General features: G+C 70.5%; 47 protein-coding genes, 3 tRNA genes and 2 pseudogenes (1 of these 52 cut by a window edge). 29 read left to right on the top strand and 23 right to left on the bottom strand.

Annotated elements, in window-relative coordinates:
- Positions 1-191 precede the first annotated feature (191 nt).
- Entirely contained in the window at positions 192-833 is a 642-nt protein-coding gene (locus OO62_RS29170) for a DUF6313 family protein (protein WP_228332489.1), read from the top strand.
- A 79-nt stretch (positions 834-912) separates the two neighbouring features.
- Positions 913-1,284: a hypothetical protein gene (locus OO62_RS40060; protein ID WP_051733704.1), complete on the top strand. Its 372-nt coding sequence runs from the start codon at positions 913-915 to the stop codon at positions 1,282-1,284.
- A 90-nt stretch (positions 1,285-1,374) separates the two neighbouring features.
- On the opposite strand, the gene OO62_RS39150 is transcribed toward OO62_RS40060, so the two are convergent.
- The 3 genes from OO62_RS39150 to OO62_RS40905 are packed head-to-tail and all read right to left on the bottom strand — an operon-like array spanning position 1,375 to position 6,217.
- Positions 1,375-2,151 (bottom strand): response regulator, encoded by a 777-nt coding sequence (locus tag OO62_RS39150; protein ID WP_033270633.1) that lies wholly within the window; start codon positions 2,149-2,151, stop codon positions 1,375-1,377.
- The gene (locus OO62_RS36635) at positions 2,148-5,147 is read right to left on the bottom strand and encodes an ATP-binding protein (RefSeq protein ID WP_346009369.1); all 3,000 of its coding nucleotides are present in this window, start codon (positions 5,145-5,147) and stop codon (positions 2,148-2,150) included. Before OO62_RS36635 ends, OO62_RS39150 begins: the two co-directional genes overlap by 4 nt.
- Positions 5,148-5,164: 17 nt before the next feature.
- Positions 5,165-6,217 (bottom strand): HAMP domain-containing protein, encoded by a 1,053-nt coding sequence (locus OO62_RS40905; protein ID WP_248782304.1) that lies wholly within the window; start codon positions 6,215-6,217, stop codon positions 5,165-5,167.
- Between the two features lie 232 nt (positions 6,218-6,449).
- On the opposite strand from OO62_RS40905, the gene OO62_RS29190 reads away from it, so the two are divergent.
- Complete coding sequence (locus OO62_RS29190) at positions 6,450-8,291, top strand: SpoIIE family protein phosphatase (protein ID WP_033270634.1); 1,842 nt, start codon at positions 6,450-6,452, stop codon at positions 8,289-8,291.
- 18 nt (positions 8,292-8,309) lie between these two features.
- Here OO62_RS29190 and OO62_RS29195 read toward each other — a convergent pair whose 3' ends face one another.
- Positions 8,310-8,543: a hypothetical protein gene (locus tag OO62_RS29195; RefSeq protein WP_033270635.1), complete on the bottom strand. Its 234-nt coding sequence runs from the start codon at positions 8,541-8,543 to the stop codon at positions 8,310-8,312.
- Positions 8,544-8,766: 223 nt separating this feature from the next.
- Between OO62_RS29195 and OO62_RS29200 the strand changes: the two genes are divergently transcribed.
- Positions 8,767-10,416 carry a long-chain fatty acid--CoA ligase gene (locus tag OO62_RS29200; protein ID WP_033270636.1) on the top strand — a complete coding sequence of 550 codons (1,650 nt, stop codon included), beginning with the start codon at positions 8,767-8,769 and terminating at the stop codon, positions 10,414-10,416.
- A gap of 48 nt (positions 10,417-10,464) precedes the next feature.
- Here OO62_RS29200 and OO62_RS29205 read toward each other — a convergent pair whose 3' ends face one another.
- Together OO62_RS29205 and OO62_RS29210 are read right to left on the bottom strand one after the other, a co-directional pair.
- Complete coding sequence (locus tag OO62_RS29205) at positions 10,465-14,532, bottom strand: PAS domain-containing protein (protein WP_033270637.1); 4,068 nt, start codon at positions 14,530-14,532, stop codon at positions 10,465-10,467.
- A gap of 191 nt (positions 14,533-14,723) precedes the next feature.
- The gene (locus OO62_RS29210; RefSeq protein ID WP_033270638.1) at positions 14,724-15,293 is read right to left on the bottom strand and encodes an SSI family serine proteinase inhibitor; all 570 of its coding nucleotides are present in this window, start codon (positions 15,291-15,293) and stop codon (positions 14,724-14,726) included.
- 242 nt (positions 15,294-15,535) lie between these two features.
- Here OO62_RS29210 and OO62_RS29215 point away from each other — a divergent pair.
- Both OO62_RS29215 and OO62_RS29225 read left to right on the top strand, forming a co-directional pair.
- Positions 15,536-15,626: transfer RNA gene (locus OO62_RS29215), tRNA-Ser, on the top strand.
- Between the two features lie 528 nt (positions 15,627-16,154).
- A tRNA-Arg gene (locus OO62_RS29225) sits at positions 16,155-16,227 on the top strand.
- Between the two features lie 100 nt (positions 16,228-16,327).
- Here OO62_RS29225 and OO62_RS29230 read toward each other — a convergent pair.
- Positions 16,328-16,933, bottom strand: a complete 606-nt coding sequence (locus OO62_RS29230) for a site-specific integrase (RefSeq protein WP_078617413.1) — start codon at positions 16,931-16,933, stop codon at positions 16,328-16,330.
- Between the two features lie 371 nt (positions 16,934-17,304).
- On the opposite strand from OO62_RS29230, the gene OO62_RS29235 reads away from it, so the two are divergent.
- Together OO62_RS29235 and OO62_RS39730 are read left to right on the top strand one after the other, a co-directional pair.
- On the top strand, positions 17,305-17,871 hold the full coding sequence (locus tag OO62_RS29235; protein WP_033270641.1) for a hypothetical protein: 567 nt from the start codon (positions 17,305-17,307) through the stop codon (positions 17,869-17,871).
- Positions 17,868-19,322, top strand: coding sequence for a hypothetical protein (locus tag OO62_RS39730; protein WP_129322990.1), 1,455 nt, complete (start codon positions 17,868-17,870; stop codon positions 19,320-19,322). The genes OO62_RS29235 and OO62_RS39730 overlap by 4 nt, the downstream gene beginning before the upstream one ends.
- 1,467 nt (positions 19,323-20,789) lie before the next feature.
- Here the strand turns inward: OO62_RS39730 and OO62_RS29240 are convergent.
- Both OO62_RS29240 and OO62_RS29245 read right to left on the bottom strand, forming a co-directional pair.
- The gene (locus OO62_RS29240) at positions 20,790-21,398 is read right to left on the bottom strand and encodes a hypothetical protein (protein WP_129322991.1); all 609 of its coding nucleotides are present in this window, start codon (positions 21,396-21,398) and stop codon (positions 20,790-20,792) included.
- A 505-nt stretch (positions 21,399-21,903) separates the two neighbouring features.
- The gene (locus OO62_RS29245) at positions 21,904-22,389 is read right to left on the bottom strand and encodes a hypothetical protein (RefSeq protein WP_228332490.1); all 486 of its coding nucleotides are present in this window, start codon (positions 22,387-22,389) and stop codon (positions 21,904-21,906) included.
- 86 nt (positions 22,390-22,475) lie between these two features.
- Here OO62_RS29245 and OO62_RS29250 point away from each other — a divergent pair, with 86 nt between their 5' ends.
- A complete protein-coding gene (locus OO62_RS29250; protein WP_033270642.1) occupies positions 22,476-23,798 on the top strand; it encodes an NsdA family TPR-like regulatory protein in 1,323 nt (440 codons plus the stop codon).
- A 10-nt stretch (positions 23,799-23,808) separates the two neighbouring features.
- On the opposite strand, the gene OO62_RS29255 is transcribed toward OO62_RS29250, so the two are convergent.
- On the bottom strand, positions 23,809-24,342 hold the full coding sequence (locus OO62_RS29255) for an NUDIX hydrolase (protein ID WP_033270643.1): 534 nt from the start codon (positions 24,340-24,342) through the stop codon (positions 23,809-23,811).
- Between the two features lie 1,575 nt (positions 24,343-25,917).
- Positions 25,918-26,088, bottom strand: a pseudogene (locus tag OO62_RS41905) (site-specific integrase); the annotation flags it as partial.
- 336 nt (positions 26,089-26,424) lie between these two features.
- Here OO62_RS41905 and OO62_RS29260 point away from each other — a divergent pair.
- The 5 genes from OO62_RS29260 (at position 26,425) to OO62_RS29280 (ending at position 29,735) form a co-directional block, all read left to right on the top strand.
- On the top strand, positions 26,425-26,973 hold the full coding sequence (locus OO62_RS29260) for a 2'-5' RNA ligase family protein (protein WP_228332653.1): 549 nt from the start codon (positions 26,425-26,427) through the stop codon (positions 26,971-26,973).
- Between the two features lie 777 nt (positions 26,974-27,750).
- On the top strand, positions 27,751-28,107 hold the full coding sequence (locus OO62_RS29265; RefSeq protein ID WP_033270645.1) for a PadR family transcriptional regulator: 357 nt from the start codon (positions 27,751-27,753) through the stop codon (positions 28,105-28,107).
- Positions 28,104-29,045 (top strand): hypothetical protein, encoded by a 942-nt coding sequence (locus OO62_RS29270; RefSeq protein ID WP_033270646.1) that lies wholly within the window; start codon positions 28,104-28,106, stop codon positions 29,043-29,045. The genes OO62_RS29265 and OO62_RS29270 overlap by 4 nt, the downstream gene beginning before the upstream one ends.
- A gap of 155 nt (positions 29,046-29,200) precedes the next feature.
- On the top strand, positions 29,201-29,608 hold the full coding sequence (locus tag OO62_RS29275) for a DUF4186 domain-containing protein (RefSeq protein ID WP_033270647.1): 408 nt from the start codon (positions 29,201-29,203) through the stop codon (positions 29,606-29,608).
- Positions 29,609-29,661: 53 nt separating this feature from the next.
- A tRNA-Met gene (locus tag OO62_RS29280) sits at positions 29,662-29,735 on the top strand.
- A 66-nt stretch (positions 29,736-29,801) separates the two neighbouring features.
- Here OO62_RS29280 and OO62_RS29285 read toward each other — a convergent pair.
- Entirely contained in the window at positions 29,802-30,593 is a 792-nt protein-coding gene (locus tag OO62_RS29285) for an NAD(P)H-dependent oxidoreductase (protein WP_033270648.1), read from the bottom strand.
- A gap of 71 nt (positions 30,594-30,664) precedes the next feature.
- Here OO62_RS29285 and OO62_RS29290 point away from each other — a divergent pair, with 71 nt between their 5' ends.
- The 3 genes from OO62_RS29290 to OO62_RS29300 all read left to right on the top strand — a co-directional run bounded on the left by OO62_RS29290 (position 30,665) and on the right by OO62_RS29300 (position 33,954).
- Entirely contained in the window at positions 30,665-31,723 is a 1,059-nt protein-coding gene (locus OO62_RS29290) for a GlxA family transcriptional regulator (RefSeq protein WP_228332491.1), read from the top strand.
- Between the two features lie 240 nt (positions 31,724-31,963).
- A complete protein-coding gene (locus OO62_RS29295; RefSeq protein WP_051733706.1) occupies positions 31,964-32,797 on the top strand; it encodes a DUF2797 domain-containing protein in 834 nt (277 codons plus the stop codon).
- A 281-nt stretch (positions 32,798-33,078) separates the two neighbouring features.
- Entirely contained in the window at positions 33,079-33,954 is an 876-nt protein-coding gene (locus OO62_RS29300) for an amidohydrolase family protein (protein ID WP_033270650.1), read from the top strand.
- 63 nt (positions 33,955-34,017) lie between these two features.
- Here the strand turns inward: OO62_RS29300 and OO62_RS29305 are convergent, their stop codons facing one another.
- Positions 34,018-34,560 (bottom strand): NADPH-dependent FMN reductase, encoded by a 543-nt coding sequence (locus tag OO62_RS29305; RefSeq protein WP_033270651.1) that lies wholly within the window; start codon positions 34,558-34,560, stop codon positions 34,018-34,020.
- Between the two features lie 307 nt (positions 34,561-34,867).
- On the opposite strand from OO62_RS29305, the gene OO62_RS29310 reads away from it, so the two are divergent.
- The gene (locus tag OO62_RS29310; RefSeq protein WP_381565047.1) at positions 34,868-35,662 is read left to right on the top strand and encodes a response regulator transcription factor; all 795 of its coding nucleotides are present in this window, start codon (positions 34,868-34,870) and stop codon (positions 35,660-35,662) included.
- Here the strand turns inward: OO62_RS29310 and OO62_RS40065 are convergent.
- Positions 35,638-35,985: a hypothetical protein gene (locus OO62_RS40065; RefSeq protein WP_033270652.1), complete on the bottom strand. Its 348-nt coding sequence runs from the start codon at positions 35,983-35,985 to the stop codon at positions 35,638-35,640. The genes OO62_RS29310 and OO62_RS40065 overlap by 25 nt on opposite strands.
- On the opposite strand from OO62_RS40065, the gene OO62_RS29320 reads away from it, so the two are divergent.
- The 5 genes from OO62_RS29320 (at position 35,897) to OO62_RS29340 (ending at position 43,930) form a co-directional block, all read left to right on the top strand.
- Positions 35,897-37,414, top strand: coding sequence for a sensor histidine kinase (locus OO62_RS29320; RefSeq protein WP_051733707.1), 1,518 nt, complete (start codon positions 35,897-35,899; stop codon positions 37,412-37,414). The two genes, OO62_RS40065 and OO62_RS29320, sit on opposite strands and share 89 nt — an antisense overlap.
- A 160-nt stretch (positions 37,415-37,574) precedes the next feature.
- On the top strand, positions 37,575-38,960 hold the full coding sequence (locus tag OO62_RS29325) for a bifunctional glycosyltransferase family 2/GtrA family protein (RefSeq protein ID WP_228332492.1): 1,386 nt from the start codon (positions 37,575-37,577) through the stop codon (positions 38,958-38,960).
- A complete protein-coding gene (locus tag OO62_RS29330; RefSeq protein WP_051733708.1) occupies positions 38,957-41,239 on the top strand; it encodes an ArnT family glycosyltransferase in 2,283 nt (760 codons plus the stop codon). Before OO62_RS29325 ends, OO62_RS29330 begins: the two co-directional genes overlap by 4 nt.
- Before the next feature lie 128 nt (positions 41,240-41,367).
- Positions 41,368-42,957, top strand: a complete 1,590-nt coding sequence (locus OO62_RS29335) for an MFS transporter (RefSeq protein WP_033270654.1) — start codon at positions 41,368-41,370, stop codon at positions 42,955-42,957.
- Positions 42,958-43,141: 184 nt separating this feature from the next.
- Complete coding sequence (locus OO62_RS29340) at positions 43,142-43,930, top strand: TetR/AcrR family transcriptional regulator (protein WP_033270655.1); 789 nt, start codon at positions 43,142-43,144, stop codon at positions 43,928-43,930.
- 47 nt (positions 43,931-43,977) lie between these two features.
- Here OO62_RS29340 and OO62_RS29345 read toward each other — a convergent pair whose 3' ends face one another.
- The 3 genes from OO62_RS29345 to OO62_RS29355 all read right to left on the bottom strand — a co-directional run bounded on the left by OO62_RS29345 (position 43,978) and on the right by OO62_RS29355 (position 48,144).
- Positions 43,978-44,820, bottom strand: coding sequence for a YceI family protein (locus OO62_RS29345; RefSeq protein ID WP_033270656.1), 843 nt, complete (start codon positions 44,818-44,820; stop codon positions 43,978-43,980).
- Positions 44,821-45,028: 208 nt separating this feature from the next.
- Positions 45,029-47,545 carry an MFS transporter gene (locus OO62_RS29350; protein WP_033270657.1) on the bottom strand — a complete coding sequence of 839 codons (2,517 nt, stop codon included), beginning with the start codon at positions 47,543-47,545 and terminating at the stop codon, positions 45,029-45,031.
- Positions 47,546-47,640: 95 nt separating this feature from the next.
- Positions 47,641-48,144 (bottom strand): MarR family winged helix-turn-helix transcriptional regulator, encoded by a 504-nt coding sequence (locus OO62_RS29355; protein WP_033270695.1) that lies wholly within the window; start codon positions 48,142-48,144, stop codon positions 47,641-47,643.
- A gap of 333 nt (positions 48,145-48,477) precedes the next feature.
- On the opposite strand from OO62_RS29355, the gene OO62_RS29360 reads away from it, so the two are divergent.
- Complete coding sequence (locus OO62_RS29360) at positions 48,478-48,696, top strand: hypothetical protein (RefSeq protein WP_033270658.1); 219 nt, start codon at positions 48,478-48,480, stop codon at positions 48,694-48,696.
- Between the two features lie 68 nt (positions 48,697-48,764).
- Here OO62_RS29360 and OO62_RS29365 read toward each other — a convergent pair whose 3' ends face one another.
- The 4 genes from OO62_RS29365 to OO62_RS29380 form a co-directional block, all read right to left on the bottom strand.
- Positions 48,765-49,067, bottom strand: a complete 303-nt coding sequence (locus OO62_RS29365) for a hypothetical protein (RefSeq protein WP_051733710.1) — start codon at positions 49,065-49,067, stop codon at positions 48,765-48,767.
- Positions 49,068-49,155: 88 nt separating this feature from the next.
- Positions 49,156-49,548 (bottom strand): hypothetical protein, encoded by a 393-nt coding sequence (locus tag OO62_RS29370; protein ID WP_033270659.1) that lies wholly within the window; start codon positions 49,546-49,548, stop codon positions 49,156-49,158.
- Positions 49,545-49,922, bottom strand: coding sequence for a DUF6415 family natural product biosynthesis protein (locus OO62_RS29375; RefSeq protein WP_129322992.1), 378 nt, complete (start codon positions 49,920-49,922; stop codon positions 49,545-49,547). The genes OO62_RS29370 and OO62_RS29375 overlap by 4 nt, the downstream gene beginning before the upstream one ends.
- A gap of 56 nt (positions 49,923-49,978) precedes the next feature.
- Complete coding sequence (locus OO62_RS29380) at positions 49,979-51,229, bottom strand: helix-turn-helix domain-containing protein (protein ID WP_051733712.1); 1,251 nt, start codon at positions 51,227-51,229, stop codon at positions 49,979-49,981.
- A 344-nt stretch (positions 51,230-51,573) separates the two neighbouring features.
- Here OO62_RS29380 and OO62_RS29385 point away from each other — a divergent pair, with 344 nt between their 5' ends.
- Positions 51,574-51,846 (top strand): GntR family transcriptional regulator, encoded by a 273-nt coding sequence (locus OO62_RS29385; protein ID WP_228332493.1) that lies wholly within the window; start codon positions 51,574-51,576, stop codon positions 51,844-51,846.
- 312 nt (positions 51,847-52,158) lie between these two features.
- Positions 52,159-53,020 (top strand): annotated as a pseudogene (locus OO62_RS41590) (GntR family transcriptional regulator).
- Between the two features lie 75 nt (positions 53,021-53,095).
- Here the strand turns inward: OO62_RS41590 and OO62_RS29400 are convergent.
- Complete coding sequence (locus OO62_RS29400; RefSeq protein WP_228332494.1) at positions 53,096-53,902, bottom strand: class I SAM-dependent methyltransferase; 807 nt, start codon at positions 53,900-53,902, stop codon at positions 53,096-53,098.
- 208 nt (positions 53,903-54,110) lie between these two features.
- On the opposite strand from OO62_RS29400, the gene OO62_RS29405 reads away from it, so the two are divergent.
- Positions 54,111-54,566: a VOC family protein gene (locus tag OO62_RS29405; RefSeq protein ID WP_033270664.1), complete on the top strand. Its 456-nt coding sequence runs from the start codon at positions 54,111-54,113 to the stop codon at positions 54,564-54,566.
- Between the two features lie 142 nt (positions 54,567-54,708).
- Here the strand turns inward: OO62_RS29405 and OO62_RS29410 are convergent, their stop codons facing one another.
- A complete protein-coding gene (locus OO62_RS29410) occupies positions 54,709-55,353 on the bottom strand; it encodes a TetR/AcrR family transcriptional regulator (RefSeq protein WP_033270665.1) in 645 nt (214 codons plus the stop codon).
- 156 nt (positions 55,354-55,509) lie between these two features.
- Between OO62_RS29410 and OO62_RS29415 the strand changes: the two genes are divergently transcribed.
- Positions 55,510-56,070: a dihydrofolate reductase family protein gene (locus OO62_RS29415; RefSeq protein ID WP_033270666.1), complete on the top strand. Its 561-nt coding sequence runs from the start codon at positions 55,510-55,512 to the stop codon at positions 56,068-56,070.
- Between the two features lie 164 nt (positions 56,071-56,234).
- Positions 56,235-56,548 carry the 5' portion of a dihydrofolate reductase family protein gene (locus OO62_RS29420; protein WP_033270667.1) on the top strand. It continues 259 nt past the right edge of the window, so only the first 314 of its 573 coding nucleotides appear in the window; the start codon lies at positions 56,235-56,237; its stop codon lies beyond the right edge, outside the window.

The following is a 56,548-nucleotide window of genomic DNA, read 5'->3' on the forward strand; positions in this document are numbered from 1 at the left end:
CCGCCAACCCACCCCCCACCAGGCACCCCCAAAGCCATCAACTCCCCTCCCCGAACCGTCCGTTACCGGCACCCGCCGCAGTCCAGGTGTCTAGAATCGTGGGTGGTGAGCGCGTGCCTGACCGGCCGGGCCCGTCATGTGCGTGAGCAGGACGAACGGGGGCGTCGTTGAACAACCCGATCCCTATACCCATGGATCTGGCGCTGCCGCCGGTACGCCGTACGCGGAGGATCCGCCGGCTGTGGCGCTCCCGGAAGGCGCTGGCCGGGCTGACGCAGTGGACCATCGACTGGGGTCTGCCGTTCGCCACGGGTGTCACCCTGCTGTACGTCTTCGCCGCGCGGGCGGCGAGCCCCAGCGAGGTGTACCGGACCTTCACCCTGATCGACCCGCCCCAGCACACGTTGCTGTGGCTGGCGTCCGTCATCGGCTGGCTGGCCGTGCCGGCCGTCATCGGTGGCGTGGCCGGTCATGTGATCGCCACCCGCATCCAGAGCGTGAAGTCGATCTCGACCAGCACGCTCTTCCAGCGGCGCGGCTGGGCGGCCAGGCTGCGGCCGCCGTCCCGGATCGACTACCTCGGCGCGTATTTCCACGGGACGCTGGCCGAGCAGGTCTTCGTGGACGCCTTCGTGCGCATCGCCCACCGCAACGACTGGGTGAAAGCGCAGGACCACTGGGAAGTCATCATCAAGGACACCATGAGCACCCAGCAGCTCTCCAAGCTCGACCGGCACGAGTGTCTGCGCCAGGCGCAGGACGCGACGCTCATCCACATGCGGCCGGCCGCGCTGGTCGGACTGTGTGTGGTGTGCGTGGCCCGGAAGCCGTGAGGGCGCAGGTGGCGCGGGGCGCGTGGTGGGGCGGCACGGGGCGGCGAACGGCTGACTCCCCGGGAGAGGACGGCGACTGATGCAGGCCGAAAGTGCGGTGGAGATCGTCCGGGCTTCCCTGGCGCTGGCGTTCCCGACCGCCACCGACGAGGGGCTGACCAGGGCCGCCGAGCTCGTACTGCGGTGGGGCTCCGAAGGGGTGGGGGTCCAGCTGGAGCCGGATCTGGCGGAGCGGATGCTGCTCGACCTGATAGCGGTCACCGGTCAGGACCCGGGCGAGTTCGAGGAGAGCCGGGCGCCACGCACCGAACTCACCTACGTCCGGCCGGCGCTGAGCCGTGCGTGGAGCCGTACGAGCGAGACGCGGGACCGGCTGCCGTACATCCCCCGTCCGCCCGAACGCCCCGGGCGCAGACGCTTCCGGCGAGGGCGCGGCGGCATGCCCGAATAGCCACCGGCGGCGCGCCCCTGCCCCTGCGTCGCGCCCACCGCCGCTGATGACCGAGGCGACCGGCCAATGCAACCGGCCAAGGCGACCGGCCTACGCCTCCCGGCTCGTCAGCAGCCGGCCCACGGCCCGTTCCAGCTCGGCGATCCGGTCGGCGAGGTTGGTGTGGTCGGTGCCCTTGGCGTCGCGCAGCAGGAGTTCCAGTTCGGCGAGCTGGCCCGCGACGTCCGCCAGCCGGCCCGCTTCGGAGGTCTCGGGGAGGGGCGGCGGCCGGTCGGACTCCGACGGGCCGGGGGGCGGCCCGGTCGGCCCGGCGGGCGGCTCGTCGATCCCGCGGGAGGCCGGGCGCCCCGGGGAGACCGCTTCCTGGCCGTCCGCAGATTCCTGTGCGGCGGCGGCCCCCGCCTCGCCTCCCGGGCGGTTGTCGGCGGTGAGCAGGCGCTTCAACTGGTCGGCCTGCGCGGCGAGTTGCTGGTTCTTGCGGTGCAGTTCGAGGAAGACATTGACCTTGGTGCGCAGCAGCCAGGGGTCGAACGGCTTGATCAGGAAGTCGGCGGCACCGACCGTGTAGCCCCGGTAGGCGTAGTTGGGGTCGACCGAGGCGCCGGTCAGCAGGATGATCGGGACGTCCTTCGTCTGGTCCAAGCCCTTGATGTTGGCGGCCGTCTCGAAGCCGTTCATGCCCGGCATGAGGACGTCGATGAGGACCACCGCGAACTCCTCGCGGAGCATGGCCTTGAGGGCCTCCTCGCCGGACCGGGCGCGGACCACCCGCCGGGAGAGCGAGCCGAGGACGGCTTCGAGGGCGACCAGGTTCTCCTCCATGTCGTCGACGATGAGGATGCCTGCGGTGTCCGACGCGGTGGTCATCGCTGCTGCCCCGCCGTTCCCCGGTCGTCCGGGCCGGCGCCGGTGCCCGCGCCCGAACCGGCCTCTTCGGAGCCGTCGGGCTGCGGCGCGCAGGCGGAGTCCTCGGGATCCAGCAGCCCGCAGATCACGGACAGCAGGCGGTCCACGTCCACCGGCTTGGGGATGTAGTCGTTGGCCCCACTCTCGATCGCCTTCTCGCGGTCGCCCGGCATGGCCTTCGCGGTGAGCGCGATCACCGGCAGGTCCGCGAAACGAGGGGTTTGTCGGATCGCCTTGATCATCTCGTATCCATCCATTTCGGGCATCATGATGTCCATCAGCACCAGCGAGACGTCCGGGGTCCGGTCGAGGACCTCCAGGCCCTCGCGGCCGTTCTCGGCGTATTTCACGCGGATGCCGACCCGGCCCAGTACGTGGGTGAGCGCGAAGACGTTGCGGATGTCGTCGTCGACGATGAGGAGCCGACGGTTGGCCAGCACCTGGCCGGGGCGTCCGCTGAGCCAGTCCTTGAGGCGGGTGGTCTCGGGCCAGGTGACGTCGCCGCCGTCCGCGGCGTGGGGCAGGGTGCCGGACACCAGGTCCTCCCGCCCCTCCTTGTCGCGGAAGCCGTCGTCGCCCGGCGGTTCCTGGTCCGGAGCCGGGGCGGTCCTCGGGGTGGGCCTGGTGCTGAGATGTTCGGCGAGGACGGGCCGGGTCGCCGCGGCGGGCCCGGGGGTGGCCTGCGCGGCGCTGTCCGCGGGGCGGGTCGCGGCGGTGGGGCTGGGCGCCGGCAGCGGGGCGGCGTAGCGGGCGGGCACGTACAGCGTGAAGGTCGAACCGACATCGGGCTTGCTCTCGGCGGTGATCCGGCCGCCGAGCAGTGCCGCCATGTCGCGGCTGATGGAGAGGCCGAGGCCGGTGCCGCCGTATTTGCGGTTGGTGGTGCCGTCGGACTGCTGGAACGCCTCGAAGATGCCGTCGAGCTTCTCGGGCGGGATGCCGATGCCGGTGTCCTTCACGGCAAGTGCGATGACCTCGCCGGCCGTGTGCAGGGGCTCCTCGTCGAAGTCTGTGCCCGGTACGCGCCGGACGAGGAGTTCCACCCCTCCGGAAGAGGTGAACTTCACGGCGTTGGACAGCAGGTTGCGCAGGATCTGCTGGAGGCGCTGTTCGTCGGAGAAGAGCTCCTCGGGTACGTCGTCGCCGACCTTGATGTCGAAGGTGAGGCCGCGGTCGACAGTGAGGGGCTTGAACGTCGCCCGGACGTAGTCCAGGAGTTTGATGAGCGGCAGCGGTTTGGGGTGCACGTCCATCCGGCCGGCCTCGATCTTCGACAGGTCGAGGATGTCGTTGATCAGCTGGAGCAGGTCGGAGCCGGCGCGGTGGATGGTGACGGCGAACTCCACCTCCTGCGGCGAGAGCCGGGCGTCGGGGTTGTCGGCGAGCAGCCGGGAGAGCACCAGCAGCGAGTTCAGGGGGGTGCGCAGTTCGTGCGACATGTTCGCCAGGAACTCGGACTTGTACTGGGAGGAGGTGGCCAGCAGGGCGGCCTTCTCCTCAAGCTCGGCGTTGGTCAGCTGGAGCTCGTCGGAGCGCTGGCGGAGCTCGGCGGTCAGCCGCTGGGACTCCGAAAGCAGGGACTCCGTACGGGAGTTGGCGATGATGGTGTTGATGGAGACGCCGATGGTGTTGACGAACTGGTCGATGAAGGCGAGGTGGACGTCACTGAAGCGGCTGAAGGAGGCCAGCTCGATGACGCCCAGCACCTGGTCCTCGAAGAGGACCGGGAGGATGACGATGCTGGCGGGGGCGGCGGCGCCGAGGCCGGAGCTGATGGTGATGTAGTCGGGCGGTACGGCGTCGACGACGATCTTCTTCTTCTCCATTGCGGCCTGGGTGATCAGGCCCCAGCCGGGGGTGCCCAGCCGCAGCCGCGGCAGCGAACGGCGGCCTTCGGGCTGCCCGGTGCCGTAACCGGCGATGAGCTCCAGTCCCTCGCCGGGCTCGGCACCCGCCTCGGCCAGGAAGAACGCGCCGAACTGCGCGTTCACCAGTGGGGTCAGCTCGCGCAGGATCAGGTCGGCGACCTCGACCAGGTCGCGGTGACCCTGCATCAGGCTGGCGATACGGGCGAGGTTGGACTCCAGCCAGTCCTTGGCGCGGGTGGTCTCGCGGAGGTTGGCGACCATCAGATTGATGTTGTTCTTCAGCGCCGCGACCTCGCCCTGGGCGTCGACGGTGATCGAGCCGGACATGTCGCCCTGGGTGACCGCGCTGGCCACCTCGGCGATCGCGCGGACCTGCGTGGTGAGGTTCAGCGCCAGCTCGTTGACGCTGGTGGTCAGCCGCTTCCAGGTGCCGTAGACGCCCTCGACCCGTGCCTGGCCGCCGAGTTGGCCCTCGCTGCCGACCTCGCGGGCCACTCGGGTCACCTCGGAGGAGAAGGACGACAGGGTGTCGACCATGGTGTTGATGGTCGTCTTGAGTTCGAGGATCTCGCCGCGGGCGTCGACGTCGATCTTCTTCGACAGGTCGCCCTTCGCGACGGCGGTGGCGACCTGGGCGATGTTGCGGACCTGGGACGTCAGGTTGTCGGCCATGAAGTTGACGTTGTCGGTGAGGTTCTTCCAGACGCCGGACACGCCGTGCACCTGGGCGCGGCCGCCGAGCCGGCCCTCGGTGCCGACCTCACGGGCCACTCGGGTCACCTCGTCCGCGAACGCGCGCAGCTGCTGGACCATGGTGTTGACGGTGTCCTTCAGCTCCAGGATCTCGCCGCGGGCGTCGACGTCGATCTTCTTCGACAGGTCGCCGTTGGCCACCGAGGTGGTCACCTGGGCGATGTTGCGGACCTGCGAGGTGAGGTTCAGCGCCATGAAGTTGACGTTGTCCGTGAGGTCCTTCCAGACCCCGGACGCGCCCCTGACCTGCGCCTGACCGCCCAGGTTGCCTTCGGTGCCGACCTCGCGGGCGACGCGGGTGACCTCGTCGGCGAACGCGGAGAGCTGGTCGACCATGGTGTTGATCGTCGACTTCAGCTCCAGGATCTCGGACGCTCTCCGTGAGGTCCTTCCAGACTCCGGAGACGCCCCTGACCTGGGCGCGGCCGCCGAGCTGGCCCTCGGTGCCGACCTCGCGGGCGACGCGGGTGACCTCGTCGGCGAACGCGGAGAGCTGGTCGACCATGGTGTTGATCGTCGACTTCAGCTCCAGGATCTCGGTTGTCGGTGAGGTCCTTCCAGACCCCGGAGACGCCCCTGACCTGGGCGCGGCCGCCGAGCTGGCCTTCGGTGCCGACCTCGCGGGCGACCCGGGTGACCTCGTCGGCGAAGGCCCGCAGCTGGTCGACCATCTTGTTGACGGTCAGCTTCAGCTCCAGCAGCTCCCCGGTCGCCTCGACGGTCACCTGCTGGGTCAGGTCGCCGCGCGCCACCGCCGTGGTGACCACGGCGATGTCCCGGACCTGCGCGGTCAGCCGCGACGCCATGGTGTTGACCGCCTCGGTCACGTGCAGCCAGTCGCCGGAGAGCCCCTGGACCTTGGCCCGGCCGCCGAGCCGGCCCTCGGTGCCGACCTCGCGGGCGACCCGGGTGACCTCGCCGGTGAACATCGAGAGCTGGTCGACCATGCGGTTCACGCCGCTGCCCAGGCGGCGCAGATCGCCGCGCAGCTGGCGGTTGCCGTCATGCAGGTCGACGTGCTGGGTCAGATCGCCGTCGGCCACCGCGTCCAGCACCCGGGTGGCCTTGGCGAGCGGGACGACCAGGGCCTCGAGGACGGTGTTGGCCGCCTCGATGTTCGTCGTCCACGTCCCCTGGCCGGGGCTCGCGGAGATCCGCTCGTCCAGCCGGCCCTGCCGGATGATCTCGCTGCGTACGCGTTGCAGCTCGGACGCCAGATGGGCGTTGCGGGCGACGATCTGGTGGAAGACGCCGACCATGTCGGCCAGCACGCCGTCCGCTCCGCCGCCGTCGGGGGAGCGCTCCACGCCGGCGTTGAAGTCCCCGTCGCGCAACGCGTTCATCGCGGCCAGCAGCGGCCGCAGCTCGCTCGTCCGTACCCACTGTCCGTCCCCGCCGGGCGGCACGGGCGTTTCCGTTGCCTGCGGGGAGTCCGGTGGTCCGGCCGGCTCCGGCGACCCCGGGGGTGGTGGGGGCGTGGAAGCAGGCTCGGGCCTGGCCGGGTCTAGAGCCATGGCGCACCATCCCCCCAGTAAGCGTTGTGGAGAGATCTATGTGAGTAGACTGATCCATTTGGGCGGATATGACATAGTATAAAGCGCTCGTAATCAGTTTTTCCCGGCATCTTCAGGGGGCACAGTGGCAGCGCTGTCCTCCCCGTACGCGACGGAGTCCGTGTCCCGGAAAGGTCTGCCTGCCAATCAGCTCGCGGCCTCGGGAGCGCGCAAATTCGTGCGGGCCCTGCTCGCCGAACGGGCGGCCGCACCACCGGCCACCGCGGGCACCGGGGCGGCGGCGATCAGCTCCGAACTCATCAACACCGCGGTCCTGCTCACCAGCGAGCTGGTCACCAACGCGGTGATGTACGCCGGCACCGACATCGACGTGACCTGCCGCATCGAACACGGCCCGCCCGCCGACTCCGAGGAGGGCCGCGGCCGGGCCACCGTGGGTGTGGTGCTGGAGGTCTCCGACCGGCACCCCGCCCGGCGGGTACGCGGCGGAGTCGACGCCCGCACCGGCGAGCCGGGCTACGGTCTCCAGCTGGTCAGCGCGCTGGCGGAGTCCTGGGGCGTGACCTACCGCCAGTCGGTCAAGACGGTCTGGTTCCGCCTGGAGGCCACCGAGGGCGAGCCCGGGCCCGTCGCCCCCGAGCCCCGGCGCGAGTCGCCCGTCCGCCTGACCCGGCACCGGAGGGGGTCGGCGCTCCCGCGCGGGTACGCCGCCGAATGGGCCGACCGGGGCGGCCCCTCCTTCCTCGCCGAGACCAGCGAGCTGCTGGCCGGGCAGCTCGACCAGGACATGGTCAGCGCGCTGGCCGCCCAGCTGCTGGTGCCCCGGCTCGCCGACTGGTGCGCGATCTGGCTGAGCGGCGAGGGGGGCGGGATGCAGCTCTCCCGCGTCTGGCACGTCGACGAGCGGCGGATCGCCCCGCTCCGCTCCGCGCTGGAGCGGGACCCGCCCGGTCTGGTCCGTACGGCCGGCACCCCCTGGCCCTGGCCGGAGGGCGCCGGTGCGACCGCCGAGGGCGGCTCCGCGCTCGCCTTCCCGCTGGTCGCCAGGGACACCGACCACGGCGTCCTGCTGCTCGGCCGGGCCGGCCACCTGCAGATGACCGACACCGTCGTGCGGATGGTCGAGGACGTCGCCCGCCGGGTCGCGCAGGCCGTCTTCACCGCCCGCCAGTACACCCGCCAGACCACCATCAGCCTGGCGCTCCAGCGCCGCCAGCTGCCCGCGTCGCTGGCCAGCATCGTCGGCGTGGACACCGCGATCGTCTACGAGCCGCACGGCGAGGGCCAGACCGTCGGCGGCGACTTCTACGACGTCTTCCCGATGGGCGACCGCCGCTGGTGCTTCCTGCTCGGCGACGTACAGGGCAAGGATCCCGAGGCGATGTCGGTCACCGGTCTGGCGCGGCACCTCGTCCGCCTGCTGGCCCGTGAGGGCCACGGCGTCGAATCGGTCCTCGGCCGGCTGAATCTCGCCATGGCCGAGGAGAGCGCGGAGGCCCTGGAGCTCGGTGGTGAGCAGGCCGGCTCCCGCTTTCTGAGCCTGCTCTACGGCGAACTGGAGGTCGACCCGGGGGTGCCCGGCGCCCGCTGCACGGTCGCCAGCGCCGGCCACCCTCCGCCGCTGCACCTGTTCGTCAACGGCACCGTCGAGCCGGCCTCCGAACCCCAGATGCTGCTGGGCATCGACGAGGGCACCGAGTACCACGCCAGCAGCTTCGCCCTCGCGCCCGGCGAGACGCTGCTGTGCGTGACCGACGGCGTCACCGAACGCCGTTGCGGCAACTGGCAGTTGGACGACAACGACGGTCTGATCGAGGTCCTCAAGGACGGCATCGGCCTGGGCGCCAAGGCCCTGGCCGAACACGTACGGCGCGCGGCGCACGACTTCGGCACCGGCCCGGTCGAGGACGATCTGTCGGTGCTGGTCCTCCAGGCGGTGCCGCCGACGGTTGACCCGCGGCCGTGACCGGCGACCGGTGCGGGCTCAGCGCCCGCCGGCCCGGCTGACCAGCAGATCCCCGCCGCCCGCGATCACCCCGCCGCCGTGCCCGACGACCGGGTCGAACTGCCCGCCGAGGAGTGACCGGCCGGGCCCGGCGCCGTCGGACGGCCGGTGGACCGGCGTGGTCCTGGGGGCCGCTTCGGCGGTGCCGCACGCGAGCACGCTGACACCGCCCAGGGCGGCGAGGACGAGGCAGCGGCGGAGAGGGGGGCGCATATGTCGCTCCTGAGGGAAAAGTAACCGGTTGCCCGTCAGCGTGGGCTCCCGGCCGGAGGCCGCACAAGCAACGTGCCCGCAAGGACATCCCTGTGGGTGAACGGCCGCCCCGCCGCTCCGTGACGAGCTGGCAAGAACACGCCCCGGAGGGCGTGACATACCAGCCGGTATGCGCTGACAATCGCAACACCACTACCCGCCCGTAACAAAGCGGAGGCACCCGGTGCTGAGCACGATGCAGGACGTACCGCTCACCGTCTCGCGAATCCTGGCCCACGGCTCCACGGTCCACGGAGACTCGCAGGTCATCACCTGGACCGACGGTGAGCCGCACCGGCGCACCTTTGACGCGATCGGCCGCCGCGCCGCCCAGCTGGCCCGCGCCCTGCGCGACGAGCTGTCGGTGGCCGACGAGGAACGCGTTGGCACGCTGATGTGGAACAACTCCGAACATATGGAGGCATATCTGGCCATCCCCTCCATGGGGGCGGTACTGCACACCCTCAACCTGCGGCTGCCCGCCGAGCAGCTGGTGTGGATCGTCAACCACGCCGAGGACCGGGTCGTCCTCGTCAACGGAAGCCTGCTGCCGCTGCTGGCCCCGCTGCTGCCGCAGCTGCCCCACGTCGAGCACATCGTCGTCGCCGGCCCCGGCGACACCTCCGTCCTCGATGGCGCACGGGCCCGGGTACACGACTACGAGGAGCTGATCGCCGGGCGCCCGGAGACCTACGACTGGCCGTTGATCGACGAGCGCGAGGCCGCGGCGCTCTGCTACACCTCCGGCACCACCGGCGACCCCAAGGGCGTGCTCTACAGCCACCGTTCGCTGTATCTGCACTCCTTGCAGGTCAACACCGCCGAGGCGTTCGCGCTCACCCCCCGCGACATCACCCTGCCGGTCGTGCCGATGTTCCACGTCAACGCCTGGGGCCTGCCGCACGCCGCCTTCATGGCCGGCGCCTCGCTGCTGATGCCGGACCGCTTCCTCCAGCCCGCCCCGCTCGCCAAGATGATCGAGACGGTACGGCCCACCATCGGCGCCGCCGTCCCCACCATCTGGCAGGGCCTGCTCGCCGAACTCGACGCCAACCAGTACGAGGTGGCCTGTCTGCGCACGGTCGTCATCGGCGGTTCGGCCTGCCCGCCGGCCCTGATGCGCGGCTTCGAGGAGCGGCACGGCATCCGCGTCGTGCACGCCTGGGGCATGACCGAGACCTCGCCGCTCGGCTCCGTCTCGCACCCGCCGGCCGGCGTGAGCGGCGAGGAGGAGTGGGCCTACCGCGCCACCCAGGGCCGCTTCCCCGCCTCCGTCGAGGCACGACTGATCGGCCCGGACGGCGAGCGGCTGCCGCACGACGGCGAGGCGGCCGGCGAGCTGGAGGTCCGCGGCCCGTGGATCGCGGGCGCGTACTACGGCGGCGCCCAGGGCGAACCGCTGCGCCCCGACGACAAGTTCAGCCCCGACGGCTGGCTGCGCACCGGCGACGTCGGCACCCTCACCCCCAACGGCTACCTCACCCTGACCGACCGCGCCAAGGACGTCATCAAGTCCGGCGGGGAGTGGATCTCCTCGGTCGAGCTGGAGAACCACCTGATGGCGCACCCGCACGTCCTGGAGGCCGCGGTGGTGGCCGTACCGGACGACAAGTGGGGCGAGCGGCCGCTGGCGACCGTCGTGCTGAACGAGGGCGTGACCATCGGCTACGAGGAGCTGAAGGCGTTCCTCGGCGAGCGGATCGCGCGCTGGCAGCTGCCGGAGCGGTGGGCGCTGATCCCCGCCGTCCCCAAGACGAGCGTGGGCAAGTTCGACAAGAAGGTGCTGCGCAGGCAGTACGCCGACGGAGAGCTGGACGTCACCCTGCTGGCGTGAGCTTGCGCGGCGGGAAACGGTGGTGGGGCCCGGCCGCGGGCCCCACCGTCAGTTCGTACCGATCTTGGCGAGCAGGTCGACGATCCGGGCCTGCACGTCGGCGCTCGTCGAGCGCTCCGCGAGGAACAGCACCGTCTCGCCGGCCGCCAGCCGCGGCAGCTGCGCCGGGTCCAGGTCGGCGGAGGTGTAGACGACCAGCGGAGTGTGGTCCAGCAGCCCGTTGGCCCGCAGCCAGTCGACGATGCCGGCCCGCCGGCGGCGCACCTGCATGAGATCCATCACGACGAGATTCGGCCGCATCTGCGTCGCCAGGGTCACCGCGTCGGTGTCCGCGCCGGCCCGCGCGACCTGCATCCCGCGCCGCTCCAGCGACGTGGTCAGCGCCCCCGCGATGGCGTCGTTCTGCTCGATCAGCAGCACCCGCGGCGGGTGCTGCTCGCTGTCGCGCGGCGCCAGCGCCTTCAGGAGGACCGCCGGGTCGGCCCCGTACGCGGCCTCCCGGGTGGCCTGCCCCAGACCGGCGGTCACCAGCACCGGGACCTGCGCCGCGCCCGCCGCCTGACGCAGCGACTGCAGCGCGGTACGGGTGATCGGCCCGGTCAGCGGGTCGACGAACAGCGCCGCGGGGTACGCGGCGATCTGCGCGTCGACCTCCTCACGGGAGTTGACGATCACCGGCCGGTATCCGCGGTCGCTGAGCGCCTGCTGGGTGGCGACGTCCGGCGCCGGCCAGACCAGCAGCCGGCGCGGGTTGTCCAGCGGCTCGGGCGGCAACTCGTCGTCCATCGGCATGGGCTGACGGTTCATCACCTCTACGGCGCCGTTCGGCCCGTCGAGCGGTTCGGGGCCCTCGCTGCCCTCGTCCGGAGCGGAGATCGCGAAGGCGCGGCCCTCACCGGTGTCCATCAGATGCGGCTGCGGGCCAGGCCCCTTGGGCTGCGCCGGGGCCTGCGGACGGCCCGGCTGCTGCGGCCCGGCCGGCTGCGGGCGCGCACCCTCGGCCGCGGCGTCGGCGGCGGCCGCGCGCTCGCCGTCCTGCGGGGGCGCGGCGAGCTTGCGGCGGCGGCCCGAACCGGCGGACGTACCACCGGGCGGAGTGCTCCCGGGCGGCGCCGGCGGACGCTGCTGGTCGACGATCTGCTGGGCGAACGGCACGCCCTGCCCGAGCGTGCGCACGCTGAACGCCCGCCCCGAGGTCTGCCCGTCGTCCTCGGCCGCGGGCGGCAGCGCCTGGCGGTGCGGCCCGGCCGGCCGGCTCTGCGGTGCCCGGTCCGCGGCCTCTTCGGCGGGGCTGGGGCGCCCGCGCCGCCGGCCGGTGGGCGCCGGTGCCTCGGGTGCCTGCGCCCGGTCGGGCACCTCGGCACCACCGGGGGCCGGGGCGATGCCGGGCGCCATGCCGGTCCCGGCCCCCGTCGCCTCCGACGGGTCACCGGACTCGGCCGGCTGCGCCACCAGCCCCTCGGGACCGGCGACGAACGTGCCGGACGACTCGGAATCGGCCATCGCGGCGGCCGCCCGCTCCTCGGCAGCGGCCCGCCTGGCCCGTCGCCGGCCGGTCGGCTCGGCGTCCCAACCGCCCTGCGCTTCGGGGGAGTCGGCGACCGCCGCCAGCTCGTTACCGGGCCGGCCGGCGGGCGTCGCCTCGGGCCCGGCGGCCACCGGCCGGCGTGCGCGACGCCGTCCGGTCCCGGCACCCTCCGGAGCGGCGCCCTGCGCGGGCACCTGGTCGGCGGCGGGCAGCGCGGGCAGCGACGACGGGCCGGGCTGCGGAGCCCGGTCCGCCGCGGCCGGGGGCAGCGCGAAAGCGGTACGTGCGCCGGCAGCCTGCTGCGCGCCGGCAGCCGCGGGGGCCTGGGCCCGCTCGCCCTGCTCAGGACGCTCGGGAGCCTCGGCCAGCGCCCGGCGCGCCCGCCGCCCGGCCGGCTGCACGGGCCCCAGGCCCTGCGGCTGCCCCGCGGCGGGGGCCTGCCCCGGAATCTGCGGACGGGCCGGAACAGCGGCCGGGGAGCCCGCCGCGGGCCCCTGCGGGCCGGCCGCCGGCTGTCCGGACGTCTGGTGCGCCCCACCCGAGGGGAGCGCGGGCAGCCCGCCGCCCTCCGGGGCACCCTGCCGCGCCCGCCGCCGGCCGGACGCCGGCACCGCCTCGGCGCCCGCCGGGCCCGACGGCAGCCCCGTACCGCCCTCGCCGGCCCCGCCGTTCACACCCTCATGTGCACCCTGCGGCACACCGGCACCCTGCGTACCGCCGGCCACCGGCTGACCGCCCGCACCCGTGCCCGGGCCGCCCGCCGGCGCGCCCTGCTCGGCGCCCGGCTGGCGCGCCCGCCGCCGCCCGGTCGGCTGCGCCGTACCGCCCTCCGTACCGTCGGCGAGCGGCTCACCGGTCCCACCGGTACCGCCGTCACCACTCGCAGCGGCCCCCGCGCCCTCGGGGCCGTCACCGGCCTCCTCCGCGGATGCCTGGGCGCCGCCGTCCGCCGCGCCGTGCGTGCCGCGCACCCGGGCGGCCGGAACCGGCATCACCGTCGTCTCGTTGCCGCCCGCCCGGTCCGCGCCGTCGGCCGCGTCGTCCGCCGCCGCCGGGCCGTCCACGCCCACCGGAAGTTCCAGCACATACGCGCTGCCGCCCGCACCCGGGCCGCCGCCCGGCGCCCCCGGCACGTCGTGCGTCTGCACCAGCCCGCCGTGCTGCCGCACGATCCCGCGGACGATCGGCAGGTGCACCGGGTCCCCGCCGCCGAACGGGCCGCGCACCTCGATCCGTACGACGTCGCCACGCTTGGCCGCCGCCACCACGATCGTGGAGTCCCCGGCGATCGCGCCGGTACGCCCCCCCGCGGCGAGTGCGGCCTCGCCCACCGGCATCCGGCCCGTGGAGTCCACCCCCGCGACATCCGCGATCAGGTGCGACAGCGCCTGCGCGAGCCGCTCAGCGTCCACCACCGCCTCTATCGGCGGGGCGTGCACCGCGAACTGCGCCCGGCCGGGCCCGATCAGCTCGACCGCGCCCTCCACGCCCGCCGCGACCACGCCGTCCAGCGACACCTGAACGCGGTTGAGCTTCTCCGCGCCGGAGTCCAGCCGCTGGTAGCTCAGGACGTTGTCCACCAGGGTGGTCATCCGGGCGTGGCCGGCCGCCAGGTGGTGCAGGATCTGGTTCGCCTCGGGCCACAGCTGGCCGGCCGGGTCGGAGGCGAGCGTGCCCAGCTCGCCCTTCAGCTCCTCCAGCGGCCCGCGCAGCGCCTGCTCCAGCACGGCCAGCAGTTGCGCGTGCCGCGCCGCCAGCGCGTCGTAGGGACGCCGGTCGGTGAACGTCATCACCGCGCCGACCAGCTGATCACCGTCCCGCACCGGCGCGGTCGTCAGATCGACGGAGACCGCCCGCCCGTCCTTCGCCCACAGCGCCTGGCCGCGCACCCGGTGCTTGCGTCCGGACTTCAGCGTGTCGGCCAGCGGCGTGTCCTCCCACGGCAGCGCCGACCCGTCCGCCCGCGAGTGGTGGATGAGCGGGTGCAGTTCCTTGCCGCCCAGCTCGCTCGCCCGGAACCCGAGGATCTGCGCCGCGGACGGATTGACCAGGACGACCTTGCCCTCGGCGTCGACCCCGACCACACCCTCGGCCGCGGCCCGCAGGATCATCTCGGTCTGCCGCTGCTGGCGGGCCAGCTCGGTCTCGGTGTCCAGCGTCCCGGTCAGATCGCGCACGACGAGCATCAGCAGCTCGTTGCCCGTATAGCCGTTGCGATGATCGGCGTACGCGGCCTCGAAGGCGGACTCGTACGGCGTGCGGCCGTCCTCGAGGTTGGCGCTGGTCACCTCGACCAGCAACTCGGTCCCGTCGGTACGCCGCGCCACCATCCGCGTCGGCTTCGTCCGCTGGCCGATCTCCTCGTCCCGGCGCCGCATCGAGCCCGGGATCCGCTTGGAGTCGAAGGTCGGCAGCAGGTCCAGCAGACCGCGCCCCACCAGGGCCGTGCCGGGCGCCTCGAAGGTCTCCAGCGCGATGGTGTTGGCGTTGACGACCGTGCCGTTGCAGTTGACGAGCAGGAGCGCGTCGGGAAGGGCGTCGAGTATGGCTGCGAGGCGAGCAGCGCCTCGGGATGGCCTGCTGCTCACGAGACGCTTCCCTCCTGTTACCGCACCGTGCCGACCCGCCGGGGCGGATCGCTGAGATGGAGTCTACGGGCACTTGCCCGCGGTGCGGAGGCGGATGACGAGGAGGCAATGCCGCGCCCGGGGGCGACTCACCGCACGCCCGACATGTGCCCCTCGTCCTGACCTGGTCCGCTACTGCGGCACGAAAGGGGTCATGAAGTGGTCGCCGGGAGCAGGGGTTCGAAGCGGCTCCAGCGGCTGATCTCACACCCGTTGGTGCGCCGGAAATCCGCGTTGACGGGACGCCCCGCCCAGGTGCCGGTCACATGAGCGGTCGCCGGGCCGCCGTACATCATCGTGCACTGCGCGTTCTGCGGCACGGGAGCGAACGGGTCCCTGCCCCACTGCGTCATCCCGTCCAGCTTGGCGCAGGCGCTCCTGGCCTTGCGGTGGGTGCTGCCGCGGTCGGGATGGCAGTACAGCTCGAAGGTCCCGTCGGTACGCGCCGACCCGGAGTCGCGGACGGTGACGGTGAGGTGGTCGACGGGCGCCTGCGGGAGCGGCGCGTACCGCCCCACGAGCCCCGCGCCCTCCGTCCCGGCCCCGGCGGGCGCGGTCCGGCCGTCGGAGCCGTGGTGCCCCGCCCCGGTGATGCCGACCGCTGACCGGTGGTGCGGCAGCGGGATCGGCGCGGCGGAGGCGGTGGGCGCCGCCAGTGCCAGCGCGGCGGTGGCGGCGGTGGCGGCCGCGAAGAAGAGGGACGAACTCCGGCGGTGCGACATCACAGGCTCCAGAGAGGCGAGTGCGGGGCGGGTACGCGGTACGTACACGCCGGGGGCGCACGACACCTCTGCCGCGCCGGCCCCGACTCTCCTAACGCGCCGCCGCCCCCGACGTTGCGCCGCAGGAACGTCTTTGCCGGGTGGGCCACGCGCCTAGTACCGTAGGGGGCGATTGGTGACAGCCCTTGGAGCTGTGCCATCATCTGGACACACCACGGCGTGCATGCGCGCGTGGGGTGTGTGGAGGCGTCGCCTAGTCCGGTCTATGGCGCCGCACTGCTAATGCGGTTTGGGGCTTACCCCCCATCGAGGGTTCAAATCCCTCCGCCTCCGCTCCTCTTCGTTCAGGCCCCGGTCCCCGCGACCGGGGCCTGAACGCTTTCCCGGCGCGCATACACGGCCTCTACAACACCCCCCAAAACCGGACACACCCCCACAAACCCAAACACCCCCGCGCCTAGCATCCTGGCCCCCGCCCGCGAGGCGCTCACCATCCGCTCCGGATCCAGCCCCCGCCCCTCACGTCGCCGGGTGCGCCGAGCGTCGCTCCGAAGGCTCTCAAAGTGGTCCGCGTCACATCCCGGCCCGCCGCCCCCACCCTCGAACTCGACGCCCGCCCCCACATCCCCTCGGCAACATCAGGGCCGAAGCCCCGTGGTCGCCCCGAAGAGCACTGCACCCGCCCGAACTTCACCCGGACCGCCGAGCCCCACCCCCGGACTCCCGAGGCTCCCGACTCCCACCAAAACCACGTTTCCGCAGGTCAGAGCCGCTACGGGCAATGGATTTCGCCTGACGGCGCAGGTCATGTAATGTTGTTCCCGCAACGCCGACCGGCAAGAAAAACCGCCGGAAAGCCAAGCGCTCGTAGCTTAACGGATAGAGCATCTGACTACGGATCAGAAGGTTGCAGGTTCGAATCCTGCCGAGCGCACAGCAGGCCAGAGGCCCCGTTCGAATCGAACGGGGCCTCTGGTGCTTCTGTTGACGGCAGTGATTGACGGCAACCGCCCCTGAGGACTGGTGCGGGTGGATCAGATGGGCACCCGGATGCCGGCCGGGCCGTCGTCATCGTCCGACGGGTTGCCGTCACCCCTCAGCGCTTCCCCCATACGGTCGAAGGCGGAGCGCTGGGAGTCGAGCCGCACGAAGGTGTAGATGTCCATGGTCACGCGGATCGAGCTGTGGCCCAGGACTTCCATGATCATGCGGGCATCGGCGCCCTGCTCATGGAGCAGTGACGCGCACGTGTGACGCAGGTCATGAAAGCGGACCCTGCGGACCTCCGCGCGGGCGCACAGAGCCTCGAAGGAACGGTTCAGGTTGCGCGGCTCGATGGGGGTCCCGTTCTTCGTGGTGAAGACCAGGTCGTGCCCCGCTCCCTTCCAGGCGTCTCCCGCCGCCTTCCTGTCGGCGATCTGCTGGGCGCGGAGAGCCGTCACACACTCGGACGGCAGCGCGACGCGACGGGCCGAGCGTTGCGTCTTCGGCGCAACGCTCAGCAGCTCCCCACCGACCCGCTGAAGAGCCTGCCGGACGGTCACGACACCCTCGTACAGGTCCACGTCTGACCAGCGCAGGCCCAGCACCTCACCGCGTCGCAGCCCGATGCGGACCCCGAGTTCGTACGCGGCCCACAGCGGCGTCGCCGAGGCGGCGAGGGTGAAAGGCGGACCGCCGCAGAAGGTGGAGGCGGATCCGGGAGGATGGTCAAGCCACCCGGCCCGTCACTGAAGCCCTACATGCCCTGCAAGACCAACTCCGCACCCTCAACGCGGAATTCCAGGACTTGCGCAAGGAAGTAGACGCGCTGAAGGCGGAGCGCAACCAGTCCTAGGGCTGTCCGGCAGTTCAGGTATCGCGCCGACGCTCGGCCGCCCATTCGCCGGCAGGCGGTGTCCATGCCCCGCGAGGCTAGACGGTGCGAACACCCCAGGCCAGTGCGTCACGTTGAGTGAGTAGGTCTGACGTTCTGGTGACAACACGCCAGATCCGCCAATACCTTGATCCCATGGCGGCAGGAGAGCAGCAGCAGGAGAAGGGGCGTGATGGCGCCTATTTCGCTCGCGAGTGGCTGGAGAGCACCACGCGTGTCCACGCACCGTGGGTGGTCTATGAGGCACCGCAGATGACGACACTCACCCTACTCAATGGTGCCCATGAGTCCTGGGATCTAGCTGGCTACTTTACCAATGAGAAGAAGAACCAGTTTTATGCCGAAGTCAAGGCTTACAACAGCGATAACCAAGGCCCTAAGTATCGTGAGTACCTGACTGACTGCTACTCCGCCACAGCCAAGATGATCAAAGATGGCATAGATAGAGAATGCGAATTCATGTGGATCACATGGCATCCGTTCTCTATGGGGGCGTGGACCAAGCTTTGCGACACCGAAACGATAGAGGAAGCGGTCAAGCAGTACCCGAACAAGCTTGGCGGCGAGCATTACGATCCTGAAATCGGCAAGAAAGTAGCCGACAGGCTTTGGCTCATCGTCCTGTCCGAGAGGCAGGAAGAACTGATGATGAATCGCGAGTACCTGGGTCATATTCGTGCTTACATCACCCGGGGGGTGTGAAGGTCGTGCAGAATGTTAACTCGCAGATCCAAAACGCATTGCACCAACCTTCCCCCGAAATCGCAATCCGGGACGTCAAGCACGTCATGGCTCGCGAATTGCAAGCGCTGGATCCCAAAACGGAGATCAAGTCCACGGACTACTTCAACCACACCTTCGTGCCGGATTTCGTCCTCACATGGGGGTCTGGAAGTGAGAGGCCTACGCGAGATGTGTACCTGCGGTTTAATGTCGATGAACCCCTGATCCAACGAGATCTTCTAAGTCTGCGCGAAGAGTCACCTGCTTTCATCTCAATTTCCGGGTCCGGTGCGCACAGTGGGCAAGCCGAGATGATCGCAGCCGAGTATGAAGATTGCCTGCTTTCCAGCGCCAGCACCCTCGAAAAGATTTCCAGCGAGGCTTCCCGCACACCAGTAACGCAGATGCTCAAGTCGTCCCTCCTTCAGGGCGGCAAGGGGTACCTGGTCGGAGAATCGGCAAACGAGGTTCAGCGAGCTGTTTCGCGTGCGGATTCGGCTCTTGCGAATCTCAACGCAGCCGAGGTGGGCAAAACCGTACGTGTGATGAACAACCACTTCGCGCGCGGGTTCTCTGCCCGCATCGAGCGGGTGATGCAAGTTCTTTGGGTCAGTCAGGGTGGGGAGGTTGGCGAATTTCCCGGTACGCTGGAGTCAAGGACCGCCCTATCCCCTGACGAACTTATCGCGATCCTTCCATTCCTGCTCTCTCTAGAGGAGATCTCCAGTATCGAATTCTGGAGGAATCTGGGTGAAAGTCTCAGCCTTGGTATTCTTCAGGACCTTGAGTCCTGGCCGGCGAACTCGAACCTCAATCTACTAGTGAACGCAAATTTGGATCGCATCAAGACGAAGGGGGTAGCGCTCGATCGAATTGAATTCGATCTATTCGACGATCCAGAGGCGCCGCCGTATTGGCATATCCAAGAATCCCAGCTCCGTATGCGTTGCTCTGAAATCGATCTACGATTCGTTGACGATAGGCGTAAGACGGCACATCGCAGCGACGTTGGGCGTGCGCCACAATGGTTGGAGATCGAGCAGCGACTAGATCGGTATGGAATCGAGGGCATCGAGTTCACTTCCCCGGGAAGTAAGACGCACATCAAGAGCAGCACTACTGATGGGTTGCGCGACTCAACAGATATGAGTGCGCTTTCAAGGGCGCTCGGCAAATTGGCCCGGGTGATCTCGGTGGAACTCAAGCTGCCCAATTCACGCGATAATGTGGAGATCGACTTTGATCGTTCAGTGGTGGATGCGGTAGGAGTGCCTCTCAGTCCACATCTGCTTGCTTATCTGGGGCTGGATCTCCTGTATCAATCCTCGCAAAAGACACTCGAAGATCTCAGCGCTTTCGTGACTGTGGGAGGGAGTCTCCCCTGGTGGAAGGATGGGAAAGTGGAACGCATCACTGGCGAATCGAACTGAACCTTGCCTGTGCAGGCGTCTAGGCTGGCCCCTGGTCCTCACGCAGCTGTGCCACGTCTTCCCGTGTCGCCCGTACTTCTCCACCAAGACGGTCCGCCATCGCACTCAATTCCCGGATCAGGGTGAGTGCGTCCGGTTCATGTGGAGCCGCCGAGGTCTTCAGTTCAGTCCCGTTCATCGTGCCCATCCTCGTCGTGTGCGTCATTTCGCTTCCACCCAGTCAGCCCCAGTGCCCTTACCGACCCGCTTACCAAATCCGCGTGCCGCGGTAACGGAAGCGGCACGACCGCCCTGGTAAGCCCCTGGTAGGCGTGGAAAGCACGGCCACGTTCACCATGGGCCTGCGCCTGGGCAGAGGAACCGTGCAGGCAACTGGCACCACCTTGCAGACGAGGCGGCAGAGACGCTGGAGCGATTCCCGCCCTGCGGTCCAGCCCGTTCCGCCATCCCGTCCTGCGGGAAACGAACCACACCGGCGTCCCATCCGGCGGACCCGCTCACCGCTCACCGGCACCTGCCTCCACTTCTTCAGCCCACCCCGCCAAGCGTCCTGACCAGCCATCACGACACCAGCCGATCCCGGATTTCCCCAGTCCGGCGTTCCGTGCCAAAATCCCGGCCCTTCTCGACAAGTCCAACACCCCTGTCGGACACCATCTCGGACACGCGAACTCTCTGCCAGAAGGCCTGTGGACGGAGTCCGGCGATCAGCGAGACGAAGCCCCATAGATCTGCGCGGTCCAAGGCAAGCAGGGGTGCGAGCGGCATGAGTGAGGGAGCAGCCGCGGGACGCTTCGCAGCAGCAGCAGCAGCAGCAGCGGCGAGGCGGAGCGCAGCCGTGCTGTTCAAAGTTTCTTTACTGGATCAAGGCGGCCCGCTCCGCGGGCCGCGCGCGCTGGCGGCCAGGGGCCGCCGTCGCTCCTTGTCTCCGCCACCGCTCCCGGCGGCCCCCCACCGCTCAGCGCGCAGGCCCGAAGCCAGGCCGACCAGACCGGGCAGCAATCCGCCCAGCCAGAAGCAGCACCACCTGGCCGACGCTCCGACTGCGACCTGTCATCCTCCTCGACCAGGCGCAAGCGACCAGCGGTCCCGAACAGCCGATTCCGCAGTGACAGCACGTCTGCGCCCCACGGCAGAACAGAGCAGCGTGGTACAGGCCGGATAGGGCGCAGGTGCACACATGGCGGATGCTCGTCACAGCGCGGGCGCATCGTGGCTGACTGTCTGTGGCTGAGGCCCAGGAACGCACCTTGACCTGCTGTCCGCCCGCGCCGCCCGTTCCACAAGGTCCACAACTCCCTCTCGTCATCTGCTCGTGAGGGCCGGCCGCAGTGAGCACGACAACAGCCCCGGTACCATCGGCACCGGGGTTCTGATCATGAACTCCCCGACCGGACCGCCCGCGTGCTGCCAGGCTCAGGGGGCGGTCCGGTCTCAGTTGTTGTGCCGATATCTCCGGCGAGGCGATCAGCCAGCAAGCCCTTCGCTGACGACGGTGACATCGCGCAGTTCGCGGTAGAGGCACGTAGCGAGCACCGAGCGCAACAGCGGGTCGCCACAGGGCAGAAGGGCATTGTGCTCGTGCACGGTCCAGCCCTCGCCGGTGAGCTTGTACGGAGTGCCGGAGTACCCCCACAGGCGAGGCGTTCGGACCCTCAGGACGACGAACTCCGCCTTCCGCAAGTGGGGACACTCGGCTGCGGCCAAACGCGCGTGCTGTTCGCACAGCGGCGGCATCCCCGTCAAAGAACGCTCCGGCCAGGTAGCCCGGTCGTGGGGCATGCGCCAGTCCAGGAACAGCCAACCGTCCGCGTTCCTTGACGCTTGAGCGCCGCAGACCTGGCACTTCATCGCGTACATGGCCTGGTACTGGCGCCCAGGGTGCATGTAGTCGTACTGGGGCCGGCCTACCTCAGGCCGGTGTGCCATCCGCCCCCACAGCACCTGGTCCCGACCGACGCGATCGGCCGGGCGCTCGTTGCGGTAGCCAAGCTTCGGTCCCTTCGCATCCCAACGGATCAGCAACTGGTCTTCATGGTCGGCGAGCTCCGCGGACCATGAGGCAACGTAGGGCACCAAGGACGGCCTACGCCCTGGGTACTCAGCCACTACCGAACCCCTCACCATCGAGCTCAACCTGCACCTGACCGGGACCCTCAGCCGGTCGCCCATGTTCACGCGGGCCGCAGCATTCCAACGCCGAGCGCAGCAAGCCCAAGGCGTCCTGTAAGTCGAGGCAGTCCTCACGGCCGCGCGCCTTCCGGCAGACGAGGGACCGTGCTCTCTCCAGGACAGCAGCGGTGAGACCCCGCGCCATGGGCAGGAAGTCAGCCGGCACGCCCGGCTTTGATCTAGACCCCACGGAGGCACCCCCGAGCAGCGACAGGTGTGCACGAGGCGTCACTGTGTGCAGCAGCGACAGCAGCAGGGGCGACGTCCGGGCGGGTGACCGGAGGCGGAGTGCTACGAGACTCCAGCGCACCGCCAACGATCACCACGGGCGGTGTCATCCCCAGTAGACCCAACACGACGAGCGCCAGGCCCTCCCGCGACCGGACCTCACGCGTCTGACGGCGGCTCATCACGCGCACCCGCCGCCGGCCATCGCGTTCAACGGCGCCCAGCTGAAGAACAACTGCGCACCGTGGCGCCCGAGGTGATCCAACTCCGGGTGCCGGAATTCGGAGGCCGGGGACAAAGCATTGGGCCACCGCGTGATGACTACCTCGACCTCGCCGCGCTCGGCCATCTCCCGCACCTTGAGCCAGCCGGCACGCCTCTGCGGCACTGGCTCGCCATACCGATCCACAATCTCGGCAACGATCCGCAGGCCGTTTTTGACAGCGAAGTCGCGGCCCTCCTGCACCGCGCGCTCGTGCGCCACACCAGGAACATCCTGGCTACGCGACGCACAGATGTAGAGAACGGCTGGAGTGCTGGTCCTGGTCATCGCGAGCCTCCTGAGCAGGGGCCGGTGAGACCGCATGGCGTAGCGGTCAGAGGTGATTGCAATTGGTCGCCCGGTGGACATGCGCAGCAGCTTCGCGGCGACGGTGGTGTCGCCCAAAGGCCCAGCTGATTACCCAACTTGGGTAACATCACCAGCCTTAGAGTGCTGACATCTCGTAGCCTTCAACCGCGGGAGCCTGCCTGATGCCGAAGCCGCCCCAGCCGCGAGAGCTTCCCGGTCGGCTGCTCACTGATCCTGAGATGGTCGATGCCTGCCGAGTCCGGGACTTCAGCAGGGTTTTCCGGCTGGTGAAGAAGCACGCCGGCATTTACCCGTCGATGATTGCCCGCCTGTGCGACCTCACCCCGAGCCGCGTGGGGGAGGTGATGGCCGGCGAACGCCGTTTGCAGCACATGGAAGTGATCGAACGCATCGCGGATGGGTTGCACATCCCCGGTCACATGCTCGGGTTGGCCCGGCGGACCTGGGAGACACCCGCGGCCCTCACCGTGATCGAGCGAGAGCCGGCTCAGCCACCCGCGGCGACAGAACAGCTCAAGCCCGTGGATCTCCCCGGATCCGACGTGGACAACATCCTCGCCCTCACTTCGCCGACCGATCCGAGCCTTTCCACCCTGCAAGCGTTGCGGGCATCGATCGAGGACTACTGGCGCCGCGACGATCAGCACGGGGGAGAGGTCCTCAGACCAGCAGTGGTTGGGCAACTTCGGTACGTCGTGGACCTGTTGGGCACGAGCAGGTCCCGGTCCATCAAGGACGACTTGTACGGGGTCGCGCCGGAACTTGCCCGCCTCACCGGCTGGACGCACTTCGACGCCCGCCAGTACAACCAGGCCCGCGCCTATTTCACGCAAGCCCTGAAGCTTGCCAAGGAAATCGACGACCGGCAGTTCATGGCCAACGTCCTTGCCTGCATGAGCTTGCAGGCGACGTACCAGGAGAAGCCCACGGACGCTCTGGCCTTCGTGCAGGCCGCGCAAGATGCAGTCCGCGGCGGCGCCGGATCGACTCCGCGCGTCCAGTCGATGTTGGCCATGCGAGAGGCGTTTGCGCACGCCTCACTGGGCAGCCGGGCCGCCACCCACACGGCGATCTCCGAAGCGCACCGCCAGTTCGAACTGATCCGCACGGACGACCCGGACCCCACCTGGGTGTCCTACTTCGACGAGCCCAAGCTCATCGTGGACACCGGCATCGCACACGGCCAGCTCGGCGAAGCAGCAGCGGCTGAACCCCTGATTGCTGACGCCGTGCGCAGAGAGCACGGCACCAACCAGCGGGGACGCGCCTTCCACGCAATCTGGCTGGCCCGCACCCAACTGCAGCAGGGCAAGCTCGACCAGGCATGCCACACCGCTACAGAAGCTCTGGAGCCCGCCTCAGCGGTCGCTTCCGAACGGCTGGCCGGCCACCTCAGAGAGTTCTACGGACAGCTGACTCCGTACCGGGGAGAGCCCGTCACCACGGCCTTCGAGGCACGCCTCAGAGAAGTGCTCCCCACCTGAGTTAGCTGAGTCAGCGAGCCGCATCATCCATCAGCACGTAGAGCAGACCCACGAGCGAACCGCTGCTCACGACCTCCCGGCGGTCGATCATGGCGCGTGCTTCGGCGAGCGGAACCCACTCGATGCGGTCGGATTCGTTCTTCTCGGTCGGAGGCCCGACGTAGGTCGCGCTGTCGGCCCGGAAGACGTGGTGCTGCGAGTCCGTGATCCCGTTCGCCGGCTCCGCATAGATCAGCGGCTTCAACGGACCTGGACGCCAGCCGGTCTCTTCGAGAACCTCACGCGATGCTGCCTGCTCGGGCGTCTCCCCCGGCTCTATGAGGCCCATGGGCAGCTCCCACGCCCAGGAGTCGGTGATGAAGCGGTGGCGCCACATCATCAGGATTTCGCGACGATCATTGAGTACGGCAGCCACGGCCAAGTGACGGAGTCGGACGACATGGTGCTCCCAACGGCGTCCGTCCGGCTGCTGGACATCCACGAGGCACAGATTCACCCACTGGTTCGTGTAGATCTGCCGTTCGCCATGGGTCTTCCACTGCATTAATGCCGCCCCTCTCGCCAGATGGCCCCAGCATCTCAGACGAGGCGCGATGGCTGTGCGGAGCCAGGCGGTAGAGGGGAGGGCTGGCGATGAAGTGCCCGTCCCACCCGAAGGGGAAGGCGTTGGTGTGCCGCCAGCGGCGGGCGAGGTGTTGTTGGCTTGGTGCCGCTCCTCCGGACTTCGTCCTGCGGCGCGGCCCCCCGTAGGGGATGGGAAAACGTAGGTGGGGCCGGGCGTGATCCTTCACACCCGCCCCCACGGCCACACTCGAAGGCGTACAAGAACCGCCGCAAGGGCACCCGCAGTCCCCGTGGTGTCCGGACCGGGTTACTTACGAGAGCGACCAGCCTGTGCTAAGCCAAGAGGTGCCCGGTCCGCGGCTTGGCTAGATGGATAGGCAGGCGGTCGAGGCTACCATCGGGTTGACGCCAATCTGCGTCAGTTGGAGGACGCACATAGTAAAGCCAGCGTTTGGCGTGTCCGCCACACGACAGGCCTCCTGCACCTTCGGCCCGGCCTTGTAACCAGCCTTTTGAACAACACGCTCGCAATCTATAGGTGCGGCGTGCGCAGGAGCGCTTGTAACGAGCGGAAGAGCAGCAGCCGCTACCAGTACCCCGGTGGCGCTAGCCAGGCGACGCAATGATGTCTTGCGCATGAGGTCCCCCTTCTTTGGTCGAACACCGACCCCCGGCCGGTGCGTCGGTAATGTTAACACTCCAGCGCATCGGCAATTGGCGGATACAGACCGGGAGTTCGACCGGGCGCGCTAGCGGACGGACGCGATACCGCCCGGGATGGGCTGCGATGGAATCGAGGCAACGTTCTCGCCTACTTGGGAAGTTGGCCACGTGTCGGCGCAGACCGTCCCTGAGTCTGGGGCTTCTCTGGACTGTATTTGGCGGTCGTGTACTCGGTGTCTTTCGTCTTCACCTCAGCGGTCTCAGCGGTCCTACTGCTGGTGCCGCCGGAGGGTGAACCGGGAATGGTGGACTGGCTTATTTCTGCCTGTTCGCTGGCGGTCTTGGCTACCTTTTCAGGCCATTCCTGGGATTGGGCATGACCTGATTCCTTCTCTCGGCCTCCGGCTTGAGTTATGTGGAGGCGTCGAAGGGCGCACCGGATGTGTCAGTACCCTGCTGATGCTGCGGGCCATGCGCTTGAGATCCTGCTGCTGGGCGAGGGCGTAGGAACTCCTTCGAGGTTGGGCTTCGCGTTTCCGGTCGACGCCACGTCCGCCTCACCACATAGGACACGGTCTAAATGGTGTTGCAGAACGCTTGGTGGCGGGCATTTTCCCTCCACGGGTGGGGTGGCCGGGAGGCGGCTTCGGCGGTTTGGGGTGACGTGGATGTGGGCGAATGGCTGGGTAGTGACGGCAACCCTGACGGCAACGACGGCACACAGCGACCGTCAGGAACAGGCAGCGGTACAGGTGCGATGGACCCGGGCAGCGGTACTGCGCTGACCTGCCCAAAGCTACGGATCAGAAGGTTGCAGGTTCGAATCCTGCCGAGCGCACAGCAGGCCAAAGCCCCCGCCGGGTAATCCGGACGGGGGCTTTGTCGTGCCGTGAGCGAACTTCGGATGGACGCCGAGGGCGACCAGGAGCGAGCTGCAGGTGTGCCGCGTGTTCCGCAGCGGGATGTCCCGAAGGCCGGCCCGGCGAGCCCGCAGTGCGAACATCCGCGTCAGGTTTCCCGGCTCGATCGGTGTCCCGTACTTCGTCGTGAAGACGAGGCCGTCCGAGGCGAAGGTGCCGGCACCGGCTGAGGTCGCGTCACCGACGAGCTGGGAGCCGTACGACCTCACGGGCGGCACGCTGACAGCTGCACCGGCCGCGCCCGATGGGTCGGGCGGGAAAGCGCTCGGCAGGGCGTGCCGTGATCCTCAGGACGGGGGTGAGGGCGACCGGTGGGCGGAGCCGAGTGACAGGCCGAACCTCGGCGCGCGCCCCGTTGGAGCGGCTTCGGACGGTTTTCGAGTTCGATTTGGGACCATGGCCATGTGAACGGAAATCCGGTTTTCGGCGGGGCCGAGCCGGTAGATGCGCTTGAGGTGGCGCCGACGGCCCGGACTGCGGTGGCATGGCTGCCGCCGCGGAAGCTCTGGCCGGTGATTCAGGACATCCGCTGGGAGCACGATCCGCAGGTGCGGCGGTGGCCGCCGCATGTGAATCTGCTGTTCGGCTTTGTGCCGGAGGAGGCGTTCGCGCGGGCCGTGCCGCTGCTCTCCGCCGGGGCGGCGCGGAGCACGGCGTTCACGGCACGCCTGGCCGGAGTGCGGTACTTCCGGCACCGGCACTACGCGACGTTGTGGCTCGATCCGGCTGCGGCGGACCCAGCGCCGTGGGCCCGTCTCTATCGGGAGCTGGGGCTGCGGTTCCCGCTCTGCCACGGGCGCGACGGCCGCTTCACCCCGCATCTGTCCCTCGGTCGTACCCAGGAGCCGAAGCGCCTGGCTGTCGAGTGCGCTGTCCGGCTCGGCACGCTGTCGGCGGTGGTCGAGGAGGTGGTCCTGCTCTCCCGAGGCGGCGAGGGGTCCATGCGGCCGCGGGCCGTGATCGCGCTGGGCACGGGCGAGGTCCGGCGACCGCAGGATTGCTGGGGGGCGTCCGAGGGCTCGCCGTAGGCCCGGAAAGCGTGTTGGGCATCAGGCGGTGCCGGCCGTTTCCCTCAAGGAGGATGAGGGGGGTGGGGATCCACGGCCTGGCAACATAGTCCCGAGGTGGCTCCCGGGGACCTTTGTGCCCACCCCCCTTGACCGCGGACCTCGAAGGTTCTCTGACCGGTCTCACTCCACCAGGCAAACTAGCAAGCGGCACTGACAACGGGCCGGCGCCAAGGGCGAGTGACGGGTGCCTTGTTGCGGTACGGCAAGGAAGCACCGGAACCCCAGCTAGCGGTTCGATTTCGCGTCACGGAACCTCGCCGGGGGTACAGCCGAGGCGGCCGGAGCCACTTGCATTGGTTGCGGCCGCCCAGCCGGTGGCGGTGGCCATCACGGCCCCCCTCACTCAGGTGAGTTGGAGCCGCTGACGGAGGTACCTCCGCATCCACCGTCCGTAACTACTTTCCGCCCCCGATCAACAACGGTGCTTACGCGCCGAGGTGGTGTACGCCCGCGCGTACTCAACGAGCCGAGCCCGCGCACGCGCCCACAAGCCGTGGCGTCGATTGGCGTACAGCAGTGAAGTACTGCAACCCCCGCAACCCCAGCAACCGCCCATGATCGGCAGCCACCCGTACGGACCGAAGGGCGGGTTCCACGGCCTCGGTTGACTCATGGGCCGGCAACCGGGCAGCCGGTGCCGTTGCGCCGGCGGCCTTGACCGGTCCACGTGCAGCGGTCGGTGGAACTGACGGATCGCTCGACAGGATATGTCGGTCACCGATATATATAGGTGTCATGAGTGACCGACCACTTCAGGAGCCGACGTTGCTCCTGCTCACGGCGTTGGCCGATGAGCCCAGGCATGGCTATGGACTGATCCAGGAGATCGACGCGATCTCTCAGGGGCGCGTGCGGATGCGCACCGGCACCCTTTACGGCGCGCTGGACCGGCTGCTTCAGCAAGGGCTGATCCGGGTCGAGCGGGAGGAGGTCGTGGACGGCCGGGCGCGCAAGGTTTACGCCCTCGCCGAGGCCGGCCGGGGCGTGCTGGCCGCTGAGACGGAGCGGCTGCGTGCCGTGGTGGCCGAGGCGGAGCGCCGGTTGGCCGCCCGTCGCGTCCCCGTCACCCGCCCGAAGGGAGCCCTGGCATGACGCAGCAGGACAGTTCGCGCCTTCTCCGCTGGGCGTTGCGCTTTCATCCGGCCGCCTACCGCGCCGAGCACGAAGCCGAGTTGAGTGCGATCTATGTGCAGGCGACGCAGGACGCCGGCCCGCTCGGCCGACTGCGTGAGGCGTTCGACGTCGCCGGTCACGGCCTGCGGCGGCGCACCGGACTGGGCTCCGATCGGATGGCCGGTCAGGTCCTGGCGCAGGCGGCCCCGCTGGCTGTCGCCGTCGCGGCGGGCGGCAGCGTGGCGAACCTGTTGTGGCTCTTCGCGCCCGGCAACAAGATCCTCCCGTCGTCCTCGCTCCCGGGTGTGCTCGTCCTGGTCAACCAGGGCCTCATGCCGCTGCTCTGGCTGGCGGCGCTCGCGGCCGTCTGGACGGGGCGCTGGACGGTGGCCCGGGCCCTGGTCGTGCCGGCGACGCTGCTGCGGATGGTCGACCTCCCGCTGCTCCTGGCCGCCCACCCCGCCGGTACTGGTGCTCTCCACCCGAGCGGGGTGCTGCACCTGGCCGTGCCGTTGCTCACCGGCGCCGTCGTCCTCGCCGCGCCCAGGGATCTGCTCGGCTCCCCCGGGGCGCGACACGGTGCGATCGTGGGCACCACCGCCTTGGCGGTCCTGCTGTGGGCGGCGCAGCTATTCAACGTCTATCAGCCGGTGCCGCTGGGCGGCCCCCGCACCACCCAGGCGCTCTGGGCCGGGGTTCTCGCGGTCGCGCTGCTCCTCAGCGGGCGTGACCGGTTGCTCGCCGCGGGGCTGGCGGTGGCGGTGTTCCCCGGCGTTCTGCAGAGCACGGTGCCCCTGCTGTATCCGCTCTCCCCGGTGGGTGCGGTCGCCCTGCTCCTGGTGGTGCTCAGCAGCGCGGTGTCCCTCCTCCGTGCCCACCGGCGCCGCGTGCGGGCCGCACCGCCGAGCGCGGCGTAGCGGGTTCGGGGCCCTCGGCCGAGCTGACCGTACGGCGGCGCTTCCGTAGCCCCGGGCTGTGCACTGTCCCCGCCTGCGGGACAGCGGCACGGCTCGGCGGTGGCGGGGGCGGGGTCATACGATCGGGAGGGAACTTCTTCTCCGGGAAATTTGTGATGTCTGACGCCACGCCTGATGCGCTCGACCAGCGGCTCGATGTCATTGCGCGGCATCCGTTTCGTGCGAAGTTTCATCTGCGGGGGCGTGAGCGAGCCACGGCCGAGCTGGGTGGGCCGTCCACGATGCGGTGGCACGCCTACGACCTCATTGCCAAGCGGCTGGCGCCCGCCGAGCCGTACAAGGACGGCAAGCAGACGCCCTACCGGGGGCATCCGGTGTTCGTGGCCCAGCACGCGACCGCTACCTGCTGCCGTACCTGTCTCCAGCGGTGGCACGGGATTCCCAAGGGGCGGGAGCTGAGCCGTGCGGAGCGCGCCTACGTGGTGAAGGTGATCTGTCGCTGGATCGAGCGTGAGCTGGGGGGCTCCTCGGGGGGAGCCGGCAGGGGCCCGGCCGAAGGGTGACGGGAAAGCGATTAGGCGTTGGCGCGGGAGTCGCGTAGTGTTCGGGGAACCGACGCGGGGTGGAGCAGCTCGGTAGCTCGCTGGGCTCATAACCCAGAGGTCGCAGGTTCAAATCCTGTCCCCGCTACTGACGCCGTAGGCCCAGTGGACTTTGTCCGCTGGGCCTACGGCTTTTTTGTGTTTGCGGCAGGGGTCAGATGTGGGTGGCGGGTGGTGGGGCGGTGTAGTGGGCGGCGGGGCCGGTGGGGGCCGCGGTGAGGTGGGGGCTGAGGAGGAGGTCGTCGTCGTAGTCGCCGGTGTTCTGGTGGCGGAAGGGGAGTGGGGTGGTGGTGGGGAGGGTGAGGAGGCGGTCGCGTAGGCGGGTGGCGGCGGTCGCGTAGGCGGTGGGGGTGGTGCGGTCCGCGCCGGGGATCAGGAGGGGCGGGAGGACGGACATCCCGGTGTACCAGAGGGTGCCGTGCTGGAGGGGGAAGAGGAGATCGTTGAGCTCGCCGTTGACGCCGCGCGGGCCGAGGGTCGCGGCGCGGGCGCCGGCGGTGGTGATGACCATGGCGCGCTTGCCGGTGAGCCTGCCGTCGCCGTAGCGGCGGGGCCGGCCGCTGGCGGGGTCGGTGAGGCCGAACGCGAAGCCCTTGATGAAGACGCGGTCGAACCAGCCCTTGAGGATGGCCGGCATTCCGTACCACCAGAGGGGGAACTGCACGATCAGGGTGTCCGCCCAGGTGAGCTTCTGCTGTTCGGCCTCGATGTCGGGGCTCAAGTGGCCGCCTGTATAGGCGCGTTCGGAGGCGGCGCCCACCAGGAAGCGGTCGGCCGGGTCGTGGTCGTAGTCGGCGGCGTCGACCACCGGGTTCCACTTCATGGCGTACAGATCGGAGACCTGGTGCTGGTGGCCGTGGGCTTCCAGGAGGCGCAGACCTTCGTTTTTGAGGGCACCGCTCAGGGAGCGCTGGTCGGGGTGGGCGAACAGCCAGAGGACCTTCATGCCTCCACTGTCGGCCGGGGTGCTGAGGCGGGACGAGTGGCCGGATGGCCATAGTGTGCAAGGATCGGGCCATGGGTGGTGTGAGCGGAACCGGCGGTGTGAACGGAAGCGGACTGCCCGGAGGCGCCGGGCGCCGGCACCGGGTCGCGGTCCTGGTGCGGGACGGGATGCTGCCGATCGAGGTGGGCATCGTGCACCGGATCTTCGGCGAGGCCAGGGCGGCGTCCGGGGAGCGGCTGTACGAGCTGGTGACCTGCGCGTTGCGGCCCGGCGAGGTGCGTACGGACACCGACTTCACGGTGAATGTGGCGCACGGCCCGGAGGCGCTGGCGGCGGCCGACACCGTGGTCGTACCGGCCTCCGGCAGCGACTACGACCTGGGCGAGGAACGGTGCGCCGGCCTGCTGAGCGAGGGGATGGCCGACGCGCTACGGCGGATCCGGCCGGGGACGCGGATCGCGTCGATCTGCACCGGGGCGTTCGTGCTGGCCGCGGCCGGGCTGCTGGACGGGCGGCGGGCCACGACGCACTGGCGCTCGGTGGACGACTTCCGGCGGCTGTTCCCGAGGGTCGAGCTGGACGCGGACGTGCTGTACACGGATGAGGGGGACGTGCTGACGGCCGCCGGGGTCGCCTCGGGGATCGACCTGTGCCTGCACATGGTGCGGTGCGATCACGGGGCGGCGGTGGCCAACGACGTGGCGCGGCGGACGGTCGTGCCGCCGCACCGGGAGGGCGGCCAGGCGCAGTACGTACGGCGGCCGATGGCCGAGCCGCAGGTGTCGTCGACGGGTGCGGCACGGGCCTGGGCGCTTCAGCACCTGGACCGGCCGCTGTCCCTGCGGGAGCTGGCGGCGCGGGAATCGATGAGCGTGCGGACCTTCACCCGGCGGTTCCGGGAGGAGGTCGGGATCTCGCCGCTCCAGTGGCTGACCCAGCAACGGATCGAGCACGCACGGCAGTTGCTGGAGGAGACGGACCTGACGGTGGACCGGATCGCGGCCGAGGCGGGCTTCGGGACGGCGGCCTCGCTGCGCCAGCATCTGCAGTCGGCGCTGGGGGTGTCGCCGCGGGCCTACCGGAGCACGTTCCGGGGGGCTGTGGGGGAGAGCCTGGGGCTGGGAGCTTAGGGACGGGCTGGATTTGGGGGCGGCCCGCAGGGGGCTGCTGGTCGGCGGGGCGTTGTCAGTGGGTGGTCGTACGCTGGCGATGTGTGGCGATGTACGGGACCGCGCTGGTCAGGTGGTGGGTCACGATCGGGGCCCGGAACGGGGTCCGGGTCGGGGGCGGTCGCGGGGCCGGGGACCGAGGGGCGGTTCGGGCAGCGGCTGGGGTGGTACTGCGCCGAGCGGGGTGAGGAACGGGTCAGCATGCTGCCCGCGGGCAAGGTGCTGGCGTTCGCGGCGCAGGGGGAGCGGCGCTGCCTCGGCGTGCGGCGGGCCGGCCGCTGGATCGTGTGCCCCTATGCGGCGGAGCTGGACGGGGCGAGTGCCAGGGACCAGTGCGCGCGCTGCGCACAGTTGGATCGTTCGCGTTCGGTGGCCGCGGACACCATGGCGGACGATCCGCGTCCGTACGGCGTCTATCTCGCGTACTTCGGGCCCGGGCTGCTCAAGGTGGGGATCACGGCCGCCGAGCGGGGGCCGGCGCGCCTGGTGGAGCAGGGGGCGGTGGCGTACGCGTGGCTGGGACGCGGGCCCCTGATGGCGGCGCGGCGGGCGGAGGCGCTGCTGGGGAGCGCGCTGGCGGTGCCCGATCGGTTCGCGAAGGAGGCGAAGCGGGCGGCGCGCGGGGCGCTGCCGCCGGTGCCGGAGCGGGTCGCCGAGCTGCGGCGGTTGCACGCGGCGGCCACCGGGCTGGCCGGGTGGCCGGAGACGCTTGAAACGGCGGAGTTCGCCGCTGTGGACCATACGGAGCTGTTCGGGCTCGACCGCATTCCGGGCGAGGTGGCCGCGCTCGGCGGGATGACGGCGGGTGCGGAGATCGTGGGGGAGGTGCTGGCCGGGGTGGGGTCGGATGTGTATCTGAGGTTGGCCCCGGCGGGAGCAGGTGAGGTGGTGGCCGTGATGGATGCGCGGGTGTTGTCGGGGTGGGTTCTGGGGGCGGCCCAGGGGCGGGCGACGACGGTTCCCGTGCGGGCCGGGGCCTACGGGGCGGCGGAGCGGGAGGAGAAGGAGGAGGGGGCGCAGGAGGGGCTGTTCTGAGGGGCGGCGCCGGAGGGGCGGCGCGGGCTGGGGTTGCTCGGGCTGGGGTTTCGGGACTTCGTGGGGGAGGGGACTGTGGATGGCCTGTGCAGGGAGAGGCGGAGGGCCGCACGCCGGTTGTGGGGGTCCGCCGGGCTGACCTGTGCGGGGTGGTCGGTGGGGCGCCTGTGGGGTTGCGGGTGGGGCTACTGTGCCTGCTGCGGGGTGCTGGGTGGTGTGCCCATGTGGTGGTGGAGGGTGCGCCGGTGAGGTGACGGGGAACGCGGCGGGAGGGGGCCGGAGTGGCGGACGGTGATGAGCAGGTCGGCGCGTTCTGGCGGCAGTTGGGGCTGCCGGGGCTGATCGATGTGCATACGCACTTCATGCCGGAGCGGGTGCTGGCGAAGGTCTGGGCGTACTTCGACTCCGCCGGGCCGCTGGTGGGCCGGACGTGGCCGATCGCGTACCGCTTCGAGGAGGACGAGCGGCTGCGGGTGCTGCGCGGCTTCGGCGTGCGGGCGTTCACGTCGATGGTCTATCCCCACAAGCCGGGGATGGCGCAGTGGCTGAACGGCTGGGCGGCCGACTTCGCGGCCCGTACGCCGGACTGTCTGCGCACCGCAACCTTCTTCCCCGAGGACGGCGCCGAGGCGTATGTGCGGGCCGAAATCGAGGACGGCGCGCGGGTCTTCAAGGCACATGTGCAGGTGGGGGCGTACGACCCGGCCGGGGTGCTGCTCGATGCGGTGTGGGGCGCCCTCGCGGAGGCGGGCGTGCCGGTGGTGATCCACTGCGGGTCGGGGCCCGCACCGGGAAAGCACACCGGGCCCGAGCCGATCGGCCGGCTGCTGGCCCGCCATCCCCGACTGCGGCTGATCATCGCGCACATGGGCATGCCGGAGTACGCCGATTTCCTCGACCTCGCGGAGCGCTATCCGGGCGTGCACCTCGATACGACGATGGCCTTCACGGACTTCTCCGAACAGACCGCGCCGTTCCCCCGGGCGGAACGCGGCCGGCTCGCGGAACTCGGCGACCGGGTGCTGTTCGGCAGCGACTTCCCCAACATCCCCTACGGGTACGCCCATGCGCTGGAGGCGCTGACCCGGTTGGAGATGGGTGAGGGGTGGCTGCGGGGGGTCTGTCATGGGAACGCGGCGCGGCTGTTCGGGGTGTGAGGGGCCGGGCCCCGCGGGTTCAGGTGCCGGGCCCCGCGGGTTCAGGGGCCGTGAGGGGGAGGCTCAGGGGGTGCGCGGCTCGGCGGCCGTGGCCAGGTGAGCCATGGCGGTGGCCAGGTCGGCGAGGGTGGGCTCGTCCTGCACGCGTTCCGTGGCGGCGTCGATCTTGGGGCCGATGGCGGGGATCTCACGGCACGCGGCCGTGACGACCTCGCCCGTCATCATGCGCAGCGTCTCGCGGAGCTGGGCATTGGCGTGGTCGCCGCCGGTGGGGAACGGCGAGGCGGTGATCACCGCGACCGGCTTGTGGACGCATTCGCCGCTGCTGACCAGCCAGTCGAGCGCGTTCTTGAGGACGCCGGGGACTCCGTGCGCGTACTCGGGGCTGACGAGGAGCAGCGCGTCGGCGGCGGCGACGGCGGTGCGCAGGGCGGCTACGGGGGCGGGTGGGGTGGCGCCCTCGCCGTCGAGGTCGGGGTTGAAGTGCGGGAGCGCGCCGATGTCCGCGGTGGTGGCCGGTCCGTCCCAGACGTCGAGGGCCGAGCGCAGCACCGCCCCGTTGGAGGAGCGGGCACGCAGGCTGCCGGAGAGGGCGAGGAGTCTCATGGGGTGACGGTACGGCGAACGGCGTCAGCGGTGCCGCGTGGGGGCGGGGCGGTGGTGAAAGTGCTGGTCAGGGTGATTGTCAGTGGGGGGTGCGATGCTTGGGAAGTGGTGATCGGTCTGGGCCGCGCGGGGGGCGGTCCAGGCCGGTCACGGCCCGAACCGGGTTGCGGGGGAGGGGAGTTGACGGGGGGAGCCAAGACGCGAGGACGCGGGGGAGGCGGGGCCGGGGTGGCCGCGTAGGCAATTCTCAGGAGATTCACAGAAAGGCGAAAGAGAGCTTTCACGGGGGTCGGACAGGCTCGGGCCCATGACCGTGACTTCGTCGTCCTCAGCGTCCTTTCGTGTGCCGGCACCGGCCTCGTCCTCCAGGGGCGCACCGGGCAGGCAGCCGGAGCAGCTGCTGCGGGCCGACGGCAGTCCGGTACGGGTGCTGGTCGTGGACGACGAGTCGTCGCTCGCCGATCTGTTGTCGCTCGCGCTGCGCTACGAGGGCTGGGACATCCGCGCGGAGGGGGACGGCGCCGGTGCCCTGCGCTGTGCCCGTAGTTGGCGGCCGGACGCGGTGCTGCTGGACGTCATGCTGCCGGACATGGACGGGCTGACGGTGCTCGCGCGGCTGCGGAGCGATCTGCCGGATGTGCCGGTGCTGTTCCTGACCGCGAAGGACGCGGTCGAGGACCGGATCGCCGGGCTGACGGCCGGCGGCGACGACTACGTCACCAAGCCGTTCAGCCTGGAAGAGGTGGTGGCGAGGCTGCGGGGGCTCCTGCGGCGGGCCGGGGCGGCCGCCGCACGCAGCGAATCGCGGCTGACGGTGGGCGACCTGGTGCTGGACGAGGACAGCCATGAGGTGTGGCGGGACGGTCAGGAGATCCATCTGACGGCCACCGAGTTCGAGTTGCTGCGCTATCTGATGCGCAATCCGCGGCGGGTGCTGAGCAAGACGCAGATCCTCGACCGGGTCTGGAGCTATGACTTCGGCGGGCAGGCCAACGTCGTGGAGCTGTACATCTCGTATCTGCGGCGGAAGATCGACGCAGGTCGGACGCCGATGATCCACACCCGGCGGGGCGCGGGCTATCTGATCAAGCCGGGCGGGTAGCGGGCGGTGAAGGGGAAGTACCTCCCGGAGGGGGTCCCCCAGCGCGCGCAGGAGACCCCGGCTCCCGTGCCCGGGCCGGCGCCCACGCCCTCCTCGGCTGCCTCGGTCTCGTCGGACTCCTCGATCTCCTCGGGCCCCTCCGTCTCGCCGAACCCCTCGATCTCCTTGGACCCCCTGATCTCCTCGGGCCCCTCCGTCTCGTCGGGCTCCTCGGCCCCGGGCTCCTCCGCTTCCGTGTCCCCGGCGCCGCGTCGTCGGTGGACGCTGCGGACGCGGCTCGTGGTGTCGGCCGTCGGGCTGATCGCCGTGGTCGGGGCCGTCATCGGGGCGGTGACGACGATCGCGCTGCACTCCTATCTGCAGGGGCAGTTGGACGGGGAGCTGAAGGACTCGGTCATGCGGGCGCAGGCGCCGCGGCCGCACGATCCGATGCGGAGCGGGACGACGCTCGACTTCGTGGCGATGGGCGGTCAGCCGCTGGGCACGGTGGGCGCGCGGGTCGGACCGGACGGCACGATCGACGTCGGGGCGAAGCTGAGCAATGCGACGAGGCGGCTGCCCAGCGAGCGGCTGGCGGCATTGACCGTCGAGCAGGCCGCGGCCCTGGACGCCGTCCCGCGGGACGGCGCGCCGCACACCACCGAGCTGCCCGGGCTCGGCGACTACCGCGTGAAGTCCGCCAAGGACGGTGCGCTGGTGATCGGCCTGCCGCTCGGCGGGGTCGAGGCCACGGTCGGCAGGCTGGTGGTCATCGAGGCGTGCCTGACCGTCGCCGGGCTGGTCGCGGCCGGCATCGCCGGTTCCACCATGGTGGGGATCGCGCTGCGGCCGCTGCGCCGGGTCGCGGCCACCGCCACCCGGGTGTCCGAACTGCCGCTGCACCAGGGCGAGGTGGCGCTGCACGTACGGGTGCCCGAGCCGGAGGCGGATGCGCGGACCGAAGTGGGGCAGGTCGGCGCGGCGCTGAACCGGATGCTCGGGCACGTCGGTTCGGCGCTCTCGGCCCGTCAGGAGAGCGAGATGCGGGTGCGGCGGTTCGTCGCCGACGCCAGCCATGAGCTGCGTACGCCGCTTGCCTCGATCCGGGGGTATGCCGAGCTGACCCGGCGCGGACGGGAGCAGCCGGGGCCGGAGACCCGGCATGCCCTGGGGCGGATCGAGTCGGAGGCGGAGCGGATGACGGGGCTGGTGGAGGATCTGCTGCTGCTCGCCCGGTTGGATGCCGGACGCCCGCTCTCGTACGAGAGCACTGATCTCGCGCCGTTGGTGGTGGACGCGGTGAGCGATGCGAGGGTGGCCGGGCCCGGTCACCGGTGGCGGCTGGAGCTGCCGGACGAGCCGGCGCTGGTGCACGGGGACAGCGGGCGGCTGCACCAGATTCTGATGAATCTGCTGGCCAACGCCCGTACGCACACGCCCGAGGGGACGACGGTCACGGCGCGGCTGCGCGGCACGGGCAGCGGTCCGGGCAGCGGCCCGCACCACGGCCGCGGTGTCGTCCGGTTGGAGGTGCAGGATGACGGACCCGGTATCCCGGCCGACCTGCTGCCGCATGTCTTCGAGCGTTTCGCGCGCGGTGACGCCTCGCGGTCCCGCGCCGCCGGGAGTACGGGGCTCGGGCTGGCGATCGTGCAGGCGGTGGTGGCCGCGCACGGCGGTACGGTCGGCGTCGCCAGCGTGCCGGGCCGGACGGTCTTCACGGTGACACTCCCGACGGCCGGCCCGGTGAGAGCGGCGCTCGCCCCCTCCTGACCAGGAAGGCGACCCGCGGACCACCGCCCCTGCCGGGGACTCCCGGGGACTTCACGTAGCCCCCGGCCCCCGGGCCCCCGCCCCGCCCCCCGACGGACTCACAGCCCGGCCACAGGTTCACCACACGGTCGTGACAGCGCGGTTGGCGAGTGTCGACGGTATGACGACGACACAGCCGCCCCGGACACCCCTGAGCTCCCTACCGCCACGCGAGCACCTGAGTCTCGGTCAGATCGCCACCGTTCTCGATGTGGTCATCCCCGTCTACAACGAGGAGGCCGACCTAGAACCGTGCGTCCGGCGTCTGCACGAGCACCTCGCTCGGACCTTCCCCTACGGGTTCCGGATCACCATCGCCGACAACGCGAGCACGGACCGTACGCCGGAGGTCGCCGCGCGGCTCGACGACGCGATCGACGAGGTGACGGCGGTGCGGCTGGAGCAGAAGGGGCGGGGGCGGGCGCTGCGCACGGTGTGGTCGCTGTCCGAGGCGCCGGTGCTGGCCTATATGGACGTCGATCTGTCCACCGACCTCAACGCGCTGCTGCCGCTGGTCGCGCCGCTGATCTCCGGTCACTCGGACCTGGCGATCGGCTCCCGGCTCAGCCGCAGCGCGCGGGTGGTCCGCGGCCCGAAGCGGGAGTTCATCTCGCGCACGTACAACCTGATCCTGCGCGGTTCGCTCGCCGCCCGCTTCACCGATGCGCAGTGCGGTTTCAAGGCCATCCGGGGGGACGTCGCCGCGCGGCTGCTGCCGATGGTGGAGGACACCGGCTGGTTCTTCGACACCGAGATGCTGGTGCTCGCCGAGCGGGCCGGGCTGCGGATCCACGAGGTGCCGGTGGACTGGGTCGACGACCCCCGCAGCACCGTGCACCTCGTGCGGACGGCCACCGACGACCTCAAGGGCGTGTGGCGGGTGGGGCGGGCGCTGGCGACCGGGGCGCTGCCGCTGGACCGGCTCGCCCGGCCGTTCGGGGACGATCCGCGCGACCGTGAGCTGTCCGGGGTGCCGGGCGGACTGGCCCGCCAACTGGTGGGCTTCTGCGTCGTCGGCGCGCTCAGCACCCTGCTCTACCTCGGCCTGTACTCCCTCTTCCGGCTCGGCGTCGGCCCCCAACCGGCCAACGCGGCGGCGCTGTTGGTCTCCGCGCTCGGCAACACGGCCGCCAACCGGCGGCTGACCTTCGGGGTGCGGGGGCGGGACCGGGCGGTCCGCCACCAGGCGCAGGGGCTGGTGGTCTTCGCCATCGGGCTGGTGCTGACCAGCGGCTCGCTCGCCGCGCTCAACGCCGCCAGCGGCGACCCGTCGCACGGCACCGAACTCGCCGTGCTGGTCGCCGCCAACCTCGCGGCGACCGTGCTGCGGTTCCTGCTCTTCCGCGCCTGGGTGTTCCCCGACCACGCGACGACGCCGGCCGGCACCCCCGGCTCATCAGGCACGCCCGGCTCCCCCGGCACCCCCGGCTCACCTGGCGCAACCGCCGCCGCACCCCTCCCGTCCGCCGCACCCGGCTCGCCCACCTTCTCCAGGAGTGATCGATGAACCCGCCACCGACCGATACGCCCGCCACGTCGCAGGGGGGAGCGCCGGGGTCGATCGCCGCCGCGGGGCCCGTACCGCCGACACCTGCCACGCCGCCCCGCGGGCCGGACCCGCGCCCGGCCGACCCGCGCTGGGGGCGACCCGCCCTGCTGGCGTTGCTGCTGGTCACGGCCGTGCTCTACCTCTGGAGCCTGTCCGCGTCCGGGTACGCCAACCAGTTCTACTCGGCCGCCGTACAAGCCGGCAGCGAGAGCTGGAAGGCGTTCTTCTTCGGCTCCTCCGACGCGGCGAACTCCATCACCGTCGACAAGCCGCCGGCCGCGCTGTGGCCGATGGCCCTGTCGGTGCGGCTCTTCGGGCTCAGCTCATGGGCGATCCTGGTGCCCGAGGCGTTGATGGGCGTCGCGACGGTCGGCGTGCTGTACGCGGCCGTACGGCGACGGTTCGGCGCGGGCGCCGGGCTGCTCGCGGGCGGCGCGCTGGCGGTGACGCCGGTCGCGGCCCTGATGTTCCGGTTCAACAACCCCGACGCGCTGCTGTGCCTCCTGATGGTCTGCGCGGTGGCCGCCGTGCTGCGCGCGCTGGCGGACGGCCGTACGAAGTGGCTGGTGCTGGCCGGGGTCTGCTTCGGGCTCGGGTTCCTCACCAAGACGCTGCAGGCGTGGCTGATCCTGCCGGCGCTCGCCGTGGTCTACGCGTGCTGTGCCCCGGTCGCGCTGCGCAAGCGGTTCGGTCAGCTGCTGCTCGCCGGACTGGCGATGGTGGTGTCCGGTGGCTGGTGGGTGGCGATCGTCGAGCTGTGGCCGGCGTCCTCGCGCCCGTACATCGGCGGTTCGCAGCACAACAGCTTCCTGGAGCTGACCTTCGGCTACAACGGCCTGGGCCGGATCAACGGCAACGAGACCGGCAGCGTCGGCGGCGGCGGTGGCCGGCGTGGCGGGGGCGGCTGGGGGGAGACCGGCCTCACCCGGCTGTTCTCGGCCGACATGGGCGGGCAGATCTCCTGGCTGCTGCCGGCCGCGCTGATCCTGCTGGTTGTGGCGGTCGTCGTGCTGTGGCGGGCCCGACGTGCGGTCGCCGCCGAACAGGCCGCTCAGCGGGCCGAGTTCCTGGTCTGGGGCGGCGCGCTGCTGATGACCTTCACGACGTTCAGTTTCATGTCCGGGATCTTCCACCAGTACTACAACATCGCCCTGGCTCCGTACCTCGCGGCGCTGGTCGGCATGGGTGCGACGCTGATGTGGCGGCGGGCCGGCCGGCTGGGGGCGAGCGTGCTGGCGGTGACGGTCGCGGTGACCGCCGCCTGGTCCTACGTCCTGCTGAACCGGTCGCCGGAGTGGCTGCCGTGGCTCCGCTGGACGGTGCTGGTGCTGGGTCTGTTGGCGGCACTGGGTCTGCTGCTGTCCCTGTGGACGGGAGCGCCGGCGCGGGAGCAGCACGAGGCGCCGGCGGAGGACGGGGCACCGACAGCGTCCCAAGAACCCACCAGGCCCCACACACCCCAGGTGCCCCGCGTGGCCGGTCGGCTCGCCGTGATCGCGGCCGGCGTCGGGCTGGCGACGTCGCTGGCCGGGCCGGTCGCGTACACGCTCGACACGGTGAACACGCCCAAGGGCGGTTCGATCATCACGGCCGGTCCCTCCGTCCAGGGCGGCATGGGCGGCCCCGGTGGCGGGCGCTTCCCCGGCGGGCGGATGCCCGGGAAGTGGCGCGGCCACACCAACGGCGGTACGCCGGCGGGCGCATTCGGCGGCGCGCCGGGCACCGGCGGCGGCCAGGCCGGCCGGCCGGCGTTCCCCGGCGGCCCGGGCGGTGCGGCCTTCGGCAAGCGCGCCGGGCGGACGGGCGGCATGGGCGGCCTGCTCAACGGCAGCAAGGTGAGCGCCAAGGCCAAGGCGCTGCTGGAGAAGGACGCGGCGGACTACACCTGGGCCGCGGCGGCCATCGGCTCCCAGAACGCCGCGAGTTACCAACTCGCCACCCAGAAGCCGGTGATGGCGATCGGCGGCTTCAACGGAAGCGACCCGTCACCGACCCTCGGCCAGTTCAAGAAGTACGTCGCGGACGGCAAGATCCACTACTTCCTCGCCGGCGGCAGGGAAGGCGCCGGCGGCAGGGAAGGATCCGCCCGGGCGGGTGGCTTCGGTGGCTTCGGCGGCCGTGGCGGCCCCGGCGGCAGCGGCGGCTCGTCGAAGATCACCTCCTGGGTGGAGAAGAACTTCACGAAGGTCACCGTCGGCAGCGCCACCTTCTACGACCTGACCGCGCGGAAGGGCTGAACGGAAGCCTGCACTCCGGGCAGGCCCGGCCGCCACCGCGCGCCCGCCCTGCCCGAAAATCAAATGTACGGCGTATAGCGCTCCCTGTACGGTGTAAGTCATCCGCTCGCACCGTACAGGGAGCCTGTATGTCCGCCGTGGCCTCCGAAGCCACCACGTCCCTCCAGCCCACGGGCCGCCATGCCGCCCGCTGGCTGATCCTGGCCGTCATCTGCGTCGCGCAGCTCACGGTCGTCCTCGACAACACCGTCCTCAACGTCGCCATCCCCTCCCTGACCAAGGAGATGGGTGCGACCACCGCCGATGTCCAGTGGATGATCAACGCCTATTCGCTGGTCCAGTCCGGCCTGCTGCTCACCGCGGGCAACTCCGCCGACCGCTACGGCCGCAAGAAGATGCTCGCCGTCGGCCTGGTGCTCTTCGGCCTCGCCTCGCTCGGCGCGGCGCTCGCCCAGTCACCCGGTCAGCTGATCGCCGCCCGGGCCGCCATGGGCGTCGGCGGCGCGCTGCTGGTGACCACCACCCTCGCCGTCGTCATGCAGATCTTCGACGACGAGGAGCGGCCCAGGGCCATCGGCATCTGGAGCTCGGTCAACTCGCTCGGCTTCGCCGCCGGACCGCTGATCGGCGGCTCCCTGCTCGACCACTTCTGGTGGGGTTCGCTGTTCCTGGTCAATCTGCCGGTCGCCGTCGTAGCGCTGGCGGCCGTCGTCACCCTCGTCCCCGAGTCCAGCGGCCGCGGGATCGCCCGGCCCGGGGCGGACCCGGCCGCCGCGACCCCCCTCGACCTGCCGGGCGCGCTGCTGTCCATGGTCGGCATGGTCGGTGTGGTCTTCGCGATCATCTCCGGGCCGCAGGCCGGCTGGCTGTCCGGCCGGGTGCTGATCTCCGCCGCCGTCGGGATCGTCGGCCTCGCCGTCTTCGCCCTGTGGGAGCTGCGCGTCCCGCACCCCATGCTCGACATGCGCTTCTTCCGCAACCGCCGCTTCATCGGCGCGGTCTCCGGCGGCATCCTGGTCGCCTTCGGCATGGGCGGCTCGATGTTCCTGCTCACCCAGCACCTCCAACTGGTGCTCGGCTACGGGCCGTTGGACGCCGGGCTGCGGATGGCGCCGCTCGCCGTCACCGTCATCCTGATCAACTTCACCGGCCTCAGCGCCCGTCTGACGCCCAGGCTCGGCACCCCCGGGATGATCGTTTCCGGCATGTCGCTGCTCGCCGCCGGCCTCGCCGCCATAGCGCTGCTCGGCGGCCACAGCTACGGCGGCATGCTGACCGGCCTGATCGTGATGGGTGTCGGCGTCGCGCTGGCCATGCCGACGATGGCCAACGCCATCATGTCCGCGATCCCGCCGGCCCAGGCCGGGGTGGGCGCCGGCGTCAACGGCACGCTGATGGAGTTCGGCCAGGGGCTGGGCGTCGCCGTGCTCGGCGCGGTCCTCAACTCCCGTTTCGCGGCACTGCTCCCGCTGATCGCCGCGGGCGCCGGCTCGCTGCCCGCCGCGCTCGCCCGGACGCGTACGGACGGGGAACGGGCCGCCGTCCAGGACGCCTTCGCCGCCGGCATCGGCACCAGCCAGCTGGTCGGCGCGGCCGCGGTCCTCGTCGGCGGGCTGCTCGCCGCCGTGCTCCTGCGGCGGGCCGAACGGGCCGGCCGGGAGCAGCCGGTGCCGGGGACGCCGTCGGGCCCGGAACCGGCCACCGCCGCGGCGGAATAGCATCGGTGGGTACGTGATCGTGAACGGCGCGTACGGGCGGTGCGTACCCACCGGTAGAGGCACCACCCGTACGGGTCGTACTGCGACGAAGCTCAGGGATCCGGCGACACCACGGATCCGAGGACGCACCGGGATCCGGCGAAGAGCGGGGATCCCACGACGCTCAGGAACAGGGAGGGGCGCCATGGCAGCGACGGACGACCGCGCCAGGAAGCGGCCGAGCAGCGTCTGGCTGGCCGACCGCCCCCCGCTCAAGCGGAAGGCGGACCAGCCGGCCGGACTCGACCTCGACAAGATCGTCGCGGCGACGGTCCGGCTGCTGGACGCCGAGGGCCTGGCGAAGTTCTCCATGCGCCGGCTCGCCGCCGAGCTCGGCGTCACCGCGATGTCCGTCTACTGGTACGTCGACACCAAGGACGACCTGCTGGAACTCGCCCTCGACAGCGTCATGGGCGAGATGCGGCTGCCGGACGAGGCCGACACCGGCCGGGACTGGCGCGACCATCTGCGCGGGCTGGCCCACGCGTACCGCGGCCTGCTGACCGGTCACACCTGGGTGGCCCGCCTGCTGGGCACGTACATCAACATCGGCCCGCACTCCACGGCCTTCTCCAACGCCAGCATGCGGGTGATGAAGGCGAGCGGACTGTCGCTGGAGCAGATCACCGGCGGCCTGTCCGCCGTCTTCCAGTTCGTCTACGGCTTCGCCACCATCGAGGGCCTGTTCAACGCCAGGTGCGCGGAGGCGGGAGTGCCGGTGGACGAGTACTTCCAGCAGGTGATGGCGGCCGTCGAGGGACTCCCGGAGTTCGCCGAGACGCTGGAGAACTCCACCAAGGTCATGGCGGCCCGCGGCGGCGCCACCGTGCAGGAGATGCGGGACCGCGACTTCGCCTTCGCGCTCGACCTGCAGATCGCGGGCATCGAGGCGCTGCGGGGGAGCACCGACGAGCGCGGGCCGGACCCCCGTTAGGAGGCCCGGCCCGAGTGGTCCGCGGGACGCGGGAGGAATCCGCGAGCTCACCCCATGGGCAGGCTCTCGCCCTGCACCGCCTGGATGTCCAGCTCCACCTTCAGCGTCGTGCCGATCGCCGCGATGCCGGCCGCCACGACCTGGTTGTAGTTCATCTTGAAGTCCTCGCGGCGCAGCTCGGCCGTGGCGCGGAAGGCGGCACGCACCCCGCCCCACGGGTCCGGGCCGGTGCCGAGGTAGCTGAGGTCGAGGTCCACCGGCCGCACGACGCCGTGCAGCGCCAGATCGCCGTGCACCGTCCAGCGGTCCGGGCCGGCCGGCTCCAGGCCGGAGCTGCGGTAGGTGATCTCCGGGTACTCCTCGACGTTGAGGAAGTCCTCGGACCGAAGGTGGCCGTCGCGCATGCCGTTGCCGGTGTCGATGGTGGTGGCCTTGATGGCCGCCTCGACCCGCGACTTCTCCACGTCCTCGGCGATCTCGATGCGGCCGCTGAACTCGGTGAACCGGCCGTGCACGCTGGAGATCCCCAGGTGCTGGGCGACCGCGGCCACCGTCGAGTGCATCGGGTCGATGGTCCAGGCGCCGGGCGGCGGCAGCTCGGCCCCGCCCTGGCGGGCCAGTACGACGCTGCCGACGTCCATCCGGCCGCTCGCCGTCACGATCGCGCTGGAGGCGACCGGTGCGTAGCCGACGGCCGTCACGATGACCGTGTACGGGCCGGCGGGCAGCGGCTGTCCGGTGCGGATGGCGCCCTGCTCGTCCGCCGTCGCGCGCAGTACCTGCGAGCCCGTCATGTCGGTGACGGTCAGCACGGCGTGCTGTACCGCCCAGCCGTCCCGTGTGCGGACCTGCGCCCTTACGCCCGCAGCTCCCGCGCCCGTCGAATCCATTACCTCTCCCGTTTGTTGCCTGGTGGTGATACCCCGCTCGTGGGGGTCCCCCGGTGTCGGGCTCCGGCGGCGGCGTGCAGGCCGTCCCCTGCCTGTGCGCAGCGCGGCCGCCGGAGCCCTGGGGTCCGGTCCGGGGCGCGTCTCCGCTCGACGCGCGCCCCGGTCCGGGGTCTTGCCGCCCCTGGGGGATGCCCAGGGGCTCGGGGGATCAGTCCCCGGGGTGCGCGAGTTCGACGTCGTAGCCGTCGACCCCGCGGGCGTCGACCGCAAGGCCGGTGGCGACCGGCGGGTAGCCGCTCGCGATGACCGTGTAGTCGCCGGCGTCCAGGTCGGTGAAGGCGTACGCGCCGTCCTCCCCGGTCGTCGAGGTGGCCACGACGTTGCCCGCCGCGTCCACCAGCGTCACCCGCGCGTCGGGCAGCGGACGGCGGGTCCCGTTCGGACCGCCCGCCCGCACGACGCCCTGCACCCGCGCACCGGCCTGGAGCTCCACCTCGATGCGGGTGGTGCCCTGGCCGCCGACCTCGACCGGCAGTGCGGCCGGGCGGTGGGCGGGGGCGTTCACCGCGACGGTGTAGGTGCCGGGCGTCAGCTCGTCGAAGGCGAAGTAGCCCTCGGCGCCGGTCTTCCCGGTGGCCAGCACCTCACCGCGGACGTCGGTCACGACGACCATCGCACCGTCGACCGGCTCACCGGTGACCGCGCTGCGGATCTGGCCGCCGAGGCCGCTGGTCCCGCTGAGCAGGATGTCGTAGCCGTACGGCGAGTCACCGACGACGACCGTGGCCGCCTGCGGCTGGTGCCCGTCGGCCGCCGCGATCAGGACGTAGGACCCCGCGCCGGGGGCACCGAGCACGTACGAACCGTTGGCCTGGGCGACCGCGCGGCCCAGCTGACGCCCGCTGAGCGAGATCAGCGTCACCGCGGACCGCGGCACGGGGTGGCCCTCCGCGTTGCGCACGAAACCGTGGACCGACGGGCCCGCCGGGGTGGCGTCGCCGCCGCCCGCCGAGGCGTACGCGGCCAGCGGCTGGGGGGCCGTCGCGGCGGCCGGCTGCGCCCAGGAGGGCGTGTGCGGGTCGTCGTCCGTGGGCACCGAGGGGGCGCCCACCAGCGCCGGCTCCAGCTCCTCGACCGGCGCCGCGGCGACGGCCTCCGACGACGCGGCCGCGGGGGCCGCGCCGGCCGCGGCCGGCTCCGCGCTCTGGTCCAGTCCGCCACGCGTCTTCAACGCGACCTCCTTGATGAACAGGGTGAAGAGGAAGGCGAGCAGCGCGCAGGGCGCCGCGTACAGGAAGACATCGCCGACGCCGTGGCCGTACGCGCTCTCCATGACGGTGCGCAGCGGCGCCGGGAGGGCGTCCAGGTCCGGGATGCCGCCGCCGCTGTTGCCGGCGCCGTGGGCGGCGGCCTTCGCGGCCTTGGGGCCGAGGTCGGCGAGGCCGTCCTTGACGTAGTGGGTGACCCGGTTGGCGAGCACCGCGCCGAGGGCCGAGACGCCCACCGCACCACCGAGGGAGCGGAAGAAGGTCACGACGGACGAGGCGGAGCCGAGGTCCTGGGGGGCGACCTGGTTCTGGGTGGCCAGGACCAGGTTCTGCATCATCATGCCGATGCCGAGGCCCATCAGCGCCATGAAGATCGCGATGTGCCAGTACTCGGTGTCGTAACGGATGGTGCCCAGCAGGCCGAGGCCCGCGGTCACCAGCACGCCGCCGGCGACCAGCCAAGCCTTCCAGCGACCGGTCTTGGTGATGATCTGGCCCGAGACGGTCGACGAGATGAACAGACCACCGATCATCGGGATCGTCATCACACCGGACATCGTCGGCGACTTGCCGCGCGCCAGCTGGAAGTACTGGCTGAAGAAGACGGTGCCGGAGAACATCGCGATACCGACGAACAGCGAGGCCACCGAGGCCAGGGTGATCGTCTTGTTGCGGAACAGCCGCAACGGGATGATCGGCTCCTTGGCCTTGGTCTCGACGAACACGAAGATCGCGCCGAGGACCACCGCACCGCCGACCATCGCGGCGGTCTGCCACGACATCCAGTCGTACTTGTCGCCGGCCAGCGTCACCCACACCAGCAGCAGCGAGACCGCCGCACTGATGAAGAATGCGCCCGCCCAGTCGACCTTGACGCCCTCGCGCTTGACGACGGGCAGCTTCAGGGTCTTCTGCAGCACGATCAGGGCGATCACCGCGAACGGCACACCCACGTAGAAGCACCAGCGCCAGCCGAGCCAGCTGGTGTCGGTGATGACGCCGCCGAGCAGCGGGCCGCCGACGGTGGCGACGGCGAAGGTGGCGCCGAGGTAGCCGCTGTAACGGCCGCGCTCACGCGGCGAGATCATCGCCGCCATCACGATCTGGGCCAGGGCGGACAGACCGCCCACGCCTATGCCCTGCACCACACGGCAGGCGATCAGCATGCCGGTGTTCTGCGAGAGCCCGGCGACGACCGACCCCGCGACGTAGATGACCAGCGCGAACTGCACCAGCAGCTTCTTGCTGAACAGGTCGGAGAGCTTGCCCCACAGGGGCGTGGTCGCGGTCATCGCCAGCAGCGAGGCGGTGACGACCCAGGTGTACGCGCTCTGCCCGCCGTCCAGGTCATGGATGATCTCGGGCAGCGCGTTCGACACGATCGTCGACGAAAGAATGGCGACGAACATACCGAGCAACAGCCCGGACAGCGCCTCCATGATCTGACGGTGCGTCATGGGCGCCCCGTTGGAGGCGCCGTGTCCGCCGCCTCCATGCTTGGCGTGGCCGCCCCGCACACCGGCTGGTGTGGTCGTAGCCATGTAGTTCCTTTTCATCCTGCGGGTGTACGGGTGGTGGAGTCGTGGTGCGGCGCCCGGGCGCCGGAGTCGTGGTGCGCTCCCCGGGTCCGGCAGTCGCCGAAGCTCGTACGGAGCCGGGCGAGCAGCTCGATGAGGTGACCGACGTCGCTGTCGGTCCAGTCGTCCAGATACCGGGCGAGCGTGGCGGTGTAGCGCTCGGCGAGCTCCTCCAGGAGCTCCTGCCCGCTCGGCGTCAGGCGCAGCAGCCGCGACCGCTTGTCCGCCGGGTCGGGCTTCCGCTCGATCCAGCCGCGCTCGCAGACGTGCGCGACGTGCCGGCTGGTCACCGACATGTCGATCGCCAGCAGCTCGGCGAGCTGACTCATCCGCATCTCGCCGTGCCGGTCGAGCAGGGTCAGCACCCCGGCCGAGGCGGGCGGGCAGTCCTGGGGCAGGATTCGGCCCATCTCACGCTTGACGGCGCCGATGGCGCTGAGTTGCCTGGCCAGCTCCTCGTACTGACTGTGAGCGGCCACCGGCTCCTCCACACCTCTCCGTACGCCTCGATCGGACATCCCGATCGCCCATCTTTTGTTGCTTGGGGCAACCATAAGCAAGGTTGGTTGCTGAAGGCAAACGAATGGGTGGTGGATGCAGGTAAAGGAACCCCAAAGCCTGGCTCGATATCGAGTCAATCCCGCTATGGCCCCACGTAAAGCCGCAGGTCCAGGCCACGCCCGCAGGCCGGGAGAAATCGGCCACCAGTGGTGCACCTCACGCACCACGCCCGTATTTCCACGCCCCGCGGCGTCGCTCCATACGTGCCCCAGGGGTGCCCCCGGGCCCCCGGTTCGCTAGGGTCCTTCCCCATGGCGACCAACCCGCAGAACCAGGCCGAGGGCAACTACGACCCGGCGGGCAGCACGCAGATGTTCCGGGCCTTCGTGGACGAGGGCGGCACCCCCCAGACCGGCAGCCGTCGCGCCCCGGCACCCCAGCAGTCGGCCGGCCCCCGCGTGGGCCTCATCGTCGGCGTGATCGTCGCCCTCCTGGTCGTCGCGGGCGCCGCCTGGCTGGCGCTGGCGTAGCCCCTCCTCCCCACCCTCTGTACGCGTACGGGGCCCGGCATCACCGATGCCGGGCCCTTGATCGTTCGCTACGCCGTGCGCCCGCCCCTGCTCTCGGCGACCCGCAGCGCGTCCCGCAGCGCCTCGCTCAGCCTGCGGACACAGAACCGGAGTTCGCCGGGCGGTGTCACTCCCGGGTTCCGCAGCAGCTCGACCGCGTGCGCCAGCACCTCCTCGCCCGTGGAGAGTTGGGCCTCCTCCATGTCGTCGGCCAGGCGGGCCAGATAACCGCCCTCCTCCGCATCGGTGGAGAGGTAACACCGCTGCCCGTTCGGCCCCGGCCAGGGCAGCAGCCGCAGCCCGCTCACCTCGGAGCGGTCGGAGGCGGTCACCGACCACTTCCCTTGGTCCCGATTGCGAGAACGAGCGTGCCGGCGCCCAGGAACGTCAAGCACTGCGCGGCCCGCCGCTGTCGAGGGCTCATGACTGCCTCCCCACCAGCACGGCGCGGAGGGTGTGCCGGTCGCTCTCGCCAAACGTGGTCATCGTGTAGCCGCCAACCTGGATGATGCGCTGCTGCAACATCAGACGGTGGGTGTCGTCGCTGGCCAAACGACCCCAGTTGTGGACCAGGCACAGCACCTCGCGGTACCCCCTTGCCTCCCGCATCGCCGCGGCCATGGCGGTCAGTGCGGGGCGGTGCGCGCTGAGCGCGTCGGGCCCCAGGTCGCGCCACGGGCTGTGGCCTGCGAGTGCCCAGCCCATACGGTCAACGTAGGTGTGGCAGCCGAGCAGCCGGCTGCGGAGGTCTCGTTGATTCCGGCTGGCGCACCGGTCGTAGAGGAACACCAACGGGGCCATTTCGTCGCTCATGAGCGGGCCTCCACCGAGTGCCGAGCGAGGAGCCATTGGCAGTCCCGGGCGAGCCGTTGAACCTGGACGTGCGCGGAGAGCGGGAGCGAGGCGAGCGGGCGGCGGAACTGCCGCTCGATGCTGCCCAGCCGCGTCGCCGCCTGTTGGGCCTCGATCGTTCCGCGCCCCAGCTGCGAGGCTCTCTGGCGCGCCTCGATCAGGAGGAGCGCGATGTGCCCGCGCAGTGTCTCCGCGAGCCCCGCCATTTCGTCCGGATCGATCGGTCCGGAGCCGGTGCGCAGCGCGCCGTGGATCGTCTCGCTGATGGTTTCCCAGTCGATCGGGGCAGTCCCGTCCGCAGGTTGCGTCGCCGGCCGTAAACGCTCGGTGTCCATGCGGAGACCGTAGAAGTACGGGAACCAGAGAGGGGACACAGATCGTGTCCCCTCTGTCATGCCGCCAGAAGACCGATCCTCGCTGCGAGTTCGCACGCCCGCCGACGCCGGCCCGGCGACGCTGCCTCGGTCTCCTCCAGCACGATCCGGCGCGCGTACCCGTTGTACCGAATCGTCTCCGGCGCGGCCTCAAACGCCTGATTCAGCGTGGCCAGGGCCACGTCCGGCTGTCCGTCGAGCTGGTAGCCACGGGCCTGCTCGATCCGGTGCCGGGCCCGCCGCGGCCGGGACGGGATCACCGACGCCTCGGCCCGGGCTGCCTGCCGCACCGACTCGCCGCCAGAGTGCAGCTCGACCGCGATGGTGACAGCGTGCGCACCCATCACCGCCCGCGAAAAGCTGGTCACCGCGTGGAAGTACCCCGCGGGTAGAGCCTTGGCAGTCTTCTCTGCCTGGTCCCAATACCGCCACGCGGTCCCCGGGTCACCGCGTCGTGCTGCCGTATAGCCGGCCTCGAACTGCAAAGCGCCGGTGATCGCGCGCACGTCGTCGGTGGCGTCCTCCCACAGGGGATCGAGGTAGCGCAGCGTCGACGCGGTCACCTCGTCCGCGGCGTCGAAGTGCGAGGGGCCCGAGTCGCGGTGCGCCTGCGCGGTGAGCCACGCAGCGACACCGATGGTGTGCGGATCCTCGGACTCCTGCGCGGCCACCAGGCTCCGCTCAGCCACTCGCCACAGCAGCGCCGCATCCGGCTGATAAGCGATAAAGAACTGGCTGAGGCTGTAGACCTCGGACAGGGCCGCCTGCGCCGCACGTCGCTCCGCCGCAGAATCAGTCTGCCGCACCGCCAGTTGAGCGTCCCTGATCAGATCAGGCAGCAACGCGCCGATCACCTCGCGGTGGTTGGGCGCCGAATGCCGGGCCGACCACGCTCGCCCGAGCCGGGCCCGGATGTGGGCGGCCGATGGGGCAGGGCCGTCGGAGGGCCCGACAGGGTAGGCGTTCACCGCGTTCGCGACGGCAGCGAGCCGGGGGTGCCCGGGGCCGGCGAACAGGTCCACTCGCATGGTGGTGTATCCGGTGAGGTCTGCGAGGTCGCGCACGCGCAGGGCCTCGGCGATACGGAGAATCATCGCCAGCCCAGGCGTCTGCAACTGGCCGTTCTCGACCCGTTTCACCCAGGAAGGAGACATGTCGATGAGACCAGCGAGCACAACGCGGGACATGCCCCGGCGCTGGCGAAGGATCTGCATCCGCTTTCCGAAGGTCAACGGGGCGGCGTACGGGTCGGGGGTAGCATCGGACATGGCGGCCTTGCCCCTCTCTGAACAGCTCGACACTGCCAGGGTATGAGGCGAGGCCGATTCCGTGCGCCGAATGTCAGAGGCTCCCGGTGTGGGCCGAGCAGCAGGGCGAGTCCGGCTCCCCGACGAGGACGCCTGAGTCAGGACACGACGAAGCGCCCCGCCTGTACACACGGCAGGGGCGGGGCATTGGTCATGCCCTCAGTTCTCTGGAAGGCGTTCGATGGAATGCCAACTCCTGGCGCTGTTAGGTATGTTCCGAGACGGGCACCCGATCAGATCCCAAAAACGGGGGCTACCCCCTGGTACCTCTCGCACCTCATGGGTGCGGTGCCTAGCTTGGGCATGTGATCGAATTTGCTCCGGACCGGCCTCGCTGGCGTCAGGTCGCCGACATGATCCGCACGCGCATCGCCGACGGCAGCTACCCGCCCGGGACGCGCGTCCCCTCGGTGATCCAGCTTCAGGAAGAGTTCGGCATTGCCGACTCGACGAGCCAGAAAGTGAACAGCGGCCTCCGCGCCGAGGGCCTGATCTACACCGAACCCGGCATGGGCTCGTTCGTCGCGAAGAACGCCGCGGAGATCCTCAAGGCGGCGGGCGACGACTCGCGGTACTGAGCCCGTCTTCAAAAGAGGGTCGGCCGACCCTCGAAACGAGACCTTGCTAGCCCGCCATTGGTGGCACGGGTGCGGCCGTAGTGGCGCCAGGGGTCTGAGGTGGTGTTCTCCGCCCGATCCTGACGGTGCGCGGCCTGGCCGGCAAGCCGGTTCGGTGAAATCTCCTGCACCTGCGGCCGGGTATCACCGCTGCCGGGCCCTTGATCGTTCGCTGGGCCGTGCGCCCGTCCTGCTCTCGGTGACCCTCGAACCTGTCTGCAGTCCCAGTCCCCTACGCCTCTGTAACTATCCGTGGGTACAGTCCCGTTCGTGATGGAGTTCGATCCGACGTTGCCCAAGTGGAAGCAGATTGCCGACGTCATCCGAGAGCGGATCGCGGATGGCGCCTACCCGCCGCGCCACCTGATCTCCGAGGCGCGGATGGAGCAGGAGTTCGGCGTCGCGCGTGTGACTGTCCGCAAGGTCACCGCCCGCCTCAGGGAGGAAGGACTCATCGTCACCACGCCCGGCATGGGCTCGTTCGTCGCGAAGAACGCCGCGGAGATCCTCAAGGCGGCCGGCGACGACTCGCGGGACTAGTGCCGCAACTTCAACGCGGACGGTTTCGGCTCGCTCTACCCGAGGTACAGGGGTGGGCGGCCGAGGGCGTTCTCGCTGCCGGAGCGCCGGGAGATCGAGAAGATCGCCAAATCCAGGCCGTTCGAGCACGGCCTGCCGTTCTCGACCTGGAGTCTGGCCAAGCCGGCGGACTTCCTGGTCGCCGAGGGGGTGGTCGACGACATCAGCCATGAGGGCCTTCGGGAACTGCTCCGCGAGGAGGGCGTCTCGTTTCCACGCGTGAAGACCTGGAAGACCCTCACTCCATCCGGCGGACGTGCGCATCGCAATCGTCTGCGACAACTACTCACCGCACCTGACGACGAAGCGATGTCAGCGGGTCGGGACCTGGGCCGCGGCGAACAATGTCGAGATCGCCTACACCCCGACCAACAGCTCCTGGCTCAACCGGATCGAGGCCCAATTCACCGCACTCCGCTACTTCGCCCTCGATGGCACCGACCACGCCAGCCACAAAGAGCAGGGCAGCATGATCCGCCGCTACATCATCTGGCGGAACAAGCACGCCGCCGACGAACGGCTATGCAAGCTCGTCACCAGGGCGAACGTTGCCTGATGAGCACCAGGCGTCCGTGCGACGAGCCCCGTCGAGGTCGACTCACGCCCCTCCTCTGCGCGGGCGCGTCCTGCGTCAGGCCGCGGCACGGAAGACGTACGCCGTCATCGGGGCGGTGACCGGCCCCGGGCCCAGACGGGCCGTCATCTCTTCGATGACGGTGGCCCGGACGGCCGGTCCGTCGCCGCGCTCCTCAACGGCCGCGCGCACCGGTGTCCCGGTGAGGTACCCGGTGGCAAGGTCGGCGGTCGACGCGGCCCGGCCCTGAAGCGTCAGCTCCTGCTCGTCCTCGACAGCGAACCCGGCGGCCGCCAGATCAGCGGCCACGACAGCGGGGTCGGCATAGCCGTGCGGAACCGTCTGGAAGAACTGTGGCGGCTCGACCGGAAAGGCCCGCTCCAGCCCGGCCTGCAGCGCGACTTCGAAGGCGTGCGTCCCGAGAGGGCCCCAGGTGTTGAACAGGAACCGGCCGCCCGGGGCCAGCACCCGGCGGACCTCGGTGAAGGCCCCGATGCGGTCGGGAAAGAACATCACGCCGAACTGGCAGACCACCAGGTCGAAGCCTCCGTCCGGGAACGGCAGCCGCTGCGCGTCGGCCTGCCGCCACACCGCGCCAGGGGCCCGGGTCGACCCGAAAGCGACCATGGCCTCGTTCAGGTCGGTGGCCGTCACCTCGGCCGAGGGTGTTACTGCGAGCAGGTCCGCTGTCAACACGCCAGTTCCCGCGGCGAGTTCGAGGATGCGCCGAGGGTGGAGTGCCGCCGCCCGGGCAGTCAGGTCCTCGGCGAAGGGCCGGAAGACCACCGGCACGAGGTACTGCTCATAGGCCACCGGCATGGATTCGGACCATCGCCGGTCGGCATTGATTCCTGTCACCCTCATGACGGTAGTGCCGCGTCAGGAAGCCTCTTCCTTGCCGCGCCGCCATGCGCCCTGGAGCTGGACCCACCTGACCGAGTGGCAGCGAACGCCGGCGCCCCCGGGGCCGGGCCCGGACGCAGGCAGCGTGATCAGTCCGCACCTACTGGCCGCCGTTCCCCGCGTCGGTGCATCGTGCCGGTGATGACCAGCATGCTGAACGGAGAGTGAAATGGCCGATGAGGCTTCCTACCGGGTCGGGCTTCGTGTCCCGGACGTCACCGAGGCAGCCAGGTTCTACCAGGGGCTCGGATTCGAGCCGATCGGAGCGATACCGGGACCGGACGGTTCGACGGTCATGGCGATCCTGCGCCGCGGTGAGCTCCAGTTACTCGTCGACGCCCTGGTCGGCATGCCATTTCCCGACAGCGACCGGGAACGCATGACGAAGACCGGGCCACGGGGCCTCGGCGTGGTCATCGGCATCGAGGTGGACGACGTCAACGCGACCGCCGTCTACTGCCGTCTGGCCGGATGCACCGTCACCACCGACCCGGTCGACGCACCGTGGGGCGAGCGGTACCTCGAGTGCCTCGATCCGTACGGGTACGCATGGAAGTTCTTTGAACTACTTCCCGACCCGCCGGCAGACGGCTTGAGCGCCGCCCGTGACAGCTGGTTCGCCTGATCCACACGCGGAACCAACCACCACCCCTTCAGAACCGGCCACCACTCACCCGGCGAACCTTGCCGGTCAGCGCGCTGGCCGGGCACGTCCATCCGCTGCGTGCCGATGACCGGCAGCAGGCGCAGGGCCTCCGCGGGTGGGGTCAGATGCCGCGTTCGATCATGTCGATGACGTGCTGGCCGGCGTCGTGGGCCTGGGTGGGGTGGAGGCCGCGGAGGGGGCCGTCGATGAGGAGGGCGGCCAGGCCGTGAACGGCCGACCAGGCGAGGAACTCGGCACCGGGGCGGCGGTCTTCGGGCAGCAATCCGGCCTTCACGAGATCGTCGAGGGCGGCGCCGAGCAGCTCGAAGGGGGTCTTGCCGGCGGCGCCCGCGGCGGTGGGGGCGGCGGCGTGGGCCATGTCGCCGGGGACGTGGAAGGCCGTGCGGAACAGGCCGGGCTCTTCCTGGGCGAAGCGCAGGTAGCCGGTGCCGACGGCACGGAAGCGGGCACGGGCGGCGGCTGCCTCGTCCGTGGCCGGCGGCAGGGCGGCTTGCTCGGCCTCCATGGTGCGGGCGAGGTGGGCCATGGCGGTCTGGGAGACGGCCTGGAGCAGTGCGTTGCGATCGGTGAAATGCCGGTAGGCGGCATTGGGTACGACGCCGGCCTGCCGGGTGGCCGCGCGTAGCACGACGGCTTCCGGCCCGCCCTGGCGGGCGAGTTCGAGGCCCGCTTCGATCAGTGCGTTGCGGAGGTCGCCGTGGCGGTAGGTCTCCCGATTCGGCTTGTCGTTCTCGGCTGAGGGCATGGCTGCCGCCTCCAATGTGGACAGCATCCACTTAGGTCGTCTAGGCTTCTGCGTGATCACTCGGGGGGTGGATTTCCGTGCCCTCCGCATGTGGACAGCGTACACAAGGCTGGTCGTCGACCGCCGGGGCGCTTTTTCATCAGGGGGATCCGCTGCATGGGCAAGATCACGCACTTTGTGCACCAGTCGCTGGACGGTTTCATCGAGGGCCCGAACGGGGAGTTCGACTGGCCCCGTATGGACGGCGAGCTGTCCGCCTATGCGCAGGCCCTCACCGGCAGCGCCGACATCTTCCTGTACGGCCGCGTGGTGTGGGACATGATGTCCGGTTACTGGCCCCGTGCCGAGGAGTTCTCGAACGATGAGCACGACCTCGCGTTCGCGCCCGTCTGGCGCAAGGCGCCGAAGGTGGTCGTCTCCTCGACGCTGACCGAGGCCGACTGGAACACCCGCGTCATCAACACCGACGTCGTCGAGGAGCTCACCGCCCTCAAGGACAGCGGCGCCCGTCTACTGCTGTTCGGCGGCTCCTCGCTGGCCGGCTTCCTCACCGAGCACCGGCTGATCGACGAGTACCAGATCTTCGTCCACCCCGTCGTTCTCGGCGGTGGCAGGCCCGCCTTCGCCACCCCGCAGCAGCGGTTCGACCTGACCCTGAGCGAGACCAGGAGCTTCGACTCCCAGGTGGTTCTCCTCCGGCACGAACGGGCCGACTAGCCGTTCCGTCCAGCACGCTCCGATGGGGCGGGCGATGAACGATGAGTTTCTCCGTGGTCAGCAGTCAGAGACCACGGTCGGTGCGGTGCAGTGGCGAGTGTGAGCGCACCCTGCACCGGCTGAACCTTCTTGTACCCAGGCACGAGATACCGAGGAACCTTACGATGCGTACCCTGATCAGCACCGCGTTCATCTCTCTCGACGGCGTCGTGGAGGCCCCGGGCGGCGAGCCCGGATACCGGAACTCCGGGTGGACTTTCAAGAACGTCGACTTCCTCCCCGAGGCTTTCGACATCAAGGGCCGGGAGCAGAAGGAAGCCACGGCGATGTTGATGGGCCGGGTCAGCTACGAGGCGTTCAGCCCGGTGTGGCCGGCCATGGAGGACTTCGCCGACTACAAGGTCATGCCGAAGTACGTCGTCTCCACCACTCTCACCGAGGACGACCTGGTGTCGAACTGGGGCGAGACCACGATCCT

Source organism: Streptomyces lydicus (assembly GCF_000717345.1).
Classification (GTDB): domain Bacteria; phylum Actinomycetota; class Actinomycetes; order Streptomycetales; family Streptomycetaceae; genus Streptomyces; species Streptomyces lydicus.

Coding starts and splice junctions, on each gene's coding strand:
- OO62_RS29170 (WP_228332489.1), top strand. CDS start 192: ATGGATCTGGCGCTGCCGCCGGTACGCCGTACGCGGAGGATCCGCCGG.
- OO62_RS40060 (WP_051733704.1), top strand. CDS start 913: ATGCAGGCCGAAAGTGCGGTGGAGATCGTCCGGGCTTCCCTGGCGCTG.
- OO62_RS39150 (WP_033270633.1), bottom strand. CDS start 2,151: ATGACCACCGCGTCGGACACCGCAGGCATCCTCATCGTCGACGACATG.
- OO62_RS36635 (WP_346009369.1), bottom strand. CDS start 5,147: ATGGTCGACCAGCTCTCCGCGTTCGCCGACGAGGTCACCCGCGTCGCC.
- OO62_RS29195 (WP_033270635.1), bottom strand. CDS start 8,543: ATGCGCCCCCCTCTCCGCCGCTGCCTCGTCCTCGCCGCCCTGGGCGGT.
- OO62_RS29210 (WP_033270638.1), bottom strand. CDS start 15,293: ATGTCGCACCGCCGGAGTTCGTCCCTCTTCTTCGCGGCCGCCACCGCC.
- OO62_RS29235 (WP_033270641.1), top strand. CDS start 17,305: ATGGCGGCAGGAGAGCAGCAGCAGGAGAAGGGGCGTGATGGCGCCTAT.
- OO62_RS29250 (WP_033270642.1), top strand. CDS start 22,476: ATGCCGAAGCCGCCCCAGCCGCGAGAGCTTCCCGGTCGGCTGCTCACT.
- OO62_RS29255 (WP_033270643.1), bottom strand. CDS start 24,342: ATGCAGTGGAAGACCCATGGCGAACGGCAGATCTACACGAACCAGTGG.
- OO62_RS29265 (WP_033270645.1), top strand. CDS start 27,751: ATGAGTGACCGACCACTTCAGGAGCCGACGTTGCTCCTGCTCACGGCG.
- OO62_RS29270 (WP_033270646.1), top strand. CDS start 28,104: ATGACGCAGCAGGACAGTTCGCGCCTTCTCCGCTGGGCGTTGCGCTTT.
- OO62_RS29275 (WP_033270647.1), top strand. CDS start 29,201: ATGTCTGACGCCACGCCTGATGCGCTCGACCAGCGGCTCGATGTCATT.
- OO62_RS29285 (WP_033270648.1), bottom strand. CDS start 30,593: ATGAAGGTCCTCTGGCTGTTCGCCCACCCCGACCAGCGCTCCCTGAGC.
- OO62_RS29290 (WP_228332491.1), top strand. CDS start 30,665: ATGGGTGGTGTGAGCGGAACCGGCGGTGTGAACGGAAGCGGACTGCCC.
- OO62_RS29295 (WP_051733706.1), top strand. CDS start 31,964: ATGCTGCCCGCGGGCAAGGTGCTGGCGTTCGCGGCGCAGGGGGAGCGG.
- OO62_RS29305 (WP_033270651.1), bottom strand. CDS start 34,560: ATGAGACTCCTCGCCCTCTCCGGCAGCCTGCGTGCCCGCTCCTCCAAC.
- OO62_RS29310 (WP_381565047.1), top strand. CDS start 34,868: ATGACCGTGACTTCGTCGTCCTCAGCGTCCTTTCGTGTGCCGGCACCG.
- OO62_RS40065 (WP_033270652.1), bottom strand. CDS start 35,985: ATGACGGCCCCGACCACGGCGATCAGCCCGACGGCCGACACCACGAGC.
- OO62_RS29325 (WP_228332492.1), top strand. CDS start 37,575: ATGACGACGACACAGCCGCCCCGGACACCCCTGAGCTCCCTACCGCCA.
- OO62_RS29330 (WP_051733708.1), top strand. CDS start 38,957: ATGAACCCGCCACCGACCGATACGCCCGCCACGTCGCAGGGGGGAGCG.
- OO62_RS29335 (WP_033270654.1), top strand. CDS start 41,368: ATGTCCGCCGTGGCCTCCGAAGCCACCACGTCCCTCCAGCCCACGGGC.
- OO62_RS29340 (WP_033270655.1), top strand. CDS start 43,142: ATGGCAGCGACGGACGACCGCGCCAGGAAGCGGCCGAGCAGCGTCTGG.
- OO62_RS29345 (WP_033270656.1), bottom strand. CDS start 44,820: ATGGATTCGACGGGCGCGGGAGCTGCGGGCGTAAGGGCGCAGGTCCGC.
- OO62_RS29350 (WP_033270657.1), bottom strand. CDS start 47,545: ATGACGCACCGTCAGATCATGGAGGCGCTGTCCGGGCTGTTGCTCGGT.
- OO62_RS29360 (WP_033270658.1), top strand. CDS start 48,478: ATGGCGACCAACCCGCAGAACCAGGCCGAGGGCAACTACGACCCGGCG.
- OO62_RS29370 (WP_033270659.1), bottom strand. CDS start 49,548: ATGAGCGACGAAATGGCCCCGTTGGTGTTCCTCTACGACCGGTGCGCC.
- OO62_RS29375 (WP_129322992.1), bottom strand. CDS start 49,922: ATGGACACCGAGCGTTTACGGCCGGCGACGCAACCTGCGGACGGGACT.
- OO62_RS29380 (WP_051733712.1), bottom strand. CDS start 51,229: ATGTCCGATGCTACCCCCGACCCGTACGCCGCCCCGTTGACCTTCGGA.
- OO62_RS29400 (WP_228332494.1), bottom strand. CDS start 53,902: ATGAGGGTGACAGGAATCAATGCCGACCGGCGATGGTCCGAATCCATG.
- OO62_RS29405 (WP_033270664.1), top strand. CDS start 54,111: ATGGCCGATGAGGCTTCCTACCGGGTCGGGCTTCGTGTCCCGGACGTC.
- OO62_RS29410 (WP_033270665.1), bottom strand. CDS start 55,353: ATGCCCTCAGCCGAGAACGACAAGCCGAATCGGGAGACCTACCGCCAC.
- OO62_RS29415 (WP_033270666.1), top strand. CDS start 55,510: ATGGGCAAGATCACGCACTTTGTGCACCAGTCGCTGGACGGTTTCATC.